Origin of the sequence: Caballeronia sp. INML3B, assembly GCF_023631305.1 — a bacterium.
Classification (GTDB): Bacteria; Pseudomonadota; Gammaproteobacteria; order Burkholderiales; family Burkholderiaceae; genus Caballeronia; species Caballeronia turbans.
In genome coordinates, this window is the sequence record NZ_JALQDI010000006.1 from 170,354 (window position 1) to 226,334 (window position 55,981).

Annotated in this window: 55 protein-coding genes (2 of these 55 cut by a window edge); 46 read left to right on the forward strand and 9 right to left on the reverse strand. The window is 63.8% G+C overall.

Going from position 1 to position 55,981, the window contains the following annotated elements; translation table 11 throughout:
* The 3 genes from NCS58_RS06415 to def all read left to right on the forward strand — a co-directional run.
* Positions 1-968: the 3' portion of a cell division protein ZipA C-terminal FtsZ-binding domain-containing protein gene (locus NCS58_RS06415; protein WP_250538141.1), read on the forward strand. It extends 283 nt beyond the left edge of the window; 968 of the gene's 1,251 nt are visible here — the last part of the coding sequence; its start codon lies off the left edge, out of view; the stop codon is at positions 966-968.
* Positions 969-1,159: 191 nt separating this feature from the next.
* Positions 1,160-3,238, forward strand: a complete 2,079-nt coding sequence (gene ligA / locus NCS58_RS06420) for an NAD-dependent DNA ligase LigA (protein WP_061117573.1) — start codon at positions 1,160-1,162, stop codon at positions 3,236-3,238.
* The gene (gene def / locus NCS58_RS06425; RefSeq protein WP_250538142.1) at positions 3,235-3,768 is read left to right on the forward strand and encodes a peptide deformylase; all 534 of its coding nucleotides are present in this window, start codon (positions 3,235-3,237) and stop codon (positions 3,766-3,768) included. Before ligA ends, def begins: the two co-directional genes overlap by 4 nt.
* A gap of 61 nt (positions 3,769-3,829) precedes the next feature.
* Here the strand turns inward: def and NCS58_RS06430 are convergent, their stop codons facing one another.
* From NCS58_RS06430 to map, 4 genes are all read right to left on the reverse strand, one after another.
* Entirely contained in the window at positions 3,830-4,066 is a 237-nt protein-coding gene (locus NCS58_RS06430) for a hypothetical protein (protein WP_143756312.1), read from the reverse strand.
* A gap of 267 nt (positions 4,067-4,333) precedes the next feature.
* Entirely contained in the window at positions 4,334-6,241 is a 1,908-nt protein-coding gene (locus NCS58_RS06435) for a pseudouridine synthase (RefSeq protein WP_250538143.1), read from the reverse strand.
* 6 nt (positions 6,242-6,247) lie between these two features.
* On the reverse strand, positions 6,248-8,833 hold the full coding sequence (locus NCS58_RS06440; protein WP_250538144.1) for a [protein-PII] uridylyltransferase: 2,586 nt from the start codon (positions 8,831-8,833) through the stop codon (positions 6,248-6,250).
* A gap of 71 nt (positions 8,834-8,904) precedes the next feature.
* A complete protein-coding gene (gene map / locus NCS58_RS06445) occupies positions 8,905-9,714 on the reverse strand; it encodes a type I methionyl aminopeptidase (RefSeq protein WP_061117570.1) in 810 nt (269 codons plus the stop codon).
* Positions 9,715-10,098: 384 nt separating this feature from the next.
* Between map and rpsB the strand changes: the two genes are divergently transcribed.
* The 16 genes from rpsB to NCS58_RS06525 all read left to right on the forward strand — a co-directional run bounded on the left by rpsB (position 10,099) and on the right by NCS58_RS06525 (position 26,027).
* Entirely contained in the window at positions 10,099-10,851 is a 753-nt protein-coding gene (gene rpsB / locus NCS58_RS06450) for a 30S ribosomal protein S2 (RefSeq protein WP_061117569.1), read from the forward strand.
* A 145-nt stretch (positions 10,852-10,996) separates the two neighbouring features.
* The gene (gene tsf, locus NCS58_RS06455; protein ID WP_061117568.1) at positions 10,997-11,878 is read left to right on the forward strand and encodes a translation elongation factor Ts; all 882 of its coding nucleotides are present in this window, start codon (positions 10,997-10,999) and stop codon (positions 11,876-11,878) included.
* Between the two features lie 253 nt (positions 11,879-12,131).
* On the forward strand, positions 12,132-12,845 hold the full coding sequence (gene pyrH / locus NCS58_RS06460; protein WP_008350086.1) for a UMP kinase: 714 nt from the start codon (positions 12,132-12,134) through the stop codon (positions 12,843-12,845).
* A 93-nt stretch (positions 12,846-12,938) separates the two neighbouring features.
* Positions 12,939-13,499 (forward strand): ribosome recycling factor, encoded by a 561-nt coding sequence (gene frr / locus NCS58_RS06465; protein ID WP_061117567.1) that lies wholly within the window; start codon positions 12,939-12,941, stop codon positions 13,497-13,499.
* A gap of 83 nt (positions 13,500-13,582) precedes the next feature.
* Positions 13,583-14,365 carry a polyprenyl diphosphate synthase gene (uppS, locus tag NCS58_RS06470; protein ID WP_061117566.1) on the forward strand — a complete coding sequence of 261 codons (783 nt, stop codon included), beginning with the start codon at positions 13,583-13,585 and terminating at the stop codon, positions 14,363-14,365.
* Positions 14,359-15,171, forward strand: coding sequence for a phosphatidate cytidylyltransferase (locus NCS58_RS06475; protein WP_061117565.1), 813 nt, complete (start codon positions 14,359-14,361; stop codon positions 15,169-15,171). The genes uppS and NCS58_RS06475 overlap by 7 nt, the downstream gene beginning before the upstream one ends.
* 18 nt (positions 15,172-15,189) lie before the next feature.
* Positions 15,190-16,407 (forward strand): 1-deoxy-D-xylulose-5-phosphate reductoisomerase, encoded by a 1,218-nt coding sequence (locus NCS58_RS06480; protein ID WP_061117564.1) that lies wholly within the window; start codon positions 15,190-15,192, stop codon positions 16,405-16,407.
* A gap of 7 nt (positions 16,408-16,414) precedes the next feature.
* Positions 16,415-17,797, forward strand: coding sequence for an RIP metalloprotease RseP (gene rseP / locus NCS58_RS06485; protein WP_250538145.1), 1,383 nt, complete (start codon positions 16,415-16,417; stop codon positions 17,795-17,797).
* Between the two features lie 77 nt (positions 17,798-17,874).
* Positions 17,875-20,187: an outer membrane protein assembly factor BamA gene (gene bamA, locus NCS58_RS06490; RefSeq protein WP_061117634.1), complete on the forward strand. Its 2,313-nt coding sequence runs from the start codon at positions 17,875-17,877 to the stop codon at positions 20,185-20,187.
* Positions 20,188-20,292: 105 nt separating this feature from the next.
* The gene (locus NCS58_RS06495) at positions 20,293-20,799 is read left to right on the forward strand and encodes an OmpH family outer membrane protein (protein WP_061117562.1); all 507 of its coding nucleotides are present in this window, start codon (positions 20,293-20,295) and stop codon (positions 20,797-20,799) included.
* A gap of 28 nt (positions 20,800-20,827) precedes the next feature.
* Entirely contained in the window at positions 20,828-21,919 is a 1,092-nt protein-coding gene (gene lpxD / locus NCS58_RS06500; protein ID WP_250476574.1) for a UDP-3-O-(3-hydroxymyristoyl)glucosamine N-acyltransferase, read from the forward strand.
* 123 nt (positions 21,920-22,042) lie between these two features.
* Positions 22,043-22,501 carry a 3-hydroxyacyl-ACP dehydratase FabZ gene (gene fabZ, locus NCS58_RS06505; protein ID WP_061117560.1) on the forward strand — a complete coding sequence of 153 codons (459 nt, stop codon included), beginning with the start codon at positions 22,043-22,045 and terminating at the stop codon, positions 22,499-22,501.
* Positions 22,502-22,565: 64 nt separating this feature from the next.
* A complete protein-coding gene (gene lpxA, locus NCS58_RS06510; RefSeq protein WP_061117633.1) occupies positions 22,566-23,354 on the forward strand; it encodes an acyl-ACP--UDP-N-acetylglucosamine O-acyltransferase in 789 nt (262 codons plus the stop codon).
* Positions 23,355-23,365: 11 nt separating this feature from the next.
* Positions 23,366-24,532 (forward strand): lipid-A-disaccharide synthase, encoded by a 1,167-nt coding sequence (lpxB, locus tag NCS58_RS06515; protein ID WP_061117559.1) that lies wholly within the window; start codon positions 23,366-23,368, stop codon positions 24,530-24,532.
* On the forward strand, positions 24,532-25,233 hold the full coding sequence (gene rnhB, locus NCS58_RS06520) for a ribonuclease HII (protein WP_061117558.1): 702 nt from the start codon (positions 24,532-24,534) through the stop codon (positions 25,231-25,233). Before lpxB ends, rnhB begins: the two co-directional genes overlap by 1 nt.
* Before the next feature lie 17 nt (positions 25,234-25,250).
* Complete coding sequence (locus tag NCS58_RS06525; protein ID WP_250538146.1) at positions 25,251-26,027, forward strand: RNA methyltransferase; 777 nt, start codon at positions 25,251-25,253, stop codon at positions 26,025-26,027.
* A 9-nt stretch (positions 26,028-26,036) separates the two neighbouring features.
* On the opposite strand, the gene NCS58_RS06530 is transcribed toward NCS58_RS06525, so the two are convergent.
* A complete protein-coding gene (locus NCS58_RS06530; RefSeq protein WP_061117556.1) occupies positions 26,037-26,855 on the reverse strand; it encodes a pyruvate, water dikinase regulatory protein in 819 nt (272 codons plus the stop codon).
* 122 nt (positions 26,856-26,977) lie between these two features.
* On the opposite strand from NCS58_RS06530, the gene NCS58_RS06535 reads away from it, so the two are divergent.
* The 4 genes from NCS58_RS06535 (at position 26,978) to NCS58_RS06550 (ending at position 31,243) form a co-directional block, all read left to right on the forward strand.
* Positions 26,978-27,283, forward strand: coding sequence for a hypothetical protein (locus tag NCS58_RS06535; RefSeq protein ID WP_250538147.1), 306 nt, complete (start codon positions 26,978-26,980; stop codon positions 27,281-27,283).
* 60 nt (positions 27,284-27,343) lie between these two features.
* A complete protein-coding gene (ppsA, locus tag NCS58_RS06540) occupies positions 27,344-29,761 on the forward strand; it encodes a phosphoenolpyruvate synthase (RefSeq protein WP_061117555.1) in 2,418 nt (805 codons plus the stop codon).
* 96 nt (positions 29,762-29,857) lie between these two features.
* Positions 29,858-30,286, forward strand: a complete 429-nt coding sequence (locus NCS58_RS06545; protein WP_250538148.1) for an NfeD family protein — start codon at positions 29,858-29,860, stop codon at positions 30,284-30,286.
* 30 nt (positions 30,287-30,316) lie between these two features.
* The gene (locus NCS58_RS06550; protein ID WP_061117553.1) at positions 30,317-31,243 is read left to right on the forward strand and encodes an SPFH domain-containing protein; all 927 of its coding nucleotides are present in this window, start codon (positions 30,317-30,319) and stop codon (positions 31,241-31,243) included.
* Between the two features lie 42 nt (positions 31,244-31,285).
* On the opposite strand, the gene smpB is transcribed toward NCS58_RS06550, so the two are convergent.
* Positions 31,286-31,735: an SsrA-binding protein SmpB gene (gene smpB / locus NCS58_RS06555; protein WP_061117552.1), complete on the reverse strand. Its 450-nt coding sequence runs from the start codon at positions 31,733-31,735 to the stop codon at positions 31,286-31,288.
* Between the two features lie 119 nt (positions 31,736-31,854).
* Between smpB and NCS58_RS06560 the strand changes: the two genes are divergently transcribed.
* Positions 31,855-32,292: a type II toxin-antitoxin system RatA family toxin gene (locus NCS58_RS06560; RefSeq protein WP_061117551.1), complete on the forward strand. Its 438-nt coding sequence runs from the start codon at positions 31,855-31,857 to the stop codon at positions 32,290-32,292.
* Positions 32,289-32,612 carry an RnfH family protein gene (locus tag NCS58_RS06565; protein ID WP_061117550.1) on the forward strand — a complete coding sequence of 108 codons (324 nt, stop codon included), beginning with the start codon at positions 32,289-32,291 and terminating at the stop codon, positions 32,610-32,612. The genes NCS58_RS06560 and NCS58_RS06565 overlap by 4 nt, the downstream gene beginning before the upstream one ends.
* A gap of 6 nt (positions 32,613-32,618) precedes the next feature.
* Here the strand turns inward: NCS58_RS06565 and NCS58_RS06570 are convergent, their stop codons facing one another.
* Positions 32,619-33,599, reverse strand: a complete 981-nt coding sequence (locus NCS58_RS06570; RefSeq protein ID WP_250538149.1) for a DMT family transporter — start codon at positions 33,597-33,599, stop codon at positions 32,619-32,621.
* 212 nt (positions 33,600-33,811) lie between these two features.
* Here NCS58_RS06570 and guaB point away from each other — a divergent pair, with 212 nt between their 5' ends.
* The 21 genes from guaB (at position 33,812) to ltaE (ending at position 54,564) form a co-directional block, all read left to right on the forward strand.
* Complete coding sequence (gene guaB, locus NCS58_RS06575) at positions 33,812-35,272, forward strand: IMP dehydrogenase (protein ID WP_061117548.1); 1,461 nt, start codon at positions 33,812-33,814, stop codon at positions 35,270-35,272.
* 15 nt (positions 35,273-35,287) lie between these two features.
* Positions 35,288-36,115, forward strand: a complete 828-nt coding sequence (locus NCS58_RS06580) for a hypothetical protein (protein WP_250538150.1) — start codon at positions 35,288-35,290, stop codon at positions 36,113-36,115.
* 203 nt (positions 36,116-36,318) lie between these two features.
* Positions 36,319-37,902 (forward strand): glutamine-hydrolyzing GMP synthase, encoded by a 1,584-nt coding sequence (gene guaA, locus NCS58_RS06585; RefSeq protein ID WP_061117546.1) that lies wholly within the window; start codon positions 36,319-36,321, stop codon positions 37,900-37,902.
* Between the two features lie 36 nt (positions 37,903-37,938).
* Positions 37,939-38,514 (forward strand): RNA 2',3'-cyclic phosphodiesterase, encoded by a 576-nt coding sequence (thpR, locus tag NCS58_RS06590; protein WP_250538151.1) that lies wholly within the window; start codon positions 37,939-37,941, stop codon positions 38,512-38,514.
* A gap of 91 nt (positions 38,515-38,605) precedes the next feature.
* Positions 38,606-39,169 (forward strand): D-alanyl-D-alanine dipeptidase, encoded by a 564-nt coding sequence (ddpX, locus tag NCS58_RS06595; protein ID WP_061117544.1) that lies wholly within the window; start codon positions 38,606-38,608, stop codon positions 39,167-39,169.
* Positions 39,170-39,219: 50 nt separating this feature from the next.
* A complete protein-coding gene (locus NCS58_RS06600; RefSeq protein WP_086960925.1) occupies positions 39,220-40,788 on the forward strand; it encodes an ABC transporter substrate-binding protein in 1,569 nt (522 codons plus the stop codon).
* Positions 40,789-40,820: 32 nt separating this feature from the next.
* Positions 40,821-41,852, forward strand: coding sequence for an ABC transporter permease (locus tag NCS58_RS06605; protein WP_250476576.1), 1,032 nt, complete (start codon positions 40,821-40,823; stop codon positions 41,850-41,852).
* 19 nt (positions 41,853-41,871) lie between these two features.
* Positions 41,872-42,783 (forward strand): nickel transporter permease, encoded by a 912-nt coding sequence (gene nikC, locus NCS58_RS06610; RefSeq protein ID WP_250538152.1) that lies wholly within the window; start codon positions 41,872-41,874, stop codon positions 42,781-42,783.
* Positions 42,773-43,645 carry an ABC transporter ATP-binding protein gene (locus tag NCS58_RS06615; protein WP_061117541.1) on the forward strand — a complete coding sequence of 291 codons (873 nt, stop codon included), beginning with the start codon at positions 42,773-42,775 and terminating at the stop codon, positions 43,643-43,645. Before nikC ends, NCS58_RS06615 begins: the two co-directional genes overlap by 11 nt.
* The gene (locus NCS58_RS06620) at positions 43,642-44,400 is read left to right on the forward strand and encodes an ABC transporter ATP-binding protein (RefSeq protein ID WP_250538153.1); all 759 of its coding nucleotides are present in this window, start codon (positions 43,642-43,644) and stop codon (positions 44,398-44,400) included. The genes NCS58_RS06615 and NCS58_RS06620 overlap by 4 nt, the downstream gene beginning before the upstream one ends.
* Positions 44,401-44,677: 277 nt before the next feature.
* Positions 44,678-45,070, forward strand: a complete 393-nt coding sequence (locus NCS58_RS06625) for a DUF1992 domain-containing protein (protein ID WP_061117539.1) — start codon at positions 44,678-44,680, stop codon at positions 45,068-45,070.
* On the forward strand, positions 45,067-45,678 hold the full coding sequence (gene tadA, locus NCS58_RS06630) for a tRNA adenosine(34) deaminase TadA (RefSeq protein ID WP_250538154.1): 612 nt from the start codon (positions 45,067-45,069) through the stop codon (positions 45,676-45,678). The genes NCS58_RS06625 and tadA overlap by 4 nt, the downstream gene beginning before the upstream one ends.
* The gene (gene ldcA, locus NCS58_RS06635) at positions 45,672-46,595 is read left to right on the forward strand and encodes a muramoyltetrapeptide carboxypeptidase (RefSeq protein ID WP_250538182.1); all 924 of its coding nucleotides are present in this window, start codon (positions 45,672-45,674) and stop codon (positions 46,593-46,595) included. Before tadA ends, ldcA begins: the two co-directional genes overlap by 7 nt.
* A gap of 297 nt (positions 46,596-46,892) precedes the next feature.
* The gene (locus tag NCS58_RS06640; protein ID WP_250538155.1) at positions 46,893-47,639 is read left to right on the forward strand and encodes a GntR family transcriptional regulator; all 747 of its coding nucleotides are present in this window, start codon (positions 46,893-46,895) and stop codon (positions 47,637-47,639) included.
* 355 nt (positions 47,640-47,994) lie between these two features.
* A complete protein-coding gene (locus NCS58_RS06645; protein WP_250476557.1) occupies positions 47,995-49,488 on the forward strand; it encodes an NCS1 family nucleobase:cation symporter-1 in 1,494 nt (497 codons plus the stop codon).
* A 63-nt stretch (positions 49,489-49,551) separates the two neighbouring features.
* Entirely contained in the window at positions 49,552-50,286 is a 735-nt protein-coding gene (locus NCS58_RS06650; RefSeq protein ID WP_250476558.1) for an aspartate/glutamate racemase family protein, read from the forward strand.
* Between the two features lie 134 nt (positions 50,287-50,420).
* Positions 50,421-51,371: an allantoinase PuuE gene (gene puuE, locus NCS58_RS06655; RefSeq protein ID WP_250476559.1), complete on the forward strand. Its 951-nt coding sequence runs from the start codon at positions 50,421-50,423 to the stop codon at positions 51,369-51,371.
* Positions 51,368-51,892, forward strand: a complete 525-nt coding sequence (uraD, locus tag NCS58_RS06660) for a 2-oxo-4-hydroxy-4-carboxy-5-ureidoimidazoline decarboxylase (RefSeq protein WP_250476560.1) — start codon at positions 51,368-51,370, stop codon at positions 51,890-51,892. The genes puuE and uraD overlap by 4 nt, the downstream gene beginning before the upstream one ends.
* A gap of 53 nt (positions 51,893-51,945) precedes the next feature.
* A complete protein-coding gene (gene alc, locus NCS58_RS06665; RefSeq protein WP_250476561.1) occupies positions 51,946-52,956 on the forward strand; it encodes an allantoicase in 1,011 nt (336 codons plus the stop codon).
* On the forward strand, positions 52,956-53,459 hold the full coding sequence (locus tag NCS58_RS06670; RefSeq protein WP_250538156.1) for an ureidoglycolate lyase: 504 nt from the start codon (positions 52,956-52,958) through the stop codon (positions 53,457-53,459). The genes alc and NCS58_RS06670 overlap by 1 nt, the downstream gene beginning before the upstream one ends.
* A 100-nt stretch (positions 53,460-53,559) precedes the next feature.
* Positions 53,560-54,564: a low-specificity L-threonine aldolase gene (ltaE, locus tag NCS58_RS06675; protein ID WP_061117530.1), complete on the forward strand. Its 1,005-nt coding sequence runs from the start codon at positions 53,560-53,562 to the stop codon at positions 54,562-54,564.
* 57 nt (positions 54,565-54,621) lie between these two features.
* Here the strand turns inward: ltaE and NCS58_RS06680 are convergent, their stop codons facing one another.
* Positions 54,622-55,815: a urate hydroxylase PuuD gene (locus NCS58_RS06680; RefSeq protein WP_250476564.1), complete on the reverse strand. Its 1,194-nt coding sequence runs from the start codon at positions 55,813-55,815 to the stop codon at positions 54,622-54,624.
* Positions 55,816-55,896: 81 nt separating this feature from the next.
* On the reverse strand, positions 55,897-55,981 hold the final stretch of the coding sequence (gene uraH, locus NCS58_RS06685) for a hydroxyisourate hydrolase (RefSeq protein WP_250476565.1). The gene runs 269 nt beyond the window's last position; 85 of the gene's 354 nt are visible here — the last part of the coding sequence; the start codon falls outside the window, past its right edge — the gene reads right to left on this strand; it ends in the stop codon at positions 55,897-55,899.

Sequence of the window (55,981 nt, forward strand, 5' to 3'; positions counted from 1 at the left end):
CGCCGCCGGTCGCGCCTGCCGACACGGCCGTCGATCTGCAGGCCGAGGCGACGTCCGCCAATGGCGCCGCGCAGGAAACCGAAATCGACGGTGACGATGAACGCACCGAGCCCGTGATGCCCGCCGCGACGACGATTTCGTCGGCGCCGCCGGCGGTGGTGGATCGGCGCATCGACTGCGTCGTGCCGATCCGGCTCGCCGCGCCGGTCGCGGGCGATCGCGTGATTCCGCTCGCGCAGCGTCTGCGTCGGGCGGGCACGAAACCCGTCACGATCGAAGGCAAGGCCGAGGGCGAGGCCGCCTGGGAACTGCCGCGCAACGGCGTGCGCTATGACGAACTGCGCGCGGCCGCGCAACTCGCGAACCGCAGCGGCCCGCTCAACGAGCTCGAATTCTCCGAGTTCGTGACGGGCGTGCAGCGCCTCGCCGATGCCATCGACGGCGCGCCCGAGTTTCCCGACATGATGGAGACCGTCGGCATGGCACGGGAGCTCGACGCGTTCGCCGCACAATGCGACGCGCAGCTCTCGATCAACATCCTCTCCGACGGCGCGCCGTGGTCCGCAAACTACGTGCAGGCGGTGGCGTCGCAGGACGGACTCCTGCTTTCACGCGACGGCACGCGTTTCGTGAAGCTCGACGCGAAGCAGAATCCCGTCTTCATGCTCCAGTTCGGCGACACCAACTTCCTGCGTGACGACCTCACGTACAAGGGCGGCCAGATGATCACGCTGGTGCTCGATGTGCCTGTCGCCGACGAGGACATCCTGCCGTTTCGCCTGATGTGCGACTACGCGAAGTCGCTTTCGGAGCGTATCGGCGCGCGTGTCGTCGACGATCAGCGGCGGCCGCTGCCCGAATCCGCGCTGCTCGCCATCGAAAAGCAGTTGATGACGCTTTATGCGAAGCTGGAGCAGGCGGGGATGCCGGCCGGCTCGCCCGCGACGCGGCGTCTTTTCAGCCAGTAGGCGTTCGACGCGCGCGGCCCGCAATGCGCGCTCGCTGCAAGAAATCGCGCCCCGGCCGGGGCGCTTTTCTTTGCGTGCGTGCTGACGCACCGAGGCCCGCACTTAGGCCATCCGGCCGACGCCACGATTTACCGATCTTCTGAGACAATCGAACGGTCGGTTGACTGAGTTATCCACTTTCCCGAAGCCGCATGTCCCGAAAAACAAAAGCCGAATCCGCCGTTTCCGCCAGGTCGGAAGCCGCCGTGCCGAGCGCCGATCGTCCGGCCGAGCGCGCGGCGTGGCTGCGCTCGGAACTTGAGCGCGCGAATTACGCGTATTACGTGCTGGATCACCCGGATCTGCCCGACGCAGAGTACGACACGCTCTTCAAGGAGCTTCAGGGCATCGAGTCCGATCACCCGGATCTCATCACGCCGGATTCGCCGACGCAGCGCGTGGGCGGTGAAGTGGCCGAAGGCTTCATGCCGGTCGTCCACGACGTGCCTATGCTTTCGCTCAACAACGGTTTTGCGGACGAGGACATCGTCGCGTTCGACAAGCGCGTGTCCGACGCGCTGGGTCATACGCCGATCGATTACGCGTGCGAGCTGAAGTTCGACGGCCTCGCCATTTCGCTGCGATACGACGACGGCCATTTCGTGCAGGCAGCCACGCGCGGCGACGGCGCGACTGGCGAGGACGTCACCGCGAACGTGCGCACTATCCGCTCGATTCCGCTTACGCTGAAAGGCAAGAACGTGCCCAAGCGGCTCGACGTGCGCGGCGAAGTGCTGATGTTCAAGCGCGACTTCGAGCGCCTGAATGCGCGTCAGCGCGACGCGGGGCAGCGTGAATTCGCGAATCCGCGCAACGCGGCGGCGGGCGGCTTGCGCCAGCTCGACCCAAAGATGACCGCGCAACGTTCGCTGTCGTTCTTCGCTTACGGCATCGGCGTGCTGGAAGGCGCCGAGATGCCTGCCACACACGCGGCGCTGCTCGACTGGTACAAGGAAATGGGCTTGCCCGTGAACGCGGAGCGCGCGGTGGTCGAGGGCGCGGACGGCTTGCTCGGTTTTTTCCGCAAGATCGGCGAGAAGCGCGACAAGCTGCCGTATGACATCGACGGTGTCGTCTACAAGGTCGATCGACGTGACGAGCAGGACCAGCTCGGCTTCGTGTCGCGTGCGCCTCGCTTCGCGCTTGCGCACAAGTTTCCGGCGCAGGAAGCGCTGACGCAATTGCTCGCCATCGACGTGCAGGTCGGCCGCACGGGAGCCATCACGCCGGTCGCGCGTCTTGCGCCGGTGTTCGTCGGCGGCGCGACGGTCACCAACGCGACGCTGCACAATGAGGACGAAGTCCGGCGCAAGGACATCCGCATCGGCGATACGGTCACGGTGCGCCGGGCGGGCGACGTGATTCCCGAGGTCGTCGGCGCGATTCTCGACCGCCGTCCCGCCGATGCGCGCGAATTCGTCATGCCGACGGAATGCCCCGTCTGCGGCTCGAAAATCGAGCGTCTGCCGGATGAGGCAATCGCGCGCTGCACGGGCGGGCTCTTCTGCCCGGCACAGCGCAAGCAGGCACTCTGGCACTTCGCACAGCGCCGCGCGCTCGATATCGACGGGCTGGGCGAGAAGATCATCGACCAACTGGTCGACCAGAACCTCGTGCGCACGCCTGCCGACCTTTTCAATCTCGGCTTCTCGACACTCGCCGCGCTCGACCGCTTCGCGGACAAATCCGCGCAGAATCTGATCGATTCGCTGGCGAAAGCGAGCAAGACGACGCTCGCGCGCTTCATCTACGCGCTCGGCATCCGGCACGTGGGCGAATCGACGGCGAAAGATCTGGCCAAGCATTTCGGCTCGCTGGATCCGATCATGGCGGCATCCGTGGAAGAACTGCTCGAAGTCAACGATGTCGGCCCGATCGTTGCGGAAGCGATTCACAACTTCTTCAGCGAAGAACACAACCAGCACGTGATCGAGCAATTGCGCATGAACGTGTCGTGGCCGGAAGGACCGCCTGCGCCCAAGGCGCCGCAAGGCGTGCTGGCCGGCAAGACCGTCGTGCTGACGGGTACGCTGCCCACGCTCGCGCGCGAAGAAGCGAAAGAAATGCTCGAGGCGGCCGGGGCGAAAGTGGCCGGCTCTGTGTCAAAGAAGACCGACTACGTCGTGGCGGGTGCGGAAGCGGGCAGCAAGCTCGCGAAAGCTGAGGAACTCGGTGTTCCTGTTCTCGACGAAGACGGCATGCGTAAGCTTTTGGAAGGAGTCACTCCATGATTCGCGAAATCCTGAAGATGGGCGATCCGCGGCTTTTGCGTATCGCGCAGCCGGTCGAGCATTTCGACACGCCCGAACTGCACGCGCTCGTGCAGGACATGTTTGACACAATGCGCGACGCCAACGGCGCGGGCCTCGCCGCACCGCAGATCGGCGTCGATCTGCAGGTGGTGATCTTCGGCTTCGGGCAGAACGAGCGTTATCCGGACGCGCCGTCGGTGCCCGAGACCGTGCTCATCAATCCGATCATCACGCCGAACGGGCACGACATGGAGGAGGGCTGGGAAGGGTGCTTGTCCGTGCCGGGCCTGCGCGGTGCGGTGCAGCGCTTTTCGATGATCCGCTACCAGGGCTTCGACCAGTACGGCAACGCCATCGAGCGGCTCGCCGAGGGTTTTCACGCGCGCGTCGTGCAGCACGAGTGCGACCATCTGATCGGCAAGCTCTATCCGATGCGCATCACTGATTTCTCGAAGTTCGGCTTCACGGACGTGCTCTTTCCCGGGCTCGACCCGGCGCGCGACGACTGACGTTACGCAGTTCGAACCGCGAGGAAATCACCGGAAGGCCGCTTCGGCAGAAGCGGCTTTTTTACGCCAACGTTTTCGAGCTGCCGCTGATTTCCGGCTGACGGAACAGGGCGACGTGCTCCGGATTCGCGGATGCCTGGAGGCGCCCATCGGGAAGGCGGGCGATGACCATTTCGCCGACGCCGGGGCTCATCACGACGACTTCGTCGCGCAGGGCGAGCAGGGCTTCGAGCCGTCGCCGGCCGCTCACGATCTCCAGACCGGTTCCGGTCTCACGAACGATGATCTCAACTGACATGGCCATTTCTCCATCCATCAATGCCGTTCAATGCTGCTGATCCTGCTTCCGTCTACCTGAGCGACGAGGCCGCGCGTGGCGCGCATCCGCCTGACAGGTGTATCGGATCGACGATTCATTTTCTTTAGTCAAAAAACGGCTGAAAATGAAAAGGCACGACCGGGGCTGCATCGTGCCGATTTTTTCGCTGGAACGTCGTATTTTTGCGACGCAACACGCGCTCGCCCGCACGTTATCGGACGTGCGGGCGGACTGTGTGTGGCTTGCTCAGAAAGTTTCGTTCGGGCCGAGGTAGCGCCACTGGCCGGGCGGCAGCGCGCCGAGCGTGACGTGGCCCATGCGGATGCGCTTCAGACCGACGACATCCAGCCCAACCAGTTCGCACATCCGGCGAATCTGCCGCTTCTTGCCTTCGCGCAGCACGAAGCGAAGCTGTTCGCCGTTCTGCCAGCTCACTTGCGCCGTCTTGAGCGGCACGCCGTCGAGTTCGAGACCGTGACGCAGGAGCGCGAGCTTCTCTGCGGGCAAGTGCTGCTCGACATCGACCGTGTGCTCGCCGAAGCGCACGCGCACGAGGTACTCCTTATCGACTTCCGAGTGGCCGCCGATCAGTTGCTTCGCGATGCGGCCGTCCTGTGTCAGCACGAGAAGTCCGGTGGAATCGATGTCGAGACGGCCCGCTGGCGCGAGCGTGCGCAGATGCCCCGGCGCGAAACGGATGCCCGAGCGATCCTCTTCCCAGTGATTGGCCGGGTTGATGAGCGTGACGGCGGGCTCGTAGCCGTCTTCCGCCTGACCCGACACGTAGCCGACCGGCTTGTGCAGCAGGATCGTGACGAGTTGCGACTGCGCCGAACGCGCCGCGGGCAGGATTTCGACGTTCTGCGTCGGACGGATGCGCGTGCCGAGCGTGTCGATGACTTCTCCGTCGACAAGCACCCAGCCTTTCTCGATCCATTCGTCGGCCTCGCGGCGCGAGCAGAGGCCGAGTTCCGACATCACTTTCGACAGACGCACGAGGCCGTCGTTGTGATCGCGGTGCTTCGGCGCGGATTCGGCGCCGGGTGCCGAAGCGCCGGCCGCGGGCTTCATTGCCGGCGTGCGCGTTTCGCCTCGATCGTCGCGTTTCGCGAATGGCCGATCGTCGTCACGACGTGGCGGACGCGCGCCCGGCGCCCGATCCTCGCGCGATTTGAATGGGCGATCGTCAGTCGATCTCCGCGGACCGCGCTCGCCAAACGCGGGACGCGAATCGTCGCCGCGCGGCTTGAAAGGGCGACGCTCGTCGCTGCCCGCTGGCCGTTCGCCGCGTGCCGGCGGCCGGCCCTCGAACGACTTGCGCGGACCGCGCTCGCCGAACGCAGGACGTGAATCGTCGCCGCGCGGCTTGAAAGGGCGACGTTCGTCGCTGCCCGCTGGCCGTTCGCCGCGTGCGGGCGGCCGACCTTCGAACGACTTGCGCGGGCCACGGTCGCCAAACGCCGGACGCGAATCGTCGCCACGCGGCTTGAACGGGCGACGTTCGTCGCTGCCCGTGGGACGCTCGCCACGCGCCGGCGGCCGGCCTTCGAACGACTTGCGCGGGCCTCGCTCGCCAAACGCAGGACGCGAATCGTCGCCGCGCGGCTTGAACGGGCGACGTTCGTCGCTGCCCGCTGGCCGTTCGCCACGCGCCGGCGGCCGACCTTCGAACGACTTGCGCGGACCGCGCTCGCCGAACGCAGGACGTGAATCGTCGCTGCGCGGCTTGAACGGGCGACGTTCGTCGCTGCCCGCTGGCCGTTCGCCACGCGCCGGCGGCCGACCTTCGAACGACTTGCGCGGGCCTCGCTCGCCGAACGCAGGACGTGAATCGTCGCCGCGCGGCTTGAACGGACGACGTTCGTCGCTGCCCGCTGGACGCTCGCCACGCGCCGGCGGCCGACCTTCGAACGACTTGCGCGGGCCTCGCTCGCCAGACGCAGGGCGCGAATCGTCGCCACGCGGCTTGAACGCACGCGCTTCGCGGGGCGCATCGCCCCGCTTGTCGGTCGTCGGCTGGGACGCGCGCCTCGGATGCGCCTCTTCCGGCGCCGGCGCGCGAGCAGGCTTGCGCCCGGTGGTCGTGCCGGTTCGAACCGGTGAGCGCGTCGCCGAGGTGGGACGCGGATGTTTGGCTGTCAGTTTGACGCGCATAAAGTCTCAGGCTGCGATCGCGCGCAGCAGTTCGGTTTCCACCAGGATCTGGGTACGGTTGTTCGACAGGCTCTTGCCGTCGATCAGGAACACGTCCTCGACGCGTTCGCCGAGCGTGTTGATCCGTGCCGCCTGCACGCCGATCCGGTGTTGCGCCAGAACGCGCGCGATGGAATAAAGAAGGCCCTGCCGGTCGTTGGCCGACACGGACAGGATGTAGTACTGGCCGCGGTCGTCGGGACGCAGGTCCACGCGCGGCGTGATCGGAAACGTGCGCACGAGCCGCGACACGCGGCCCTTCGACGGTTCCGGGAGAATGCGCTCGTCCGCGAGCAGCGCCGCCAGTTGCTGCTCGACCAGATTGGCGATGTCGCGATAACTCCCATCGTGATCCGGATGGGCGACGAGGAAGTTATCGAGTGCGTAGCCGTGGCGCGTCGTCGTGACGCGGGCATCGAGCACGGAGAGACCGTTCTTGTCGAAATACGCGCAGATGCCGGCGAAGAGATCGGGCCGATCCTTCACGTAGACCAGCACCTGCAACGCCGCGCCGATGGGTGAGGGCCGCGCGCGCACGATCGGCTCGTCGCTTTCCACGTGCCGGTAGAGCACACGCGTCTGCCACGCGATGTCGGCCGGATCGTGGCGCAGGAAATAGCCGACGTCGAGCTGATCCCACAGGCGCTTTTGCGCGTGCTCCGGCACGGTTTCCAGGCGCAGCAGCGCCAGCGCCGCTTCCTGCCGCGACTTGAGCTCCGAATGCGTATCCGGCTGCGCGCCGCCGAGCACCGCCTGCGTCGCACGGAAAAGGTCTTCGAGAAGCTTGCCTTTCCAGTTGTTCCAGACCTTCGGGCTCGTGCCGCGGATATCGGCGACGGTCAACAGGTAAAGCGCGGTGAGCCGCCTCTCCGTTTTCACCACCGACGCGAATTGCTTGATGACTTCCGGGTCGCTCGTGTCCTGCTTCTGCGCGACCTGGCTCATCGTCAGATGCTGTTGCACGAGCCAGACGACGAGCTCGGTATCTTCGGCCCCGATGTCGTGCTCGCGGCAGAAGCGCCGGGCGTCCGCCATGCCGAGCGTCGAGTGATCGCCGCCGCGGCCCTTCGCGATGTCGTGAAAGAGCGCCGCGACATAAAGTACCCACGGACGCTCGAAGTTGCCCATCAACTGACTGCAGAACGGGTACTCGTGCGCATGCTCGGCGATCGCAAAGCGGCGCAGGTTACGCAGCACCATCAGAATGTGCTGATCGACGGTATAGACGTGATAGAGATCGTGCTGCATCTGCCCGACGATACGCCGGAAGTTCAGCAGATAGCGCCCGAGCACGCTCGTCTGGTTCATCAGGCGAAATGCGTGCGTGATGCCTTCGGGCTGCTTGAGGATCTCCATGAAAAGCCGGCGATTTTCGGGATCGCGCCGCCAGTCGCGGTCCATCAGATCGCGTGCGTTGTAGATCGCGCGCAGCGTGCGCGCGGAGAATCCCTTGATGCCGCGCGTCTGTTCGTACAGCAGAAACGCTTCGAGAATCGCGTGCGGCTCGCGCTCGAACACGTCGTCGCGGGCGATTTCCAGCATGCCTTGCTTCTCGACGAAGCGTCCGGAAATGACGCGCGTGATGCCGCTCGTCGACGGGAAAAGCTGTGCCTCGACGTTCTGGATCAGAATGGTCGCGAGCTGCGTGACCGCCTTCGCCGCCCAGTAATAGCGACGCATCAGTTGCTCGCTCGCGCGCTTGGCGGTGGTCGCCTCGAAGCCGAAGCTTTCCGCGAGGGGCGTCTGCAGATCGAACACGAGAATGTCCTGGCGACGCTTCGCGATCACGTGCAGACGCGCGCGCAGCGCCTTCAGAAAACCTTCGTTGCGGCGCAGCTCGCGTGCTTCGCGCTCGGTGATGAGCCCGCGTGCGTCGAGTTCGCGCCAGCTGCTGCCGAAGCCCGCCGCGCGAGCGATCCATAAAATCAGTTGCAGATCGCGCAGGCCACCGGGACTTTCCTTGATGTTCGGCTCGAGGCTGTAGGGCGTGTCCTGAAACTTCGCGTGACGCTGGCGCATTTCCAGCACTTTCGCCTGGAAGAACGCGCGCGGATCCAGTGTCTCGCGATAGCGCGCGGAGAAGCGCTGGAAAAGTGGCATGTCGCCGCAAATGCGCCGCGCTTCGAGCAGCGAGGTCTGCACGGTGATGTCATTGCCGGCCTCGGCGATGCATTGCTCGACCGAGCGCACGCTGCTGCCGATATCGAGTCCCAGATCCCACGCCATGCCGATGAAACGCTCGACGCAGCCGTTCAGCTCCGCATCGCTGGTTTGCGGCGACGACTCGGGAAGAAGCACGAGAATGTCTACGTCGGAATAGGGCGCGAGCTCGCCGCGTCCATATCCGCCGACCGCGACGAGCGTAGCGCCGCCGGGCATCGCGCAGGCAGCCCACGCGCCTTTGAGCGCGTCGTCGGTGGCGCGGGCGAGCGCGTGCATCAGCGGCTCGACGTTCGACGCCGCACCGAAGCGTTCGATGAGCGCCGCCTTCGCCGCCTTGTAGGCGGCGCGCAGCGTTTCACAGGGCGTGGCGACAGCGGCGGTTACGCTCATGAAAGGAAATTGGCGAGGACGACGGAAGGATGCGCCCGCGTGCATGCACGGCGAGCGCCAGGAGACGCAATTCAGGCGGTTGCGGCGATCAGTTGCGACGGCGACTGCGTGCCCGCCGAGACGGTCAGCACGTCGTAGCCTGTCGGCGTGACGAGCACCGTGTGCTCCCACTGCGCTGAGAGGCTGCGGTCGCGCGTCTTGACGGTCCACTGGTCGGGCATCGTGCGGATTTCGCGGCGGCCCGCGTTGATCATCGGCTCGACGGTGAAAATCATGCCGGCCTGCAGTTCGATGCCCGTGCCCGGACGGCCGTAGTGCAGCACCTGCGGCTCCTCGTGGAACACCTGCCCGATGCCGTGGCCGCAGTATTCACGCACGACGCTGTAGCCCTGCGCCTCGGCGTGTTTCTGGATCGCCGCGCCGATGTCGCCGAGATGCGCGCCGGGGCGCACCTGGTCGATCCCTAGCCACATGCAGTCGAACGTGGTCTGGACGAGGCGTTTTGCCAGAATCGAGCCCTCGCCGACGATGAACATCCGACTCGTATCACCGAAATAGCCGTTCTTGATGACGGTAATGTCGATATTCAGCGCATCACCGTTTTTCAGCACCTTTTCGCCAGGGATGCCGTGGCAGATCACGTCGTTCACCGAGATGCAGGTGGCTTTCGGGTACGGCGGATAACCGGGCGGCTGGTAATTGAGCGGTGCGGGAACGGTGCCCTGTTCCTTCACCATGTATTCGTGACAGAGGCGATCGAGTTCCTCGGTCGTCACGCCGGGAACGATATGCGGCGTGATGAAATCGAGCACTTCGCTGGCGAGCCGGCAGGCGACGCGCATCTGCGCGATATCGTGTTCGTTTTTCAGCGTAATGGACATGACTTGGGCCGAAATGCGTGGGTGCGGAGTGAGCCGCGAAAGCGGCATTATCGCACCTTAAGAATTGCGCTGCACCCGGATAGTTCGGGGCGGAAGGTGCGCCGGCAAGGCCGCTGGCCGCAAAGGCGCGCAGTTTCCGATCCGCGCATGGCTTGAGCCGACCAATCCTCACATGCTATACTCGAGGGCTAAGTCGTGATCCAGATTGCCATCATGGTTCCTGTGGAACAAGACGGCAGTGATTGAGTGCGGATCGCGGCTTGGAAAATCGTTTCAAGTCGATACGCAAGCCGGCGCACCCAGGGTGTCCGGCGTCCGAAAAGCGAAAAAACCGGGCGCAGGATGCGGCAGCCGGCTTAAGACCTAACCCTCGCGGAGAATTTCATGGCAGTCACGATGCGTCAAATGCTGGAAGCCGGTGTCCACTTCGGTCACCAAACGCGCTTCTGGAACCCCAAGATGGCCCCGTACATCTTCGGTCATCGCAACAAGATTCACATCATCAACCTCGAAAAGACCCTGCCGCTCTACAACGACGCGCTGAAGTACGTGCGCCAGTTGGCAGCGAACCGCGGCACGATTCTTTTCGTCGGCACGAAGCGCCAGTCGCGTGACACCATCGCGCAGGAAGCAGCGCGCGCCGGTATGCCGTTCGTGAACGCACGCTGGCTCGGCGGCATGCTGACCAACTTCAAGACGCTGAAGGTCTCGATCAAGCGCCTGAAGGACATGGAAGCGGCTGTCGAATCGGGTGAAACCGAGCGCATGAGCAAGAAGGAAGCGCTTCTGTTCGAACGCGAGATCGCCAAGCTGCAAAAGTCGATCGGCGGCGTGAAGGACATGGGCGGCATTCCGGACGCGATCTTCGTGATCGACGTCGGCTACCACAAGATTGCCGTGACCGAAGCGAAGAAGCTCGGCATTCCGGTCATCGCCGTGGTCGACACGAACCACTCGCCGGAAGGCATCGACTACGTGATCCCGGGCAACGACGACGCGTCCAAGGCTGTGTCGCTGTACGCTCAGGGCGTTGCTGACGCGATCCTCGAAGGCCGCGCAAACGCGGTGAACGACGTTGTCCAGGCCGTCCGTAACGGCGAAGGCGACGAGTTCGTCGAGGTCAACGCAGAGGCGTAATCGAGCCTGCGGCCGACAAAAAAGGGGGCTTTGCGAAAGGCCCCTTTTTTTTAGTCGGCGCGATGATTCGCGATAGTTGAAACCAATTTCTGCCGCGGGTGCTCGAAGCCGGCGGCACGTATCAAACAGACTCAAGGAGCGAATGATGGCGGCAATTACCGCAAGCATGGTGGCAGAACTGCGCGCGAAAACCGATGCGCCGATGATGGAATGCAAGAAGGCGCTGACGGAAGCCGACGGCGACATGGCGCGGGCGGAAGAGCTGCTGCGCGTGAAGCTCGGCAACAAGGCGAGCAAGGCGGCATCGCGCGTGACGGCAGAAGGCATCGTGACGGCACACGTCGAAGGCGGCGTGGGCGCGCTCGTCGAGCTGAACTGCGAAACCGACTTCGTCGCGAAAAACGACGACTTCATGGCATTCGGCAAGACGATTGCCGAGCTCGTGGCCAAGCAGAATCCGGCTGACGTTGCCGCCCTGTCGGCGCTGCCGCTGGAAAGCTCGACGGTCGACGCCGTGCGTCTCGCGCTTGTCGGCAAGATCGGCGAAAACCTGTCGATCCGCCGTTTCGTGCGCTTCGAAACCGCGAACAAGATCGCGTCGTATCTGCATGGCACCCGCATCGGTGTGCTGGTCGAGTTCACCGGCGCGGACGAGCAGGTCGGCAAGGATGTCGCGATGCACGTCGCCGCGATGAAGCCGGTCTCGCTGTCGTCGGACGAAGTGCCGGCCGATCTCATCGCCAAGGAGCGCAGCATCGCCGAGCAGAAGGCTGCCGAGTCGGGCAAGCCGGCCGAGATCGTCGCGAAGATGGTTGACGGCTCGATCCAGAAGTATCTGAAGGAAGTGTCGCTGCTGAATCAGCCGTTCGTGAAGAACGACAAGCAGACGATCGAGCAGATGCTCAAGGCCGGCAACGCATCGGTGCAGAAGTTCGCGCTGTTCGTGGTGGGCGAGGGCATCGAAAAGCGTCAGGACGACTTCGCGGCCGAAGTCGCGGCGCAGGTTGCGGCGGCCAAGCAGTCCTAAGACTCGCTAAGGTTCGCTTAAGGCGCGCGTGCTGTCATAGCGCGGCGGCGCGCCGAGTTCGCAGTACCTGCGGCGGAATGTTCCGCCGCACGCATTCAGCGATCCGGATCGCACAAGCAGCGGGCGCGGTAGGCTAGGGGTAACCCCTGATCTACCGCGCCCGCCGCCCGATCCGGCCCGCTTGCGGTAAGTAATGTTTCACCCCTACAGTTCTACGTTGTTGCAACCCTCCTCGGCGCGATCGGAAACTCATATGCCCACAGCCTACAAACGCGTACTCCTCAAACTCTCCGGCGAAGCCCTCATGGGCGACGATGCTTTCGGCATCAATCGCGCAACGATCGAAAGGATGGTGGCGGATGTCGCGGAGGTGGTGCGGATTGGGACGCAGCTCGCCGTCGTCATCGGTGGCGGCAATATTTTCCGCGGTGTGGCGGGCGGCGCGGCCGGCATGGATCGCGCAACGGCCGACTACATGGGCATGCTCGCCACCATGATGAACGCGCTCGCGCTGCAGGATGCCATGCGTCACGCGGGCATCGAGGCGCGCGTGCAGTCGGCGCTGCGCATGGACCAGGTGGTTGAGCCGTACATCCGTCCGCGCGCCATTCGCCAGCTCGAAGAGGGCAAGGTCGTGATCTTCGCGGCCGGCACGGGCAACCCGTTCTTCACGACGGACACGGCGGCCGCGCTGCGCGGCTCGGAAATCGGCGCCGAAGTGGTGTTGAAGGCGACGAAGGTCGATGGCGTATACTCCGCCGACCCGAAGAAGGATCCGCACGCGACGCGCTACAGCACGATCAGCTTCGACGAGGCAATCGGCAAGAATCTTCAGGTGATGGACGCGACTGCGTTCGCCCTGTGCCGCGACCAGAAACTGCCGATTCGCGTGTTCTCGATCACGAAGCCGGGCGCCTTGAAGCGCATCGTGCAGGGCGACGACGAAGGAACCCTCGTCCACGTGTAAACTCTCGCGATATCAGGCGCCGCGCGGCTGGCGGAACGCCTCGCGCGGGATGCGCCGCTATCGCCGGTAAAAACCCAGGTTTGGAGGTTCAAAATGAGTGTGGCTGACATCAAGAAGAGCGTCGACCAGAAGATGCAGCGGTCGATCGAAGCGTTCAAGGCCGATCTCGCCAAGATTCGCACGGGCCGCGCCCACACGGGGCTGCTCGACCACATCCAGGTCGATTACTACGGCTCGAATGTGCCCATCTCCCAGGTCGCAAACATGACGCTCGTCGATGCGCGCACGATCGGCGTGCAGCCGTGGGAAAAGAAGATGGTCCCGGTCGTCGAGAAAGCGATCCGCGAATCGGATCTCGGTCTGAACCCGGCCACGCAAGGCGACCTGATCCGCGTGCCGATGCCCGCGCTCACCGAAGAGCGCCGTCGGGAACTGACGAAGGTCGTGAAGAGCGAAGGCGAGACCGCGAAGGTCGCTGTGCGCAACCTGCGTCGCGACGCGAACGATCAACTGAAGAAATCCGTGAAGGACAAGGAGATTTCGGAAGACGACGAGCGCCGTGCAAGCGAAGAAGTGCAGAAGCTCACCGACAAGTTCGTCGCCGAGATCGACAAGCTCGTGCAAACCAAAGAATCCGAAATCATGACGGTGTGAGACCGTAGGAACGGTCCTGCCGGCCCCGGGGGTTATACATTCGGGCTGGCTTTCACTCTTTCAGATTCCCAGATTCAGCGGCCATGACCTATACCAGCTCCACCGTAACCGTGCCCGATGTCGCGGCTGTCCCGCGCCACGTCGCGATCATCATGGACGGCAATGGCCGATGGGCGACCGAGCGCCGCCTGCCGCGCGTCGCCGGTCATACGCGCGGCGTCGATGCGGTTCGCGCGACCGTCGAGAGCTGCGCGCGGCGCGGCGTCGAGTTCGTCACGCTCTTCGCGTTCAGCTCCGAGAACTGGCGCCGTCCGACCGACGAGGTGTCCTTCCTGATGCGCCTGTTCGTGACCGCGCTCGAGCGCGAGATCGGCAAGCTGCACGCGAACGGTATCCGCCTGCGCGTCGTAGGCGACATCAGCATGTTCGACGATCGCATCCGCGCGCTGATTCAACGCGCCGAGACCAAGACGGCGCGCAACACGCGTCTCACGCTGACCATCGCCGCTAACTACGGCGGGCGCTGGGACATCATGCAGGCGACAAAGAAGCTCATCGCCGAGTCCCTGGAAGCAGGCGCGCCCGCGCGCGTGGACGACGAGTCGTTCGGCGAGCATCTCGCGATGGCCTATGCGCCAGAGCCTGATCTCTTCATCCGCACGGGCGGCGAGCAGCGCATCAGCAATTTCCTGCTGTGGCAACTCGCGTACACCGAGTTTTATTTCACCGACATCTACTGGCCCGACTTCGACGCCGACGCGCTCGATCGCGCGATCGCTTCGTACGGCGACCGCGAGCGCCGCTTCGGGCGTACGAGCGCGCAACTCGCTTCGCAATCGCAGAAGGCCGACACCCTTTCATGCTAAGAACCCGTGTCATCACGGCAATCGTCCTGCTCGCGGTACTTGTGCCGATCACGCTGTTCGCGCCGGTCGGCGCGTTCGGGGCGCTCATCGGTTTGGTCGTGGTGTTCGCCGCCTGGGAATGGGGGCGTCTGCTCAAGCTGAATGGGGCAGGGCCCGTCGCCTACGCGCTCGTTGCCGGACTCGCGCTTCTTTTCAGCACGTTTCTCGGCATCAGGTCCGCGCCGTTGTACCAGATGGCCGCGATTTTCTGGGTGCTCGCCGGTCCCTATGCATTGCTGCGCAAGCCGGCGCTGGCCGCCCACGCGTGGCGCGCATTCCTGCTTTTCGCAGGGATCGTCGTGTTTCTGGCGTGCTGGCATGCCGTCGTCGATGCGCGCACGCGAGGCGTGGCATTCGTGCTATCGCTTCTTCTAGTAGTCTGGCTGGCTGACATAGGCGCATACTTCGCCGGAAAAGCGCTCGGCCGCCACAAACTCGCCCCGTCGATCAGCCCGGGCAAGACTTGGGAGGGCGCCGTCGGCGGGTGGCTCGCCGTCATCGCCATCGGCGCGCTCGCCGCGTCCACCGGCTTTTATGCGCCTACCGTGTTTACCGCCTTCGTCGAGCATCTCGGCTGGGATCGCTCGTTCGTCGCGCTTTCCGTGCTGGTCGCGTTCAGCGTGGTCGGCGACCTGTTCGAGTCGCTGCTCAAGCGCCAGGCCGGCGTCAAGGACTCGAGCGGCCTCTTGCCCGGTCACGGCGGCGTCCTCGACCGCATCGACGCATTGTTGCCCGTATTGCCGATCGCATTGCTCATGCTTGGCTAATCGGCTAGAGAAGAATTTATGCAAAAACGTCTCACATTGCTCGGCTCCACGGGCTCGATCGGCGACAGCACGCTCGACGTCGTGGCACGGCACCCGGACCGCTTCTCGGTCTATGCGCTCACCGCTCACCGCAACGGCGACAAACTCGTCGCGCAATGCCTGAAATTTCAGCCCGAAGTGGCGGTCGTCGGCGACGCCGAAACGGCCGAGCGCGTGGCGGCGGCGTTGCGCGCGCAGGGCTGCAAGACCGAAGTCACGTACGGGGCGCAAGCGCTCGCCGAGGTGGCACGCGCGGCGCAGTGCGATACGGTCGTCGCGGCCATCGTGGGTGCGGCGGGTCTCGCGCCCACGCTCGCCGCTGCGCGGGCCGGCAAACGCATCCTGCTCGCGAACAAGGAAGCGCTCGTGATGTCCGGCCAGATTTTCATGGACGCGGTGCGCGACAACGGTGCGATCCTGCTGCCGGTCGACAGCGAGCACAACGCCGTGTTCCAGTGCCTGCCGCCGTGCGCGGACAAGGAAGCGAAGCTGCATGGCGGCGTCTCCAAGATTATCCTGACGGCGTCCGGCGGCCCGTTCCGCACGCGCGAGCCGGCAACGCTCGCGAACGTCACGCCCGAGGAAGCCGTCAAGCATCCGAACTGGGCGATGGGTCGCAAGATCTCCGTCGATTCCGCGACGATGATGAACAAGGGCCTCGAAGTGATCGAGGCGCACTGGCTCTTCAATCTGCCGGGTTCGCGCATCGAGGTGCTGATCCATCCGCAGAGCGTGATTCATTCGATGGTTTCCTACGCCGACGGCTCGGTCCTCGCGCAACTCGGCAACCCCGACATGCGCACGCCGATCGCGCACGCACTGGCGTATCCTGACCGTGTGGACTCGGGCGTCGCGCCGCTGGATCTCGCGCAGATTGCGACCCTCACGTTCGAGAAGCCCGATTTCGCACGATTCCCGTGCCTCGCGCTTGCCATCCAGGCGCTCGAAGCGGGCGGCATCGCGAGCGCAGCGCTGAATGCGGCGAACGAAATCGCCGTGGAAGCGTTCCTGGAGCGCCGCATCGGCTTCATGGCGATCGGCGGCGTGGTCGAGCGCGTGCTGAACGCGCTGCCGAATACGAGCGCCGCGACGCTGGCGGACGTTCTCGCCGCGGATGCGGACGCCCGCCGTCTCGCCTACCGTTTCGTCGCAGAGCTCACCGCGAGCGCGCCGGGCGCCGAACCCATCGCCCATTGAGGCCGTCATGAACTTTCTGACCGAAATCGTCGCCTTCGTCGTTGCGATAGGCGTACTCGTCGTCGTCCACGAATTCGGTCACTACAGTGTCGCGCGACTGTGCGGCGTGAAAGTGCTGCGGTTCTCGGTCGGCTTCGGCAAGCCGCTCGTGCGGTGGGTCAGCAAGAAGACGGGCGTCGAATGGACGATCGCCGCGCTGCCGCTCGGCGGCTACGTGAAAATGCTCGACGAGCGCGAGATCGATCCCGCTAGCGGCACGACGATTCCCGCCGAGGACTTGCCGCGCGCCTTCAACCGCCAGAGCGTCGCCAAGCGGATCGCGATCGTCGCGGCGGGGCCCGTCGCCAACTTCCTGCTCGCGATCGCGCTCTTTTCCGCAGTGTTCGCGGGCGGCGTGACCGAGCCCGCGGCGATCGTGTCGCAGCCCGCGCCCGGCACGGCAGCGGCGCGCGCGGGTTTCGAAGGCGGTGAAACGGTCCTCTCGATGCGCGACGCGCAAGGCGGCGAGACGCATCCGATCCGCTCCTGGTCCGATTTGCGCTGGAAGGTGCTCGACGCATCGTTCGATCATCGGCGGATCGTGCTGACGGCAAAGACCCACGAGGGCACGTTCGACTTCCCGGTGAGCGTCGCCGGCATTACCGACGAAGACGCCGATCAGGATTTCATGGACAAGCTCGGCTTCGCCCCGGGCGGCGGCACGCTGACCGTCGCGGGCGTTGAGGCGGGCAGCGCGGCGCAGAAGAGCGGGCTGAAGGCGGGCGACATGCTGCGTGCGATCGATGGCCGCAGCGTCGACAACGCGACGAGCTTCATCGATTACGTGAAAGCGCACGGCGCAAAGCCCGTCACGCTCGTCATCGAGCGCAACGGCAAGCGCGAATCCGTGCAGATCGTGCCGGACCTGAAGCGCGATGGGTCGACGGGCAAGGAAATCGGCCGCATCGGCGCCGCGCTCGCGAATCAGCTTCCGACCGTGGACGTGCGCTATGGGCCAATAGAGAGTCTGCGCCTCGGCGTGAACCGCACGTGGGACATCAGCATCTATTCGCTGCGCATGTTCGGGCGGATGGTCATCGGCGAGGCTTCGCTCAAAAATCTCTCGGGGCCGGTCACCATTGCCGACTACGCGGGCAAGAGCGCAAGGCTCGGCGTGGCGGCCTTCGTCTCGTTTCTCGCCCTCGTCAGCATCAGCCTCGGAGTGTTGAACTTGTTACCGATTCCGGTATTGGACGGTGGGCATCTGTTATATTATTTGGTTGAAGCTGTTACCGGCAAGGCCGTATCCGATCGCTGGCAGCTGGTTCTGCAAAGGGCGGGCCTGGTCTGCATCGTCGCGCTGTCGATGATCGCACTGTTCAACGACCTCGCTCGTCTGATTCGTTTTTGATCCACTTTGACAATTTCTGGCGGCGCCTTTCGAGCGACCGCCGGAACGAATGCAGCTTTAAATACTGGGGAAGCACGTTGTTTAAACCTCATCGCTTTGTTCCTAAGACGGCTGTGGCCGCGGCACTCGCCGCAACGGGTATGGCGGCACACGCCACCACGCCGTTCGTCGTGCAGGATATTCGGATCGACGGTCTCCAACGCATCGAGCCGGGCTCCGTATTCGCTTATCTGCCGATCAAGCAAGGCGACACGTTCACCGACGACAAGGCCTCCGAAGCGATTCGCGCACTCTATGCGACGGGTTTCTTCAACGACGTTCAGATCGCCACCGAAGGCAATGTGGTGATCGTGCAGGTGCAGGAGCGCCCGGCCATCTCGGCCATCGATTTCGCAGGGCTGCACGAGTTCGACAAGGACAACCTCACGAAGGCGCTGCGTTCGGTCGGTCTGTCGCAAGGCCGCTCGTACGACAAGGCGCTCGTCGACAAGGCGGAGCAGGAGCTCAAGCGTCAGTATCTGACGCGCGGTTACTACGCGGCGGAAGTCACAACGACGGTGACGCCGGTCGACCGCAATCGGGTCGCCATTCTGTTTTCCGTCGCGGAGGGCCCGAGCGCCAAGATTCGCCAGATCAACTTCGTCGGCAACAAGGCGGTGAGTTCGAGCACGCTGCTCGGAGAAATGCAGCTCTCCACGCCGAACTGGTTTTCGTGGTACACGAAGAGCGATCTCTACGCGAAGGAAAAACTCACGGGCGACCTCGAGAACGTGCGCTCGTACTACCTGAACCGCGGCTACCTCGAGTTCAGCATCGACTCCACGCAGGTGTCGATCTCGCCGGACAAGAAGGACATGTATCTGACGATCGCCGTGCATGAAGGCGAGCCGTACAAGATCAGCAGCATCAAGCTCTCGGGCAATCTGCTCGACCGCGAAGCCGAGCTCAACAAGCTCATCAAGATCAAGCCGGGCGAGCGCTTCTCCGCCGAGAAGCTGCAGGCGACGACCAAGGCGATCGTCGACAAGCTCGGCGAATACGGCTACGCGTTCGCGCAGGTCAACGCACAGCCGCAGATCGATCAGTCCAACCACACCGTGGCGCTCACGCTGCAAGTGGACCCGAGCCGCCGCGTCTATGTGCGGCGCGTGAACATCGTCGGCAATACGCGCACGCGCGACGAAGTCGTGCGCCGTGAAATGCGCCAGCTCGAAAGCTCGTGGTTCGATTCGAGCCGCCTCGCGTTGTCGAAGGACCGGGTCAACCGTCTCGGCTACTTCACCGACGTGGACGTCACCACGACGCCCGTGGAAGGCACGAACGACCAGGTCGACGTCGACGTGAAGGTCGCGGAAAAGCCGACCGGCGCGATCACGCTGGGCGCGGGCTTCTCGTCGACGGACAAGGTGGTGCTGTCGGCGGGCGTGTCGCAGGACAACGTGTTCGGCTCGGGCACGAGTCTCGCGGTCAACGTGAACACCGCGAAGACGTACCGCACGCTGACGGTGACGCAGGTCGATCCGTACTTCACGATCGACGGCATCAAGCGGATCACCGACGCGTACTACCGCACGTATCAGCCGCTGTACTACTCGACCGATTCGAGCTTCAAGATCGTGACGATGGGCGCGGACACCAAGTTCGGCATCCCGTTCTCCGAGCAGGACACCGTGTTCTTCGGCGTGGGCGCCGAGCAGAACACGATGGACGTGGACTCGAACACGCCGCAGTCGTACATCAACTACGTGAACGAGTTCGGCCGCGTGGTGAACAACTATCCGCTGACAGTGGGCTGGTCGCGCGATAATCGCGACAGCGCGCTCGTTCCGAGCCGCGGCTACTACATCCAGTCGAACGCGGAATACGGCACGCCGCTCGGCAATACGACCTACGCGAAATTCGACGCGCAGTTCCAGTATTACTACTCGTTCGCGCGCGGCTTCGTGCTCGGCTTCAACCTGCAGGGCGGTTACGGCAAGGGCCTGCAAGGTCAGACGTACCCGATCTTCAAGAACTACTATGCGGGTGGTATCGGCTCGGTGCGCGGCTACTCGCCGAGCTCGCTGGGTCCGCGCGACGCGAAGACGAACGATCCGATCGGCGGCTCGCGCATGGCGGTCGGCAACATCGAGCTGACTTTCCCGCTTCCGGGCACGGGCTACGACCGCACCCTGCGCGTCTTCACCTTCCTCGATGCCGGTAACGTCTGGGGCGATCCGAACCAGGGCGGCACGAGCGGCGGCGCGAACGGCTTGCGCTACGGCTACGGCGTGGGTTTGGCGTGGATCTCGCCGATCGGCCCGCTCAAGCTGAGCCTCGGCTTCCCGCTGCAGAAGCACGATGGCGACCAGTATCAGAAGTTCCAGTTCCAGATCGGTACGGCCTTCTAAAGGCGCCCGGACGGACACGAACTTCATCCATTCAGACGTAACGTGAGGAACACTTTGGGAACCGGTAAGCATTCGAAACATAGGGCGCTGGCGCTTGCGTTGTCGATGGTTCTCGGCCTGGGTACGGCGATGTCCGCCAGTGCTCAGGAAGCGCGCATCGCTGCGGTCAATTCGGACCGCATCCTGCGCGAATCTGCTGCGGCGAAAGCCGCTCAGTCGAAGCTCGAGCAGGAATTCTCCAAGCGCGACAAGGCGCTGCAGGACATGGCGCAGCGCCTGAAGGCGATGTCGGACAACATCGATAAGAACGGTTCATCGATGTCGCCGACCGACCGCGCGGCGCGCCAGCGTGACCTCGCGCAACTCGACGCGGACTTCCAGCGCAAGCAGCGCGAGTTCCGCGAGGACCTGAACCAGCGCCGCAACGAGGAGCTCTCGGCAGTGCTGGACCGGGCCAACAAGGTGATCAAGCAGATTGCCGAGCAGCAGCATTACGACCTGATCGTGCAGGAGGCGGTGTACGTGAGCCCGCGCATCGACATCACCGATCAGGTGCTGAAGGCGCTGGCCGCGGGTGCGACCGGCACGGGCTCGCTCACGAGCCCGAACTGACGAGGACTGAGACGAGATGGCATCAGGCATGGCGATCACGCTCGACGAACTGGTGAAGCGCTTCGGCGGCGAGGTGGTCGGCGACGGCGCGCACGCTGTCGGGAGTCTCGCGCCCCTCGACAAGGCTGGCTCCGCGCAACTCGCGTTTCTCGCGAATCAGAAGTATCTGGCGCAAGTCGAAACGACGCGCGCCGGCGCAGTGTTGATTTCTCCGGGCGATCTCGAGAAGGTGACGAATCGCGCGGGCAGTAATTTCATCGTCACGCCGAACCCCTACGCTTATTTCGCGCGCGTCGCCCAGGCGTTCATCGACCTGGCGACGCCCAAGGCGAGGCCAGGCGTGCATCCCAGCGCTTACGTCGATCCGGACGCGAAGGTCGCGGCGAGCGCCGTGATCGGGCCGCACGTGACGGTGGAGGCGGGCGCGGTCGTCGGCGAGCGCGCGAAGCTGGATGCGGGTGTGGTCGTCGGCCGCGGCGTGAAGCTCGGCGACGACGTGCATCTGTATCCCAACGTGACCGTCTATCACGGCTGCAAGCTCGGCGCGCGCGTGATCGTGCACGCGGGCGCCGTGATCGGCGCGGACGGCTTCGGCTTCGCGCCGGATTTCGTCGGCGAGGGCGATGCGCGCACCGGCAGTTGGGTCAAGATTCCGCAGGTCGGCGCGGTGGATATCGCGGACGACGTCGAAATCGGTGCGAACACGACGATCGATCGCGGCGCGATGGCGGATACCGTCATCGAGGAATGCGTGAAGATCGACAACCTCGTGCAGATCGGTCACAACTGCCGCATCGGCGCGTATACCGTGATCGCCGGGTGCGCGGGCATCGCGGGCAGCACGAACATCGGCAAGCATTGCATGATCGGCGGCGCGGTCGGTATTGCGGGCCATGTGACGCTCGCGGACTACGTGATCGTCACGGCGCAATCGGGCGTCTCGAAGTCGCTTCTGAAGCCCGGCATGTACACCAGCGCCTTTCCGGCCGTGCCGCACGGCGACTGGAACAAGAACGCGGCGATCATGCGCAATCTGGACAAGATGCGTGAGCGCATCAAGGCGCTGGAGTCAGCGCTCGCCGATGCGGGCAAGCGTGACGATACGAGCGGCGGCGCATAAGCAAGAACCTCGAGCAGAGCGGCTCTTTCACGCCGCCGAAGCAAGAAGGCAATTCCGGGCGGGCGTCCGATACGCCCCGCCACCCAAATTTCCGCGCCCGACGCGCGCGTGAGCAGAACGACCATGAGCACAGAAAAAATCAATCTCGACATCCACAAGATCCTCACGCTGCTGCCGCACCGCTACCCGATTCTGCTCGTGGACCGCGTGCTCGAACTCGAGCCGCACAAGAGCATCAAAGCGTTGAAGAACGTGACGATCAACGAACCGTACTTCCAGGGCCACTTCCCGACGCGCCCGGTGATGCCGGGCGTGCTGATCCTCGAAGCGCTCGCGCAGACCGCGGCGCTCCTGACGTTCGCGGAAGAGCCGCACGATCCGACCAATACGCTCTATTACTTCGTCGGCATCGACGGTGCGCGCTTCAAGCGCGTGGTGGAGCCGGGCGACCAGTTGATCCTCAACGTCCACTTCGAGCGGTACATGCGAGGCATCTGGAAGTTCAAGGCGCGCGCCGAGGTCGATGGCGCGACCGCCGCCGAGGCCGAGCTCATGTGTACCGTCAAGACCACGGACGCCTGAGCGCATTTGCGTTCATCCCGCGTTCATCGTAACAAGCAGCACGAACAGCATAGGCGAAATGCGCATGAGCAAGATTCACCCAACCGCGATCATCGAGCCGGGCGCCCAGCTCGACGAGTCCGTCGAAATCGGACCGTACGCGATCGTCGGTTCGCACGTCGTGATCGGCGCGGGCACGACCGTCGGCTCGCACAGCGTAATCGAAGGCCATACGACGATCGGCCGCGACAACAGCATCGGCCACTACGCGTCGATCGGCGGCCGTCCGCAGGACATGAAGTACAAGGGCGAGCCGACGCGCCTCGAAATCGGCGACCGCAACACCATCCGTGAATTCACGACGCTGCACACGGGCACGGTGCAGGATCAGGGGCTGACGTCCATCGGCAGCGATTGCTGGATCATGGCGTACGTGCACGTCGGCCACGACTGCCGGCTCGGCAACAACGTCATCATGTCGAGCAATGCGCAACTGGCCGGGCACGTGTTCGTCGGCGATCACGCGATCATCGGCGGCATGTCGGGCGTGCATCAATTTGTGCGCATCGGCGCGCATTCGATGCTCGGCGGCGCCTCCGCGCTCGTGCAGGACGTGCCGCCCTTCGTCATCGCGGCCGGCAACAAGGCGGAGCCGCATGGCATCAACGTCGAAGGCCTGCGCCGCCGGGGCTTCACGCCCGAGGCGATCTCCGCGCTGCGCTCGGCGTATCGCATCGTCTACAAAAGCGGTCTGTCGCTCGAAGAGGCGAAGGCGCAGTTGAAGGAACTGAGCACGGCCGGCGGCGAGGGCGACGAGCCGGTCACGGCATTTTCCGATTTCATCGCGGCGTCGCAGCGCGGCATCATCCGCTAGCACGCTGCCCGATGACCCTGATCACCAACCCGCCACGCATCGCGATGGTCGCGGGCGAGCCGTCCGGCGACCTGCTCGCGGCCTCGCTGCTCAAGGGCCTCGCGCAAACCCTGCCGGAAGGCACGCGTTACAGCGGCATCGGCGGCCCCCGCATGACGGCCGAGGGCTTCGAAGCGCATTGGCCGATGGACAAGCTGACGGTACGCGGCTATGTCGAAGCGCTGAAGCATATCCCCGAGATTCTCGGTATCCGCAACGAGATCAAGCGCCAGTTGCTTGCGGAGCCGCCGTCGATGTTCATCGGCGTGGACGCGCCAGATTTCAACTTCGGCCTCGAACAGCCGCTGCGCGAAGCCGGCATTCCGACCGTGCATTTCGTCTGCCCGTCGATCTGGGCCTGGCGCGGCGGCCGCATCAAGAAGATCGCGAAAGCGGTCGATCACATGCTGTGCGTGTTTCCGTTCGAGACTGCGTTGCTGGCGAAGGCGGGCGTGGCGGCGAGCTACGTCGGTCATCCGCTCGCAGACGAAATTCCGCTCGAGCCGGACGTCATGGGCGCGCGCCGCGAACTCGGTATCGCGGAAGGCGGCCCTGTGATCGCCGTGCTGCCGGGCAGCCGACGCTCCGAAATTTCGCTGATCGGTCCGACCTTCTTCGACGCGATGGAACTGATGCAGCTTCGCGAACCGGGCGTGCGCTTTCTGATGCCCGCCGCGAATCCGGCGTTGCGCGCGCTGCTGCAGCCGCTCGTGGACGCGCATCCGCATCTGTCACTGACGATCACCGACGGCCGCGCCCAAACCGCGATGACCGCCGCCGACGCGATTCTCGTGAAGAGCGGCACGGTGACGCTGGAAGCGGCGCTGCTCAAGAAGCCGATGGTCATCTCGTACAAGGTGCCCTGGCTGACTGGTCAGATCATGAAGCGGCAGGGTTATCTGCCGTATGTCGGTTTGCCGAACATTCTGGCGGGCCGCTTCGTCGTGCCGGAAATTCTCCAGCACTTCGCGACCCCCGAAGCGCTCGCCGACGCGACGCTGAAACAGTTGAATGACGACGCCAACCGCCGTACCCTGACAGAAATCTTCACCGACATGCACATCGCGCTGCGCCAGAACACGGCGCAGAAGGCGGCCGAGGCGGTTGCGCGAGTGCTCGAAACGCGGAGCCCGCGATAATGGCGGCGAAACGATCGGCTCAGGCCGGACTCGATTTCAGTTCACCTTTCGACATCGTTTGCGGCGTCGATGAGGCGGGGCGCGGTCCGCTGGCCGGCCCGGTCGTGGCCGCGGCCGTGATTTTCGATCCCGCCAGACCGCGCATCAACGGTCTCGACGATTCCAAGGCGCTGACCGCCAAAAGACGCGAGGAGCTCTACGAGAAGATCGTCGATCGCGCGCTCGCGTATTGCGTCGCGTCGGCGAGCGTCGAGGAAATCGACACGATCAACATCCTGCATGCGAGCATGCTCGCGATGAAGCGCGCGGTGGAAGGACTGTCGGTCGCGCCGACGCTCGTCAAGGTCGATGGCAACCGCTGCCCGGTTCTGTCGATTCGCGCCGAAGCCGTGATTGGCGGCGACGCGCTCATCAAGCAGATTTCGGCGGCATCGATTCTCGCGAAGGTCACGCGCGATCGCATGCTGGTCGAGCTTCACGAAACCTATCCGGTCTACGGCTTCGATGCGCATTCCGGCTACGGCACGCCGCAGCATCTCAGGGCGCTGCGCGAGCACGGCCCGTGCGAGCATCATCGGCGTTCGTTCGCGCCGGTGCGCGAGGCGCATCTCCTGTTCGGCTCCGTCCTGCCCGAGATCGCGCCTGAAGTGCTTCAGGCCGCCTCGACGCTCGAAGACGATCCGGACGCGCGTGCCTTCTGAGCGGCACTAATCCAAACGTGAAATCCATCACTTCGCGGGACAATCCGCTCTATAAGCGTATCAAGGCGCTGGCCGGCTCGACCGCGCAGCAGCGTCGCAGCGGGCATGCCCTGCTCGAAGGGCTGCATCTGGCGTCGGCTTATCTCGATGCAGCGGGACAGCCCGAAACGTGCGTAGTCACCGAAGGCGCGCTCACGCACGAGGAAGCCCGCGAAATCGTCGCGCGTATCGAGGAGAAGCGTGTCGTCGTGTTGCCGGACGCGCTTTTCGGACAGCTTTCGAGCGTCGTGCACGGCGTGGGAATGTTGCTGCTGGTCGAGAAGATCGATGCCGCGTTGCCCGCGCGCGTCGCCGAAACGTGCGTGATCCTCGACGGCATTCAGGACGCCGGCAATGTCGGCTCGATTCTGCGCAGCGCGGCGGCCGCGGGCATCACGCGCGTGTTCTGCGCGCCGGGCACCGCATATGCATGGTCATCGAAAGTACTGCGCTCGGGAATGGGTGCGCACTTCCTGCTGGATATTTTCGAGGACGTGGAGCCTGCGGATCTGATCGCGCGGCTTGATGCGCCCGTGACCATCACCGATTCGCACGGCGCCGTTCCGCTCTACGATTGCGATCTGTCGGGGGCGCTTGCGTGGGTGTTCGGCAACGAAGGCGCGGGCGTGTCGCAGATCTGGCGCGATGCCGTGACGCATCGCGTGACCATTCCGCAGCCGGGCGGCATGGAGTCGCTCAACGTGGCGGCCGCGGCGGCGATCTGTCTTTTCGAGCAGTGCCGCCAGCAGCGCTGAGCAGGAGATTCAGTAATACGACGGCCGTTCCGGCTTGATTTCCTGCAGGATCGTCGTGGCGATTTCCTCGATCGACTTGTGCGTTGACGAAAGCCACTTGATGCCTTCGCGCTTCATCATCATTTCCGCTTCGTTGATCTCGTAGCGGCAGTTCTCCAGCGCCGCGTACTTGCTGCCCGGGCGGCGCTCGTTGCGAATTTCCGCGAGCCGCTGTGGGTCGATCGACAGACCGAACATCTTCGACCGATGTTCGAGCAAAGGCGTAGGCAGCTTGCCGCGCTCGAAATCTTCCGGGATCAGCGGATAGTTCGCGGCCTTCACGCCGTACTGCATCGCCAGATAGAGGCTCGTCGGCGTTTTGCCGCTGCGCGACACGCCGACCAGAATGACATCGGCGTCGGCGAGGTTGCGATTGGACTGGCCGTCGTCGTGCGCGAGCGAGAAGTTGATTGCCTCGATGCGGTTCTTGTATTCCTCGGTGTCGGCGTTCTGGTGGACGCGGCCCATCGCGTGCGTCGACTTCATTTCCAGTTCGTGCTCGAGGGGCTCGATGAAGGTCTGGAACATGTCGAGAACGAGCGCGTTGCAGCGCTTGACCACTTCGTTCGACGCACTGTCGACGAGCGTGGTGAAGACGATCGGCCGGCGGCCATCGAGTTCCACGACCTCGTTGATCTTCTCGACCGTCGCGTGCGCCTTGTCGATCGAATCGACGAAAGGCACGCGCACGAGCCGGAATTTTTGATCGAACTGGGCGAGGATCGAATGCGCGAACGTTTCGGCAGTGATCCCGGTCCCGTCGGAAACGATGAATACGGAAGGCGGCATCGGCAAAAGACCAAATGGGAACGAGTTGGGGCGGGCGCGCTCAAACGGTAACACGCGAAACAAACCGCGGGAACGCCCGGCACGGCGGACGAAAGCGCCTGTGTTACATTGGTTGCCCAGCGATGAGCGCCGGCGAACCCAACGGCGTAAAAGTCTTCGATTCTGCCGTGGAATTGCCGTCTCTGCCGAAACAAATTGAGAATCGGCACGGTAGAATAGCGGCAACCTGTTCGATAAGCAATTGCGGAGAAATTGATTCGGATTTTCGTCAAATCGCGGTCGGTTCGTCGGTTTTGGCAGCAAAAACCCACGGTTTCGAGCAGATTTCAGACGTCCCGCTTCTTTTCGCAACGCGCGCCGGCTCCCGTGACGCGCTCCCCGATGGTTTATCAAACAGGTTGTACGAGATGCGTCCGCGCTTCCACTGAGCGCCGCCGCATATGAGCCCACTCGTGCGATCGTGAATTCCATCCACCTTAGGGGCTTGTATGACTAACGCAGTCAATGTTGCGAAAGATGTCGCAAAGGATCAGGCGTATGTAGTTCCATTCGAGCAGTTGCGAATGACCGACGTGGAAATCGTCGGGGGCAAGAATGCGTCGCTCGGCGAAATGATCAGCCAGCTTTCCGAAGCCGGCGTTCGCGTGCCGACGGGCTTTGCCACAACTGCGCTCGCGTTCCGCGACTTTCTCCAGCACAACGACCTGACCGACCGCATCGCCAAGCGTCTCGAGACGCTCGATGTCGACGACGTGAAAGCGCTCGCCGAAGCGGGCAAGGAAATCCGCCAGTGGATCGTCGACGCGCCGATGCAGCCGCGTCTCGAAGACGAAATCCGCCGTGGATTCGAGGTGCTCCAGAACAGCTCGCCCGAAGAGCTTTCATTCGCCGTGCGCTCGTCCGCGACCGCCGAGGACTTGCCGGACGCATCGTTCGCGGGCCAGCAGGAAAGCTATTTGAACGTGGTCGGCATCGAGGACGTCCTCGATCGCATGAAGCACGTGTTCGCGTCGCTCTACAACGACCGCGCCATTTCCTATCGCGTCCACAAGGGCTTCACGCACGCCGAAGTTGCGTTGTCGGCGGGCGTGCAGCGCATGGTCCGCTCGGACGTCGGCGCGGCGGGCGTGATGTTCACCATCGACACCGAATCGGGCTTCAAGGAAACCGTGTTCATCACGTCGAGCTACGGCCTCGGTGAGACGGTCGTGCAGGGCGCGGTGAATCCGGACGAGTTCCACGTCTTCAAGACCACGCTCGAGCAGGGCAAGTATCCGATCATCCGCCGCTCGATCGGCTCGAAGCTCATCAAGATGGAATTCACGAAGCCGGGTGAGCCGGGCCGGGTGAAGACCGTCGACGTGCCGCACGAGCAGCGCAACCGCTTCTCGATCACCGACGAAGACGTGATCGAACTCGCGAAGTACGCGGTCATCATCGAGAAGCACTATCAGCGTCCGATGGACATCGAGTGGGGCAAGGACGGCCGCGACGGCAAGATCTTCATCCTCCAGGCGCGCCCGGAAACGGTCAAGAGCCAGGCGTCCGGCAAGGCCGAGATGCGCTTCAAGCTCAAGGGTCAGTCGAACGTGCTGGCGACTGGCCGCGCGATCGGCCAAAAGATCGGCGCGGGTCCCGTGCGCGTGATTCACGATCCGTCGGAAATGGAACGCGTTCAGCCGGGTGACGTGCTCGTCGCCGACATGACCGACCCGAACTGGGAGCCGGTGATGAAGCGCGCATCGGCCATCGTGACGAATCGCGGCGGCCGTACGTGCCACGCGGCGATCATCGCGCGTGAACTGGGCGTACCGGCCGTGGTCGGTTGCGGCGACGCCACGGACGTGCTGAAGGACGGCGCGCTCGTCACGGTATCGTGTGCGGAAGGTGACGAAGGCAAGATCTACGACGGCCTGCTCGAAACCGAAGTGACCGAAGTGCAGCGCGGCGAACTGCCGAAGATTCCGGTCAAGATCATGATGAACGTCGGCAATCCGCAGCTTGCGTTCGACTTCGCGCAGTTGCCCAATGCGGGCGTTGGTCTGGCGCGGCTCGAATTCATCATCAACAACAACATCGGCGTGCATCCGAAGGCGATTCTCGAGTACCCGAACGTCGATGCCGATCTCAAGAAGGCGGTCGAGAGCGTCGCGCGCGGTCACGCGTCGCCCCGTGCGTTCTACGTCGACAAGCTGACCGAAGGCATCGCCACGATCGCGGCGGCGTTCTATCCGAAGCCCGTCATCGTGCGTCTGTCGGACTTCAAGTCGAACGAGTACAAGAAGCTGATCGGCGGCTCGCGCTACGAGCCGGACGAAGAGAATCCGATGCTCGGTTTCCGCGGCGCTTCGCGCTATATCGCGGAAGACTTCGCCGAGGCGTTCCACATGGAATGCATCGCGCTGAAGAAGGTGCGCGAGGAAATGGGTCTCGACAACGTGCAGATCATGGTGCCGTTCGTGCGCACGGTGAAGCAGGCGGATCGCGTCGTCGAACTGCTGAAGAAGTTCGGTCTCGAACGCGGCAAGAACGATCTGAAGCTCGTGATGATGTGCGAAGTGCCGTCCAACGCGATTCTCGCCGAGCAGTTCCTGGAACGCTTCGACGGCTTCTCGATCGGCTCGAACGATCTGACGCAGTTGACGCTCGGCCTCGACCGCGACTCCGGCATGGAGCTGCTCGCGGCGGACTTCGACGAGCGCGACGAAGCGGTGCTGTTCATGCTCAAGCGCGCGATCGAAACGTGTCTGCGGATGAACAAGTACGTCGGCATTTGCGGCCAGGGCCCGTCCGATCATCCGGACCTCGCGGAGTGGCTCGCGAAGCAGGGCATCGAGTCGATGTCGCTGAATCCGGACACGATCATCGAGACATGGCAGCAACTGGCTAAGACCTTGTCAAAATAAGTCAGAAGTGCCTTTCCGGATGCTTTCGGAAAGGCGCGAGCGTGCTATAAAAAACACCCCGGACTTCTCCGGGGTGTTTTCGTTTGGAGACCGGCGATGGTGACGAGTGGATTGATCTGGTGGGTCGCGGCGGGCGCGCTGATCGTCGCGGAGCTGTTCACCGGCACGTTCTATCTGCTCATGATCGCGCTGGGGATGATCGCCGGCGGCATCGCTTACGTGTCAGGCGCGTTGCCGCATGTGCAAATGGGCGCGGCGGCCGTGATCGCGCTGATCGCCGTCGCGGTGCTGCGGCGCTCGCGCTTCGGCAGCCGGAAACGGCGCGACGCGTCGCGGGACGTGGCCGTGAATCTCGATATCGGCGCGACGCTGGAAGTGGATCAATGGCGCGACGGTCGCGCGCGCGTGATGTATCGCGGCGCGCAATGGGACGTCGAACTCGCGCCGGGTGAAACCGAAGGCGCGCGGTACTACCGGATCACGGCGCTGGACGGGAATCGGCTGATCGTCGCGGCCAAACGCTAGCAAGCTCGCTCAACAAGAAGGAGTCACACAATGTATTTCGCGCTCATCGTGCTCATCATCGCCATTGTGATCGTGATGAACACGGTCAAGATCGTCCCGCAGCAGCATGCGTGGGTGCTGGAACGGCTCGGCCGCTATCACGCGACGCTCACGCCGGGTCTCAATATCGTGCTGCCGTTCATCGATCGCATCGCGTACAAGCACATGCTCAAGGAGATTCCGCTCGAAGTGCCGAGCCAGGTGTGCATCACGCGCGACAACACTCAGTTGCAAGTCGACGGCGTGCTGTACTTCCAGGTCACCGACGCGATGAAGGCGTCGTACGGCTCGAGCAACTTCGTGTTCGCGATCACGCAGTTGTCGCAGACGACATTGCGCTCGGTCATCGGCAAGCTGGAGCTCGACAAGACGTTCGAGGAGCGCGATTTCATCAACCAGAGCATCGTGAATGCGCTCGACGAAGCCGCGTCGAACTGGGGCGTGAAAGTGCTGCGCTACGAGATCAAGGATCTGACGCCGCCGAAGGAAATCCTCCACGCCATGCAGGCGCAGATCACCGCGGAGCGCGAAAAGCGCGCGTTGATCGCCGCGTCCGAAGGCCGCAAGCAGGAGCAGATCAATCTCGCCGCCGGCGCGCGCGAAGCCGCGATCCAGAAGTCCGAAGGCGAGCGTCAGGCGGCGATCAATCAGGCGCAAGGCGAGGCATCGGCGATTCTCGCGGTGGCCGAGGCGAATGCGCAGGCCATTCAGAAAATCGGCACGGCGATTCAGACGACGGGCGGCATGGAAGCGGTGAACCTGAAGATCGCGGAGCAGTATGTCGGCGCGTTCGGCAACATTGCGAAGACGGGCAATACGTTGATCGTGCCGGGCAACCTGTCCGATATGAGTTCGATGATCGCGTCGGCGTTGACCATCGTGAGAGGCGAGGGCGGCGGCGTCATCAGGAAGAGCTGACGCGGCAAAGCAATCGGGGCGCTGCAAAGCGCCCCGATTCGTTCAACGCGAAGCCGTGCGCATCAGCCGCCCGCGCTCGCGTTCCCAGTCGCGCTTCTTTTCGGTCTCGCGCTTGTCGTGCAGCTTCTTGCCCTTCGCCAGCCCGATCTCGCATTTCACGCGGCCGTCCTTGTAATGGAAGTTGAGCGGCACGAGCGTATGCCCGCGCTGCTCGACCTTGCCGATGAGCTTGTCGATCTGGTCGCGATGCAGCAGCAGCTTGCGCGTGCGCACCGGATCCAGATTGGCGAATTTCGACGCCTCGGGCAGCGGGCTGATATGCGTGCCGATCAGAAAGAGCTCGCCGTTCTTGATCACGACATAGCCTTCCTTGATCTGCGCGCGGCCCGCGCGCAGCGCCTTGACTTCCCAGCCTTCGAGCACGAGACCGGCCTCGTAGCGCTCTTCGACGAAGTAATCGAAGAAGGCTTTTCTGTTGTCGATGATGCTCATGAATGGAAAGTGCCCAACTCGTTTAAAATCACGATTTTAGCAGCGCGCCGGCGGGCATTCGAACTTCTCCCGCGTTCTCTTGCGCGTTGCCGCCCAATTCAGCCACCGCTGCGCCCTATATGGCAGACGTCCAGAAAACCGTATTGATCCGCCATTCAGCGGAAGAAATGTTCGACCTCGTCACCGATGTCGCCGACTACCCCAATTTCCTGCCCTGGTGCGGTGGCGTCGAAATCGGCCGCCAGGACGAAAGCGGCATGGAAGCGAAGATCGACATCAGCTTCAAGGGCATCAAACAGCACTTCGCAACGCGCAACACGCAGAACCGTCCGACCAACATCGATATGGAGTTCCTGAGCGGCCCGTTCAAGAAGTTCACCGGTTACTGGCGCTTCACGCCGCTGCGCGCGGACGCGTGCAAGATCGAATTCGCGCTTCACTATGAATTCTCCAATGTGATCCTGGAGAAGCTCATCGGGCCGGTGTTCAGCCATATTGCCAACACTTTCGTCGATTCCTTCGTGAAGCGTGCGGATCAGCGCTACGGCAAGCCATGATGCATATCGACGTTTGCTACGGTCTGCCCGACGGCGCGTTTCTGAAGCGCGTGGATCTGCAAGAGGGCGCGACGGTGCGCGATGCAATCGACGCGAGCGGCGTGCTGCGCGCGCATCCGGACATCGACCTGACGACGCAAAAGGTCGGCGTGTTCGGCAAGGTGAAGGCGCTCGATACGGCGCTCGCCGATTTCGATCGCGTGGAGATTTATCGGCGGCTGTTGGTCGATCCGAAGGCCGCGCGTCAGCGCCGTGTCGACAAGGCGCGCAAGGCTGGGTCGATCGAAGGGCGCAAGTGGCAGTCGAAGGATTCGCGCTGAGCGGATTCAATGCGCGGGCGCTTCCTTCGCCCCCGCCGGGGCGGGCTCCAGCGTGTGTTGTCTGACCGACCAAAGCACGCCGACGAGCAGCAATACAATCGCCAGCACTTCCGGCGTACGTGGCCAGCGGCCGTCGTAGACGAAAGCGTAAAGCAAGGCGAAGAGCGTTTCGAACACGATCATCTGGCCCGCGAGCGTGAGCGGCAAGCGCTTGGCCGCCGCATTCCACAGCATGTTGCCGAGCCACGAGCCGCCGGTCGCCAGCGCGAAACAGACGATCCAGAACAGGTGCCAGCGTGCGACCGGCACGCTCCCCTGAACCGTGCCCGGGGGCAACATCCAGATGACCGCGCCGAGCACGAGTCCGAGCAGGCCCGTCACGATGCCCCACAGCACGGACCACTCGTTGCCGTCGAAGTGGCGATTCGCTTGCAGATAGCGCGCGTTGACTACCGCGTACCAAGTCCAGGACGCAAGCGCCCCGAGGGCGCACGCCAGACCGGTCAGTCGCGTGAGCACGCTGGTCGCGTGCTCGCTGCTGGCCGCGGGTGAAAGCACGTCGCTGAACACGTCCAGGTTGATGCATGCGATGCCCGCCAGCACGAGCAGCAAAGGCCCGACGAGCCGCCTGAGGTCGATCGCGCCGTGGTCGCGCCGTCCGGCGAGCGTGACGGTCACGGGCAAAATCCCCACGATCAGCGACGAAGGCGCGACGCCCACGAGCTGCACCGCGCTCGCGAGCAGCATGTAGTAGAGCAGGTTGCCGACCAGCGCCAGCTTCACGAGCGCGATGAAATCGGCGCGCGTGAGTTTGGCGAGGAGCCTTCGAGCGATCGGCAGCGCGACCGCGAGCGACACGGCGCCGTACATCAGATAGCGTCCCACGCTCAGGGCGAGCGGCGAAAAATCCGGCAAGAGCCGTGGTGCGAGAAAGATGAAGCCCCAGATCGCACCCGCTGCCATTCCGTACATCACACCGCGCTGCATTGCCCGACTCCGGTCGTTATTTCACTTGACGGCGCGAAGCGTAGCACGCGGCCCCGGGCGGCCGTCTTGTCGAAAACTGCAACGGCGGGTGTGTCCGGCACGCGGGCGCGCACGGCGCGGATTTTGCGCCGGAATGGCCTAAGCTGCTGTTCGGGCAGTGAAAATGCAGGGAACTATCGGTATAATCTGCTTTTGCGCCCATAGGATTTGCCATGCGTCTGATCCAGAAAGCACTCACGTTCGATGATGTGCTCCTCGTGCCTGCGTTCTCCAGCGTTCTCCCGCGCGACACCAGCCTGAAATCCCAGCTGACTCGCAATATTTCCCTGAACATGCCTCTCGTGTCCGCAGCCATGGACACGGTCACCGAAGGCCGGCTCGCCATCGCGATGGCGCAGATGGGCGGCATCGGCATCGTCCACAAGAATCTCACCGCCAAGGAACAGGCCCGCGAAGTCGCGAAAGTGAAGCGCTTCGAGTCGGGCGTCGTGCGTGATCCGATCACGGTGCCGCCGCAGATGCGCGTGCGCGACGTCATCGCGCTGACGCAGCAGCACGGCATTTCGGGCTTCCCGGTGGTCGAGGGCGCGCAACTGATCGGCATCGTCACCAACCGCGACCTGCGTTTCGAGGAGCGTCTCGACGAGCCGGTGCGCAACATCATGACGCCGCGCGAGCGTCTCGTGACGGTCAAGGAAGGCACGTCGCTCGCCGAAGCGAAGGCGTTGATGCACAGCCATCGCCTGGAACGCGTGCTGGTCGTCAACGACGCCTTTGAGCTGCGCGGCCTGATGACGGTGAAAGACATCACCAAGCAGACCGAAAACCCGGACGCCTGCAAGGACGAGGACGGCAAGCTGCGTGTGGGCGCGGCGGTCGGCGTAGGTCCGGACAATGAAGAGCGCGTGGACCTGCTGGCGCAGGCGGGCGTCGACGTGATCGTCGTCGATACCGCGCACGGCCATAGCCAGGGCGTGCTCGAGCGCGTGCGCTGGGTCAAGCAGAATTACCCGCGCGTGCAGGTCATCGGCGGCAATATCGCGACGGCAGCGGCGGCGAAATCGCTCGTCGAATACGGCGCGGACGCGGTGAAGGTCGGTATCGGCCCGGGCTCGATCTGCACGACGCGGATCGTCGCGGGCGTCGGCGTGCCGCAGATCACGGCGATCGCCAACGTCTCCGAAGCGCTGCGCGGCACCGGCGTGCCGGTCATCGCAGATGGGGGCGTGCGCTTCTCGGGCGACGTCTCGAAGGCGCTTGCGGCGGGCGCGAACGTCGTCATGATGGGCAGCATGCTCGCCGGCACGGAAGAATCCCCGGGCGACGTCTTCCTGTACCAGGGCCGTCAATACAAGTCGTACCGCGGCATGGGCTCGGTCGGCGCGATGAAGGACGGGGCGGCGGACCGCTACTTCCAGGACAACTCGGCGAACATCGACAAGCTCGTGCCGGAAGGCATCGAAGGCCGCGTGGCCTACAAGGGCTCGGTCAACGCCATCCTGTTCCAGATCGTCGGCGGCGTGCGCGCGAGCATGGGCTATTGCGGTTGCCGCACCATCGGCGAAATGCACGAGAAGGCGGAATTCGTGCAGATCACGGCGGCCGGCATGCGCGAGTCGCATGTGCACGACGTGCAGATCACGAAGGAAGCACCCAACTATCACGTCGACTAATCAAGCGGAGCGATCATGAAGCCGTTGCTGCGGGTCGTGCTCGTCATCAATGCCCTGATTTTTCTGGCGTTCGGTCTGCTATTTCTGCTGACGCCGTGGGCGGGCTTGTACGGCGCGCTGCAACTGGATTCGATCCGCGTGCAGCCGGCGTTTGCCGGGCAACTGCTCGGCATCGCGCTCATCGGGCTTTCGTGGCTCGCGTTTCATGCGGCCGTCGATGGCGCGTTGACGGCCCGGGCCGCCCGCGTCTCGGGTCATGTGCAATGGCTCTCGGGGGTCGTGGTGCTGGTGTGGCTGCTCGGTCTGCATGCGCCGCAGGTCGATGGCTTCGGACAGATCAGCGCAGCGGTGGTCGGCGCCGTGCTTCTGGTACTCGGTTTGGGCAGCGTGAGACTGTCGTCGGTGGTGCGGCGACGCGAGCGCGCGGCGCTGGCTGGCGCCGCGTCGGCCCAGCGCGCGGAGAAGAAGGCGGCGCAAAAGCGCGAGGACGTTCGCACGGGCGCCACGGCGCCTTCGTCGCGCGTCGAGCCGATCGATGCCGGCGTCCGTCCCGCGGCGCGCGCGCCGGGAGCGACGGCCATCGATCCGGTTTCCGGTCGCGCGATCGATTCAACGGGGCGTCCGCTCGATCCGGCTTCACCGATCTCATCGGCCGCGATACGCGCGCATCCGGACGGCGCCGTCGATCCCGTCACGGGCGGCACGCTCGATCCGGTGACGGGCCGCGCGATCGATCCGGTCACCGGCAAGCGCATCGAACCCCTGATCAGCGGCGAGATCGATCCGGCGACGGGTCGAAGAGTCGATCCGCTCGGGCCCGACGCGAGCCGCGCACCACGTTGAGGGCGCGAAGCACATGCCGCAAGGCACGCACGTGCAGCAGCGCAAGCATGCAGCGCAAACACGCAAGACAAGCACGCAAGACAAGCACGCAAGACAAGCACGGTCGGCCCTTTCGCCGGCCGTCGATTTATTTGCAGACGGGCTGCGCGACGTCGCGTCCGGCAGCACAGACATTCATCGTTCACTAGCCTTTGGCCGCAGCCATGCACGACAAAATCCTGATTCTCGATTTCGGCTCCCAAGTCACCCAGCTGATCGCACGGCGCATCCGCGAGTCGCACGTCTACTCGGAAATCCATCCGTACGACGTCGATGAGACGTTCATCCGCGAATTCGATCCCAAGGGCATCATCCTGTCGGGCGGGCCGAGCTCGGTCACCGAGGCCAAGTCGCCGCGCGCGCCGCAAATCGTCTTCGATCTCGGCGTGCCGGTGCTCGGCATCTGTTACGGCATGCAGACGATGGCCGATCAGCTCGGCGGCAAAGTCGAACTGGGCAACGTGCGCGAATTCGGCTATGCGGAAGTGCAGGCGCTGAATCACACGGGTTTCCTGGAAGGCATCGAGGACTTCAAGGCCGCTCAGGGCGAGTCGATGCTCAAGGTGTGGATGAGCCACGGCGACAAGGTCGTCGACTTGCCTGCGGGCTTCCGGCTGATGGCCTCGACGCCGTCGTGCCCGATCGCCGCGATGGCCGACGACGACCGCCGCTTCTACGGCCTGCAATGGCATCCGGAAGTCACGCACACGGTGCAGGGTCGCGCGATGCTCGAGCGCTTCGTGCTGGAGCTGTGCGGCGCGAAAGCGGATTGGGAGATGGGCCATTACATCGACGAGGCGGTGGAGAAGATCCGTGCGCAGGTCGGCGGTGAGCACGTCATTCTCGGCCTTTCGGGTGGCGTCGATTCGTCGGTGGCGGCGGCGCTGTTGCATCGCGCGATCGGCGATCAGTTGACGTGCGTGTTCGTCGATCACGGATTGCTGCGCCAGAACGAGGCGGAGCAGGTGATGTCGACGTTCGCGGATCATCTGGGCGTGAAAGTGATTCACGTCGACGCGAGCGAGGAGTTTCTGCAAAAGCTCGCAGGCGTCACCGATCCGGAAGCGAAGCGCAAGATCATCGGCGCGGAGTTCGTCGAAGTGTTTCATAAGGAATCGGACAAGCTCACCGACGCCAGGTGGCTCGCGCAGGGCACGATCTATCCGGACGTGATCGAATCGGCGGGCAAGGGCAAGAAGGGCGCGCACACCATCAAGAGCCATCACAATGTCGGCGGCCTGCCGGAGACGCTGAATCTCAAGTTGCTCGAGCCGTTGCGTGAACTCTTCAAGGACGAAGTGCGCGAGCTCGGCGTGAAGCTCGGACTGCCGCCTGCGATGGTGTATCGCCATCCGTTCCCGGGTCCGGGTCTCGGCGTGCGGATTCTCGGCGAAGTGAAGCGCGAGTTTGCGGATTTGCTGCGTCGTGCGGATGCGATTTTCATCGAGACGCTGCGCAATACCATCGACAAGGAAACCGGCAAGTCGTGGTATGACCTCACGAGCCAGGCGTTCGCGGTGTTCCTGCCGGTGAAGAGCGTCGGCGTGATGGGCGATGGCCGCACGTACGAGTACGTCGTCGCGCTGCGCGCCGTGCAGACGCTCGACTTCATGACCGCGCATTGGGCGCATCTGCCGCATGAACTGCTCGGGCATGTGAGCAACCGCATCATCAATGAAGTGCGTGGCATCAATCGGGTGGTGTATGACATCTCGGGGAAGCCGCCGGCGACAATCGAGTGGGAGTGACCGCGCGTCGCTTCACATTGACCACGAGTCGGGCGCATGAGTGACACGGCACCCGACCTCAAACCGGGCGAGCGCATCACCGACTCGCTCTTTTTTGCGCTCTATCCCGACGCAGCCGCCGCTGCACGAATCGCCGAACTGGCGGCGCGGCTGCGCATCGAACATAGGCTGAAGGCGAGGGCGATTCCCGCCGATCGCCTTCACGTCACGCTGCTTTATCTCGGCGCCTTCGCAGGCGTTCCCGCAGATGTGGTCGCGCAAGCACGCACCGCGGCTTGCCGAATCGCATCGCCGCCCGTCGAACTCGTCCTCGATCGCATCGGGAGCTTTGCCGGCCGCCGCGCGAAGCGCCCGCTCGTTCTGTCGGGCGATGTCGCCGAGCCACTCGGCGCCCTCGAACACACGCTCGGCACCGCGCTCGAAGCCGCCGGCATCGCCCTCAAACGCCATCCCCGCTTCACGCCCCACGTGACCTTGCTCTACGACGAGCACCGCATTGCGCGCCAGGCCGTCGAACCCATCGCATGGACCGCGCACGAGTTCGCGCTCGTGCGCAGCTTCATCGGCCGGTCGCAATACGAAGTCCTCGCGCGCTGGCCGCTCCTGTCGTGAATCGCCGGAACCACCCGAAATAAAGGGTTTCGCGGATTTTTCTAACGCGTTAAGGTTCGTGTATCGGAATAAATCGATACGAAACGCTTACATGACCCGGTCCCGCCTGCTGCATATCACGCCCGAAACGCACAATGTCCAGATCGATCTCGTCTACGCGACCGATCGCAACTTCACCGGCAAGCCGATCTACAAGGCGCAGCATTGCCTGCTGCTCGAACCCGCCGAAGCCGCGCTAAGAAAGGCCGTCGATATCGCGCGCAGCATCGGCACGACGCTTCGGATTTTCGACGCCTATCGTCCGCCGCAAGCGCAGAAGGTGCTGTGGGATTTCCTGCCCGATCCGACGTTCATCGCCGAACTCGGCCGCGGCTCGAACCATAGCCGCGGCACGGCGGTGGACCTGACACTCGTCGATCGCGATGGCAACGCGCTCGACATGGGCACCGAATTCGACGCGATGGTCGTCGAATCCGAGCATTTCCACTTCGGCCTGCCGGAGCACGTCCAGCGTAATCGAACGCTGTTGCTCGGCGTGATGCACGGCGCGGGCTTCACGCACATCAAAAGCGAGTGGTGGCATTACGAATTGCCAGGCTCGCGCGAACTTGCTCTGATCGACAACGAAGAAAGCGGCCCGCTGCGGCTGATGTGAACCCGATACCAACAGGACGACATCACATGAAAAAGGCATTGGCGGCGGTCATGCTCGCCTCGGCGCTGACGGCATTCACGGGCTTGTCGGGCGTGCAGGCGGCGACGCCGAAGGACATGTTCGTCATGGCGACGCTGCTCGATGAATTCACTTCGCTCGATCCCGGCGAAATCTACGAACTGGTGCCGGAGGAATATGTCGCGAACACGTATGACCGGCTGGTGCGCGTCGACCTGAAAGACCCGTCGAAATTCAATGGCGACGTCGCCGAGTCCTGGAGCGCGAGTCAGGATGGCCTCACGTTCACGTTCAAGATTCGCCCGGGCCTCAAGTTCCACTCCGGCAATCCGCTGACAGCCGACGACGTCGCATGGTCGATTCAGCGCACCGCGCTGCTCGACAAGGGTGCGGCGGCGGTGCTCGCGGGCATCGGCCTGACCAAGGCGAACGCATTGCAGAACGTGAAGAAGATCGACGATACGACCGTCTCCATCACGACTGACCAACGTTACGCGCCGACCTTCGTGCTCAACGTGCTCGGTTCGTGGCCGGCGTCGGTGGTGGATCGCAAGCTCGTCGAGTCGCACGCGAAGGGCAACGACTACGGCAATGAGTGGCTCAAGACCAACGAAGCCGGCTCGGGCGCCTACAAGCTCGTGAAGTGGACCGCGAACGACAGTATCGTGCTGCAGCGCTTCGAGGGCTATCGCATTCCGCTCGCCATGAAGCGCATCGTGCTGCGTCACGTGACAGAGGCGGCAAGCCAGCGCCTGATGATCCAGAACGGCGACATCGACGTCGCGCGCGATCTGAGCCCCGACGATCTCGACACGCTCTCGAAGAGCGGCGTCATCAAGGCGACGGCCGTGCCTCAGGCCACGCTCATGTATCTCGGCCTCAACAACAAGAACCCGAATCTCGCGAAGCCCGAGGTCTGGGAAGCAATGAAGTGGCTGATCGACTATCAGGGCATCCAGAAAAACGTGATCCGCACGACCTACAAGGTTCACGAGACGTTTCTGCCAGAAGGCTTTCTCGGCGCGCTGAACGAGAACCCGTATCACCAGGACGTCGCGAAGGCGAAGGCGCTGCTCGCCAAGGCGGGTCTGGCCAACGGCTTCACCGTGAAGATGGACGTGCGCAACGACTATCCGTACAGCGAGATCGCGCAGGCGGTGCAGGCGAATCTCGCGCTCGCCAACATCAAGGTGCAGCTCATGCCGAGCGATAACAAGCAGACGCTCGGACGCTATCGGGCGCGCGCGCATGACATCTATATCGGCGAGTGGTCGGCGGATTACATCGATCCGCACAGCAACGCGCAGGGTTTCGTGTGGAACCCCGACAACTCGGATGCATCGAGCTACAAGATGCTTGCATGGCGCAACGCGTGGGACATTGCGCAACTCACTAAGGAAACCAACGCGGCGCTCGCCGAAAGCGATACGAAAAAGCGTGCGCATCTCTACGAGAAAATGCAGCGTGAAGTGCTCGCGAAGTCGCCGTTCGTGATCATGTTCCAGAAGGTGTCGCAGGTCGCGGCGCGTCCCGGTGTGACCGGTCTCGAAGTCGGGCCGATCAACGATCTCGTGTCCTACCGAAACATCAGGAAGCAGTGAGCACGGTCACGTTCATCGAGCGCGTGCGCGCCATGAGCGCGCATCGGGGCGGCGTGCGCATCGCGCTTGCGCTCGCGCACTGGATCGCGATGCTCGTCATCACGTTCACGGGCCTGCTTGCCATCACGTTCTTCATCGGCCGCAAGATTCCGATCGATCCGGTGCTTGCAATTCTCGGCGACCGCGCGTCCGCCGGCGCGTATGCCGCCGCGCGCTTGCGGCTCGGGCTCGACAAGCCGCTCATCGATCAGTTCGTGATCTACGCGCGCGACGTGCTGCACGGCAATCTCGGCGTCTCATTGCTGACGGCCAATCCCGTGATCGACGACATCAAACGCGTCTTTCCGGCGACGCTGGAACTCGCGACGCTCTCGACGTTCATCGGCATTGCGATCGGCGTGCCGCTCGGCGTCGCGGCCGCGGTGAAGCACAATCGCATCGTCGATCACATTGCGCGCGTGATCGGGCTCGCGGGCAGTTCGGTGCCGGTGTTCTGGCTCGCGCTGATGGGCCTCCTGCTGTTCTATGCGCGGCTGCATTGGGTGTCGGGGCCGGGGCGCATCGATCCGGTCTACGACGGCATGGTCGACACGCGCACGGGCAGTCTGCTGATCGACTCGCTCGTCGCCGGCGAATGGGATGTCTTCAGGAACGCGTTCTCTCATATCGCGCTGCCGGCGAGCGTGCTCGCGTTTTATTCGATCGCGTATCTGTCGCGCATGACGCGCTCGTTCATGCTCGAACAACTGAGCCAGGAATACGTGACGACCGCGCGTGCCAAAGGCCTGCCCGAGCGCCGCGTGATCTGGCGGCATGCGTTCGGCAATATCGCCGTGCCGCTTCTGACGGTGATCGCGCTCGCGTACAGCTATCTGCTCGAAGGTTCGGTGCTGACCGAGATCGTGTTCGCGTGGCCGGGCATCGGTTCGTATCTGACGGGCGCGTTGCTCAATGCCGACATGAACGCCGTGCTCGGCAGCACGCTCGTGATCGGCGCGACGTTCATCGCGCTCAATCTTTTGACCGACGCGCTCTACCGCGTGTTCGACCCGCGCACGCGCTGACATGGAGGACTTTGCGCAGATGAAACCGGCGCGATCGGGTTTGCGCACGTGGCTTCTCACCGATACGCCCGCGTCCCCGCGCCAGGCCGCGCTCGGCCGGGCTTATCGGCGCTGGCGGCGGTTCTCGTCGAATCCGCTCAGCATGCTCGGACTCGCGATCCTGCTGCTGCTCGTCGTGGTTGCGGCAGTCGGGCCGATACTCGTCTCGCAGGATCCGTTGCAGCAAGTGCTCGCCGAACGTCTCACGCCGCCCGGCGCGGCGCACTGGTTCGGCACCGACCAGCTCGGCCGCGACATTCTCTCGCGGCTCGTGCACGGCTCGCGCCTCACGCTGGCCATCGCCATGCTCGTCGTCGTGCTCGTCGTGCCGGTCGGCCTCGCGATCGGCACGGTGGCGGGCTACTGCGGCGGCATCGTCGATACGGTGCTGATGCGCGTGACCGATGTTGCGCTCGCGTTTCCGAAGATCGTGCTCGCGCTCGCGTTCGCCGCCGCGCTCGGGCCGGGCGTGCTCAATGCGGTGATCGCGCTGTCCATCACCGCATGGCCGCCGTATGCGCGACTCGCGCGCGCGGAATCGCTGCGGCTCGCGCGGGCCGATTACATCCACGCCGCGCGTCTGCAAGGCGCATCGCACCTGCGCATTCTGCTGCGCTATATCGTGCCGCTGTGCTCGTCGTCGGTGATCGTGCGGGCGACGCTCGACATGGCCGGCATCATTCTCGCCGTCGCGGGACTGGGGTTTCTCGGCCTGGGCGCTCAGCCGCCGAGCCCGGAATGGGGTTACATGGTTGCGGCGGGCCGCAATGTGTTGCTCGACGCGTGGTGGGTCGCGACGATTCCCGGCCTCGCGATCCTCGCGGTGAGCCTCGCCTTTAACCTGCTCGGCGACGGTCTGCGCGACGTCTTCGATCCGCGTCATGGAGGCTGACTTGTCCGACGCGCTGGCGCATATCGACGAGCTGGAAGTGGCCTTCACGGGCCACGACGGCGCGCTCATGCCCGCGGTGCGCGGCGTATCGCTGACGGTGCGGCGGGGCGAGCGGCTCGGCATCGTCGGGGAATCGGGATCGGGCAAATCCCTGACGGGGCGCGCGTTGCTCGGGCTCTTGCCGCCCGAGGCGAAATGGTCCGCCAAGGCGCTGCGCTTCGAAGATCGGGACCTGCTCGCGATGCGCCCCAAAGAGCGCCGCCGCTTGTGCGGCACACGCATGAGCATGATCCTGCAAGACCCGAAGTTCTCGCTCAATCCGGTGATGACCGTCGCGCAGCAGATGCGCGAAACCTTCGTGCGGCAAGGCGTGAAAGAGAGCCGGCGCGTGCTGCGCGAGCGCATCGTCGCGGCGCTGGAAGCGGTGCATATCCGCGATCCGCAGCGCGTCGCGGATGCATATCCGCATGAGCTTTCAGGTGGCATGGGCCAGCGCGTGATGATCGCGATGATGGTCTCTGCCGGGCCGCGCCTCTTGATCGCCGACGAGCCCACGAGCGCGCTGGACGTCCTCGTGTCGATGCAGGTGCTCGCCGTGCTCGACGAGATGATCGAGCGCCACGACACGGGGCTCGTGTTCATCAGCCACGATCTGCCGCTCGTGATGTCGTTTTGCGACCGCGTCGCGGTGATGTATGGCGGACGCGTCGTCGAGACGTGCGCGGCGCGCGATCTCGCGCACGCGACCCATCCGTACACGCGCGGGCTGCTCGAAGCGAATCCGCCGCTCGATAATCCGCCCGACGAACTGCCGACCTTGCGACGGGACCCGGCGTGGCTCGATGAAAGGACGACGCGATGATCGACATCGAGCGCGCCTGCATCCGTTTCAAGACGAAGACCGGCCACGTCGACGCGGTGCGCGACGTTTCCCTGCGCGTGGAAGAGGGTGAAGTCTTCGGGCTGGTCGGCGAATCGGGCAGCGGCAAGTCGACGCTGCTTCGCGCGCTCGCCGGACTGACGCCGCTCGCGGGTGGCAGCATACGCATCGGTTCGCGTCCCGTCAGGCGCGATGTGCAGATGGTGTTTCAGGACCCCTACGGCGCGCTGCATCCGCGCTTCACGGTCGACAAGACCTTGCGCGAGCCGCTCGCGATCAACGGCATCGGTGACGAAGACGCGCGCATCCTCGATGCACTCGGCGAAGTCGGACTCGGCCCGGCGTTCCGCTTTCGCTATCCGCATCAGTTGTCGGGCGGCCAGCGCCAGCGCGTGTCGATCGCGCGGGCGCTGATCGTCGAGCCGCGCGTCCTGTTGCTGGACGAGCCGACCTCCGCGCTCGACGTGTCCGTGCAGGCCGAGATTCTGAACCTGCTTCGGCGTCTGCACCGCGAGCGCAAGCTGACGATGATTCTCGTGAGCCACAACCTCGCGGTGATCGGCTTTCTGTGTCAGCGCGTCGCGGTGATGCGCAATGGCGAGATCGTCGAGCAACTGGACGTGGACGCGGTGCGCTCGCGCGATGTCGCGCACGAATATACGCGCCGGCTGCTTCTCGCGACGGAGGGCTACACGCGCGACAGCGCCACGCGTCTGGAGCGCGGGCCGGGGACGTAGTCATCGTACAAGCACAGTTGCCACGAAGCAGTCAACGAATGTTGCGCAAACGACGCATATGGACAGCGATAAGCCCGGTATACGGTGAAGCGCCGCGAACAGGCGTGCGTCGCCCGAAAACCTCGCGGCAGCCGCTGATAGAATAGGGCTTGGAGTGTCGAGACGTGCCGAACAACGCGCGAGCGTGGTTTTCCGGCTGCCTTCCGACTTCGAGCTAACCAACGGAAATCGTGACAGACCGCGCCCGTTCGCGGGTGAAAGCCGGTCGTAATCCCCGATGAAATTGCTAGATGCTTTGGTCGAACAGCGGATCAACGAAGCCGCTGCGCGTGGCGAGTTCAACAACCTGCCGGGCGCGGGCGCTCCGCTGCACTTCGACGACGACGTCCTCGTGCCCGAGGAAGTGCGTGTCGCCAATCGAATCCTCAAGAATGCGGGCTTCGTCCCACCCGCCGTCGAACAGCTGCGCGCGTTGCGCGGGCTGCAGGAAGAGTTCGACAAGGTGACGGACCCCGCGGCCCGTTGTCAGTTGCAAGCCAAGATGCTCGCGCTCGACATGGCGCTCGAATCGCTCCGTGGCGGCGGCTGCGTGCCGCATGAGTACCGCCGGCGCATCGCCGAGCGGCTCTCCGAGCGCGCACAGTCGCGCGTGGCGGTGGAAGTCAAGTGATCGGGACACCGGACGCGCCGGAGCCCGCGCCCAGCGCTGCCATCGCCGATCCTTCAAGCGAACGCGATCGCCGCTTCATGGCGCTTGCGCAAAGCGCCGCCGACGAAGCCCGTCGTGCGGGCGAAGTGCCCGTGGGTGCGGTGATCGTGCTGGGCGATGAAGTCATCGCCACGGGTTTCAATCATCCGATTCGCGGACACGATCCGTCCGCGCATGCCGAAATGGCCGCGCTGCGCGCCGCCGCCCACAAGCTCGAGAACTACCGTCTGCCGGGCTGTGAACTCTATGTGACGCTCGAGCCGTGCCTGATGTGCGCGGGCGCCATCATGCACGCGCGGATTGCACGCGTCGTCTTCGGCGCGACGGACCCGAAAACGGGCGCGTGCGGCAGTGTCGTCGACATGTTCGCGAATGCGCAGCTCAATCATCACACCATGGTGACGGGCGGCGTGCTGGCAGACGAATGCGGGCACGCGCTCAAGAATTTCTTCGCCGAGCGCCGCCGCCTGGCACGTGAAGAGCGCGATGCGCGCCGTGCGCGCGAAGCCGGCCTGCTCGCCGCGACCGATACCTCCGATCCGACAACGAATCCAACGACAACATCGTGAAATCACGCACCATCGACCTCGTCGCGCCCTCGGGCTATCCGCACGATCCGGCGGCTGTGGAGCGCGCCCTCGGACGCTTGCGCAGGGAAGGGCATCGCCTGGAGAACGTCAATGCCACGCGGCGGCGCTTTCAACGCTTCGGCGGCACCGACGCCGAGCGTGCGGCCGACCTCAACCGGCTCGCGGACGCGTCGCGGCCGTTGCCTGACATCGTACTTGCCGTGCGCGGCGGCTATGGGGCATCGCGCATTCTGCACGGACTCGACTATCTCGGCCTGCGCAGACTCGCCGATCAGCCGGTCGCCATCATCGGTCACAGCGATTTCACGGCGATCCAGTGCGCGCTCTTTGCGCACGCCGGCGTGAAAAGCTTCGGCGGCCCCATGTTCGCAGGCGATTTCGGCGCCGAACAGGTGAGCCCGTTCACGATGCAGCACTTCTGGAACGCGATATCGCATTCTAGTTTCACCGTGACGAGCAACACGCCGCAGCGCCAGTCAGTGGACGCGACCGGCACGCTGTGGGGCGGCAATCTCGCGATTCTGGCCTCGCTCGTCGGCACGCCGTATATGCCGCCGATCGACGGTGGAATTCTCTACGTCGAAGATGTGAACGAGCATCCGTTCCGGATCGAACGGATGATTTATCAGTTGCATCAATCGGGCATGCTCGGCCGTCAGCAGGCGATCGTCATGGGCGAATTTTCGGGCGGGCGGCTTTCGGATTACGACAACGGCTATTCGCTCGACGCGATGATCGAGCAGGTCAGATCCGTGATCGGCATTCCGGTGGTGACCGGGTTGCAGTTCGGACACGTGGAAAATCTTCTGACGCTTCCTTTCGGAGCGACGGCGCACCTCATCGCGACCGAGCGGGGATTTACGCTGAAACTGTCCGATTACCCGCATCTGGCCTGACTTGAGCACAAAAGGCGCTCCAGCGAGCGCCTCTCTTTTAATGGATATGTGCAACTAACGGTCTTAAAATGCACCATCCGGAATTCAACTAGACCCTAAATCAGACGCATGAATTGTCGACAAAAAAGTGCCGGCAATGCTGACAGAAACGTGTGAAATTGGCGCAGAGGCCTGCCGGAGCTGGCTCGCAGGCCAGTGCTCTGCCTAGAGAACCGCTTCGAGATCTCCGTTTTAAAAATGAATTGTTGACAATCTTTATGTCGATTCTAAGATGCTTAACATGCAAGCGAGCACATCATGTCCGACGCCAAACGTAGTGCTGCATCCGATGCTTCACCGGTCGCTCCGAACGGGGCGAATGCCGAGTCGATCGCCGAGAGCATCCGCGCCGCGATTCTCGAACATCGGTTGGCGCCAGGCGCGAAGCTGACCGAAGCGCAGTTGTGCGAGGTGTTCGCAGTGAAGCGCGGCACCGTCCGTCAGGCACTCGCGCAACTGTCGAACGAACGGCTCGTCGATCTGGAGCCGAACCGCGGCGCCTTCGTCGCAAGTCCGTCGCTGCAGGAAGTGCATGAGGTGTTCGAGATGCGCCGCATCATCGAGCTGGCGGTGGTGGAGCGGATTGCGCAGGGACACGGCACGCGCCGGCTGAAGTCGATCAGTGCGACCATCGGCAAGGAGCGCCGCGCATTCGAGAGCCACGATTTTTCTTCGTGGATCCGGCTGTCCGGCGAATTTCACACCGAACTCGCGGCGCTCACCGGCAATACGGTGTTGTGCGAATGTCTGTCGGGACTCGTCGCGCGCTCGACGCTGATCTCGGCGCTGTATGAGTCGCTCGGAAAGAGCTCGTGCTCATTCGAGGATCACGAAGACATTCTTGCCGCGCTCGATGCCGGCGATGCAGCGAAAGCCGGCGACCTGATGGCGCAGCATCTGCGCGATGTCGAGCTGAAGATGCTGGAGCGGCCGGCGCGTGGCGCGGTCGATTTGAAGGAAGTATTCACAAGGCCCGCCGAGCGCGAAAGGGCGCTCGATACGTAGGCAGCAGTGACAGTGCAGATCGCAGAATCTGCCATCGGCTGAAGATAGCAGCACTAAATAATCGAAGACCGTGCTCGCGCCCCGCGCCGGGCGCGCGGAGAGTCGCACGCGCAAAAAAATCAGCAGCGTGCACTGCATCGAACACGACGCTCATGTGAGCGTGAGATGAAAGTCGCCGCAGGGCGAGCGTGCCGGGCCATGTGCTCGCGCGCTTCTGGCTTGACGCCCCAAAGCGAAAACGCAAATCCGAAGAATGCCGCGCTGATTCGAAATGTCAGCGAAGGTGTCCGATCGAAGCTCGTCACAGCAGCATTTGCAGTTTTTTCTTACGCAAGCAGCCAATGAAGGAGACGTCATGGCCCAGTTCAGTGCACCCGGCAGTTCAGCCTTGCCGCAATACGAAGAGCAGACAGCGGAACACGATCCGAATCTACCCGCCGGTTACAGCGACCGCCTTTACAACGAAGACCTCGCCCCGCTCAAGAACCAGACCTGGGGCGCATACAACATCTTCGCGTTCTGGATGTCCGACGTGCATAGCGTCGGCGGCTATGTGTTCGCGGGCAGTCTCTTCGCGCTCGGCCTGACGAGCTGGCAAGTGCTGGTGTCGTTGCTGATCGGCATCGGCTTGGTGAACGCGTTGTGCAACATGATCGCGAAGCCGAGCCAGGTGGCCGGCGTGCCGTATCCCGTCGCGTGCCGCGCCACGTTCGGCGTGCTCGGTGCGAACATTCCAGCCGTGATCCGCGGGCTCATCGCGGTCGCGTGGTATGGCATTCAGACGTATCTGGCTTCGAGCGCGCTCGTCATCGTCGTGCTGAAGTTCGTGCCGTCGCTGATGCCTTACGCCGACGTGCACAAGTACGGCTTCGTGGGTCTGTCGGCGCTCGGCTGGGCGGGCTTCATGCTGCTCTGGGTGCTGCAGGCCATCGTGTTCTGGCGCGGCATGGAGATGATCAAGAAGTTCATCGACTTCGCAGGTCCGGCCGTCTACGTCGTGATGTTCCTGCTCGCCGGCTACATGGTGTGGCGCGCGGGCATCAAGAACATCGGCCTGAATCTGGGCGGCGTGAAGTATCACGGCATGGAAGTGATTCCCGTGATGATTACCGCGATCTCGCTCGTCGTGTCGTACTTCTCCGGCCCGATGCTGAATTTCGGCGACTTCTCCCGCTACTGCAAGAGCTTTCGCAGCGTAAAGCGCGGCAACTTCTGGGGCCTGCCGGTCAACTTCCTGGCGTTCTCGCTGGTGACCGTCATCACGACCGCGGCCACGCTGCCGGTGTTCGGCCAATTGATCACCGATCCGGTCGAAACCGTCGGCCGCATCGATCACCCGACCGCCGTGATTCTCGGCGCGCTGACCTTCACGATCGCGACCATCGGCATCAACATCGTGGCCAACTTCGTATCGCCGGCGTTCGACTTCTCCAACGTCGCGCCGAAGCTCATCAGCTGGCGTATGGGCGGCATGATGGCCGCGACCGCGTCGATCTTCATCACGCCGTGGAACCTGTTCAACAATCCGGCGGTGATCCACTACACGCTGGATATTCTCGGCAGCTTCATCGGACCGTTGTACGGCGTGCTGATCCTCGACTTCTATCTCGTGAAGCGCGGCAAGCTCGCGGTGGACGATCTCTACTCGGTGTCCGAAGAAGGCAAGTACTGGTACACGAAGGGCGTGAACCGCCGTGCGGTGATGGCGCTCCTGCCGGCCGCCGTCATCGCGGTTCTCTGTGTGATGCTGCCGTCGCTCGAAGGCGCCGCGAACTTCTCCTGGTTCATCGGTGCGGGCCTGGGCGCGGTGTTCTATTACTTCCTGGCGGATCGCAAGCGTCCGGTCTGACCCATCGCCTATAACACACGATAGAACCTGAGAGAACCTTCCAAAGCAGTGTGGAGAACAGCAATGCGCATCAAACTGATCAACCCGAACACGACGCAGCGCATGACCGATTCGATGGGCCGCTGCGCCCGCGAAGTCGCGGCGCCCGGCACGGAGATCGTCGCCGTGAGCCCGACGATGGGCCCGCCGTCCATCGAGGGCTATTACGACGAAGCGATCGCCTCGCTCGGACTTCTGGCGGAAGTGGAAGCGGGAGAAAAGCAGGGTTTCGACGGTTACGTGATTGCCTGCTTCGGCGATCCGGCCCTTTACGCCGCACGTGAATTGGCGCGCGGTCCGGTGATCGGCATCGCGGAAGCGGCGATGCACGCGGCGAGCGTGATCGCGCCGGGATTTTCCGTCGTCACGACGTTGCAGCGCACGGTCGGCATGGCATGGCATCTGGCGGAGCGCTACGGCATGACGCGCTTTTGCAAAAACGTTCGCGCGACCGACGTCCCCGTGCTCGAACTGGACGTGCCGGGGTCGCCCGCGCGCCAGACGATCATCGACGAATGCCGGCGCGCGCTCGACGAGGACGGCTCGGATGCGATCGTCCTCGGCTGCGCGGGCATGGCGGAGTTCTGCCGCGAGGTGGAGGACGCGATCGGCGCGCCGGTGGTCGAGGGTGTGACGGCGGCGGTGAAATGGGCGGAGGCGTTGATCGCGCTGAAACTCCACACCGCGAAACGCGGCGACTATGCGCGCCCGCTCGCGAAACGGTATGAGGGCGTGCTGTCGGATTTCAGCCCGCGCTGATCGCGTTTCCGAAGGACACATACTCCCGACGTGACCCGGATTATCTGCCCTGATGTATGGGCGCGTCCGGGGCTTTTAGCTACACTCGATCGTCAACAATCCCGTTTTTTAAACGCTTGAGCTCAACGCTAGCCATGTCACTCGATCCGAACTATCCACGCGACCTGATCGGCTACGGCCGCCACCCGGTGCAGGCCAACTGGCCGGGACGCGCGCGCGTCGCCGTGCAATTCGTGCTCAATTACGAAGAAGGCGGCGAGAATTGCGTGCTGCACGGCGATCCGGGCTCGGAGCAGTTTCTGTCGGAGATCGTGGGCGCGGCGGCGTACCCCTCGCGGCACATGAGCATGGAGTCGATTTACGAATACGGCTCGCGTGCGGGCGTGTGGCGCATCCTGCGCGAGTTCGAAAAGCGCGGCATGCCGCTGACGATCTTCGGCGTCGGCATGGCGATCGAACGGCATCCGGAACTGGCGAAGGCGTTCGTCGAACTGGGGCATGAAATCGCGTGTCACGGGTATCGCTGGATTCACTATCAGGACATGTCGCCGGAGCGCGAGGCGGAGCACATGCGCCTCGGCATGGAAGCGATCGAGCGCGTGACGGGCGTGCGTCCGCTCGGCTGGTACACCGGGCGTGACAGTCCCAACACCCATCGGCTGGTCGCGGAATACGGCGGCTTCCTCTATGACTCGGACAATTACGGCGATGACCTGCCGTTCTGGACCGAAGTGGAAGTGACGGGCGGCGAGAAGAAGCCGCATCTGATCGTGCCGTACACGCTCGACACGAACGACATGCGTTTCGCGACGCCACAGGGCTTCAACACGGGCGATCACTTTTTCACGTATCTGAAGGACGCCTTCGACGTGCTCTACGAAGAAGGCGACGAAGCGCCAAAGATGCTGTCCATCGGCATGCATTGCCGCCTGCTCGGGCGTCCCGCGCGTTTCCGCGGTCTGCAGAAATTTCTCGATCACATCGAAAAGCATGATCGCGTGTGGGTCACGCGGCGTGTCGACATCGCGCGTCACTGGCGCGAGCAACATCCTTTCGAAAGAACCAACACCGGGACGGCGGCATGAAGGCGATGCAATACACACTCGACCAACTCAACACCATGCCCGCCGACACGTTCGTGACGGTGCTGGCGGGCATCTTCGAACATTCGCCGTGGGTGCCGGAAGCGGCGGCGAAGCAGCGGCCTTTCAAGGACATCGACACGTTGCACGCGGCGATGTCGCATATCGTCGAAAGCGCGGGCGATGACAGGCAGCTCGCGCTGATCAACGCGCACCCGGAACTCGCGGGCAAGGCCGCGGTGCGCGGCGAACTGACGGCCGAATCGACGCGCGAGCAAAGCGGCGCGGGCCTCGATCTCTGCACGCAGGAAGAATTCGACCGGCTGCAATCGCTCAATGCGCAGTATCGCGAGAAGTTCGGCTTTCCCTTCATTCTCGCCGTGCGCGGGTATGACCGTCACGGCATCATCGCGAACTTCGAAAAGCGCGTGAATCACGATCGCGCCGAAGAGCTGCGCACGAGTCTCGACCAGATTTACCGGATCGCGCGTTTCAGGCTGAACGACCTGATCCAGGCCGCGTGATTCCGCATCAACCGTAACCGAACTGAACGTAACGAAGAGCAAGGACGAAGACAATGGCAATTCCGACACTCGATCCCAACGCGCCCGAATTCACGCGCCGCTATGTGAATCTCGCGGACCCGCGTCTGGGCGCGCAGGCACTCGAGGCGAGCGACGATTTCTTCGCGCCGAAGGAACGCATGCTGAACCCGGAGCCGGCGGTGTTCATTCCCGGCAAGTACGACGATCACGGCAAGTGGATGGACGGCTGGGAAACGCGCCGCAAGCGCACGACGGGCTACGACTGGTGCATCGTCAAGCTGGCGCGTCCGGGCGTGATCAAGGGCATCGACGTGGACACGAGCCACTTCACCGGCAACTTCCCGCCCGCGGCGTCGATCGAAGGCGCGCATGTCGCCGAGGGGTCGCCGAACCAGTCGACGCAATGGACGGAAATCGTCCCCTCGACGACGCTCCAGGGCAACAGTCACCACTATCTCGAAGTCAAGGCCGAAGAGCCGTTCACCCACCTGCGCGTGAACATCTATCCGGACGGCGGCATTGCGCGTCTGCGCGTGTACGGCCAGCCGCAGCTCGACTGGAGCAACGCCGACCGCAACCAGCTCGTCGATCTCGGCGCGATGGAGAACGGCGCGTACATGGTGGGCACGAACAACCAGCACTTCGGTCTCGCATCGACGTTGCTGATGCCCGGCCGCGGCGTGAACATGGGCGATGGCTGGGAAACCCGTCGCCGTCGGGAGCCGGGCAACGACTGGTGTATCGTCGCGCTGGCGCAGCCGGGCGTCATCAAGAAGGTCGAAGTGGACACCGCGCACTTCAAGGGCAATTTCCCGGATCGCTGCTCGCTTCAGGCCGCTTACGTGAAGGGCGGCACGGACAGTTCCCTCGTGACGCAGGCCATGTTCTGGCCGGTGCTGCTCGGCGAGCAGAAACTGCAGATGGACAAGCAGCATGTCTTCGAGTCGGAACTGGCTGCGCTCGGCCCGGTGACGCACGTGCGCTTCAATATTTATCCCGACGGCGGCGTGTCGCGTCTTCGTCTCTTCGGCACCCTCGCATAATGAAAAAGCTCGAGATCGTTCCGTTGACGCGCGCCGCGTTCAAGCCTTATGGCGATGTCATCGAACTCGATGGCGCGAAGCAGATCCCGATCAACCTCGGCACCACGATCCGCTTTCACGATCTGTGCAACGTGGACGTGACGGATCAGGGCGGCCATGCGATCGTCAATCTCTTTCGCGGGCAGCCGCGCACGCTGCCGTTCGAATGCAAGATGATGGAACGGCATCCGCTCGGCAGCCAGGCGTTCATTCCGCTCGACGACCGGCCGTATCTCGTCGTCGTAGCGCCCGCGGGCGATCTCGACGAGTCGAAGATCCGCGCGTTCGTCACGAGCGGCTGGCAGGGCGTGAACTATGCAAAAGGCGTGTGGCACCATCCGCTGCTCGCGTTGGGGAAGGTGAGCGATTACATCGTCGTCGATCGCGGCGGTGGCGAAGGGCGCAACCTCAACGAGCTGGATCTGAAGGAATCGCTGTGGCTGACGGAAGAGGCAATGCGCTAGGACGCTTCTTTCGGGCCAGGGAAGGACCGGTGCGGTAGGGCCGGTCCTTTTCCTTTTGGGGCGTTAAGATAAGCAGTTCTTTTCCGACCCCGACCCAACGATGATCGATCTGCGCAGCGATACCGTCACCCGTCCCAGCCAGTCCATGCTCGCCGCGATGTCGGCCGCCGATGTCGGCGACGATGTCTGGGGCGACGATCCCACCGTCATCCGGCTTCAGTCCACGCTTGCCGAACGCACGGGCAAGGAAGCAGGCCTCTTCTTCCCGAGCGGCACGCAAAGCAATCTCGCCGCGTTGATGGCGCATTGCGCGCGCGGCGACGAATACATCGTCGGGCAGTCTGCGCACACATACAAGTACGAAGGCGGAGGCGCGGCGGTGCTCGGGAGCATCCAGCCGCAGCCGATCGAAAACGCGCCCGACGGCTCGTTGCCGCTCGACAAGATCGCGGCGGCGATCAAGCCGATCGACAATCACTTCGCGCGCACGCGCTTGCTGGCGCTGGAGAACACCATCGGCGGAAAAGTGCTGCCGGCCGAGTACGTGGCGAAGGCGACGCAGCTCGCGCGCGATCGCGGCTTGTCCACGCACCTCGACGGCGCGCGCGTGTTCAATGCGGCGGTGGCGTCGGACAAACCGGTCAGCGCGTTGTGCGCACCGTTCGACAGCGTGTCGATCTGCTTCTCGAAAGGGCTGGGCGCGCCGGTCGGTTCGGTGCTGGTCGGATCGAAGGCGTTGATCGATGCCGCGAGCCGCTGGCGCAAGGTGCTCGGCGGCGGCATGCGTCAGTCGGGCCTGCTCGCCGCGGCGTGTCTGTATGCGCTCGATCATCACGTCGACGGCCTCGCGCGGGATCACGACAACGCTGCGTATCTCGCCGCCGGCCTCGCCCAGATCGATCAGATCGAAGTGCAATCGCACGCAACGAACATGGTCTTCGCGCAGATTCCCGAGTCGCATTGCGCACCGCTCGAAGCCTTTCTGAAAGAGCGCGGCATCCTCATGCAGATGCTCTATGCGTCGCGCTTCGTCACGCACCGCGATGTGTCGCGCGCGGATCTCGATAGCGTCATTCGAGCGGTGAAGGACTATTTTTCGCGGTAAATGAAAAATGCCCCGCTCGAAACATGAGCGGGGCATTCGCGCCTCGGAACGGCAGATTTATTCGACGGCGCCGCCTGCAAACCAGGCCGCCACCTTCTGGCGCTCGGCATCCGTCATCTGCGTGACATTGCCGAGCGGCATCGCTTTCAACGTCACGGCCTGCTGATGCACGCGCTGGGCGTTCTGCTTGATCTCCGCGGGCGTATCGAGCAAGACACCGGCGGGGGCGCTGCCCATCATCGTCGGATGCGCGGAGTGGCATGTCGCGCAACGCTGCTGGATGATCGGCTGGATGTCGGCGACCTTGATCGTCGGCGCGCCTGCGGCCTGTGCGACCGGCACGGTGGGCGCGGGCATCGTCCATGCGAATGCGCCGAGCACCAGCACCAGACCCGCGACCGGCATGTACCACAGCACCTGGCCGCGATGGCGCATCACGAAGAACTGGCGAATGAGCGCGCCCGCCAGCATGATCAACACGAGAATCAGCCAGTTGAACTTGTGCGTGTAGGTCATCGCGTAGTGGTTCGACAGCATCGCAAACACCACCGGCAGCGTGAAATACGTGTTGTGCACGGAGCGCTGCTTGCCGCGCTTGCCGTAGATCGCGTTCGGCGTCTCGCCCTTGAGCATCGCGGCGACCATCTTGCGCTGGCCCGGAATGATGACGAAGAACACGTTCGCCGACATGATCGTCGCGATCATCGCGCCGGTGATCAGATAAGCGGCGCGGCCCGCGAACACTTGGCACGCGATGAATGCCGCGATCAGCACGTAGATGCCGACGCAGATGCCGAGCAGCTTGTCGTTGGTGCCGAGTACGCGGCACAGCGTGTCGTACACGATCCAGCCGGCCATCAGGAAGCCGAGCGCGGCGGACACCGCGACGACCGGGCCCATGTCGAGCACGCTCTTGTCGATCAGATAGGTGCTCGGCGACAACAGATACAGCACCAAGAAGAGGCCGAAGCCCGACATCCACGTGGTGTAAGACGGCCAGAACGACCAGTGCAGGTTCTCGGGCATGTCCTGCGGCGCGACGGAATACTTCTGCATGTGATAGAAGCCGCCGCCGTGGACGTGCCAGAAATCGCCGAACACGCCGCGACGGCGCGCATTCGGATCCGTGGGCGGTTTCAGACTGTTATCGAGCGCAACGAAATAGAACGATTCGCCGATCCACGCGATCGCGACGATGACGTGCAGACAGCGCAATACGAGATTGAGCCAGTCGGTGACAAAGCCTTCCATGTACTCCTCCACTACCGATTCGTTATGCGCACATCGTCGAGTTGATGGGGACGGGCGCGATGTGCCTGGATGTCTTTTTTATTAGCTGCCGCGATACGTGCTGTACGCCCAAGGCGACACGAGCAGCGGCACGTGATAATGCGCGCCGGAATCCGCGATGCCGAAG

What these genes read in the sequence shown, in the direction of transcription:
- smpB (WP_061117552.1), bottom strand. Translation starts at nt 31,735, where the DNA reads ATGAGCATCATCGACAACAGAAAAGCCTTCTTCGATTACTTCGTCGAA.
- NCS58_RS06680 (WP_250476564.1), bottom strand. Translation starts at nt 55,815, where the DNA reads ATGGAAGGCTTTGTCACCGACTGGCTCAATCTCGTATTGCGCTGTCTG.
- NCS58_RS06570 (WP_250538149.1), bottom strand. Translation starts at nt 33,599, where the DNA reads ATGCAGCGCGGTGTGATGTACGGAATGGCAGCGGGTGCGATCTGGGGC.
- rnhB (WP_061117558.1), top strand. Translation starts at nt 24,532, where the DNA reads ATGGCGGCGAAACGATCGGCTCAGGCCGGACTCGATTTCAGTTCACCT.
- rpsB (WP_061117569.1), top strand. Translation starts at nt 10,099, where the DNA reads ATGGCAGTCACGATGCGTCAAATGCTGGAAGCCGGTGTCCACTTCGGT.
- rseP (WP_250538145.1), top strand. Translation starts at nt 16,415, where the DNA reads ATGAACTTTCTGACCGAAATCGTCGCCTTCGTCGTTGCGATAGGCGTA.
- NCS58_RS06650 (WP_250476558.1), top strand. Translation starts at nt 49,552, where the DNA reads ATGCGCATCAAACTGATCAACCCGAACACGACGCAGCGCATGACCGAT.
- NCS58_RS06605 (WP_250476576.1), top strand. Translation starts at nt 40,821, where the DNA reads ATGAGCGCGCATCGGGGCGGCGTGCGCATCGCGCTTGCGCTCGCGCAC.
- uraD (WP_250476560.1), top strand. Translation starts at nt 51,368, where the DNA reads ATGAAGGCGATGCAATACACACTCGACCAACTCAACACCATGCCCGCC.
- NCS58_RS06495 (WP_061117562.1), top strand. Translation starts at nt 20,293, where the DNA reads ATGGTTCTCGGCCTGGGTACGGCGATGTCCGCCAGTGCTCAGGAAGCG.
- NCS58_RS06440 (WP_250538144.1), bottom strand. Translation starts at nt 8,833, where the DNA reads ATGAGCGTAACCGCCGCTGTCGCCACGCCCTGTGAAACGCTGCGCGCC.
- fabZ (WP_061117560.1), top strand. Translation starts at nt 22,043, where the DNA reads ATGAGCACAGAAAAAATCAATCTCGACATCCACAAGATCCTCACGCTG.
- frr (WP_061117567.1), top strand. Translation starts at nt 12,939, where the DNA reads ATGAGTGTGGCTGACATCAAGAAGAGCGTCGACCAGAAGATGCAGCGG.
- map (WP_061117570.1), bottom strand. Translation starts at nt 9,714, where the DNA reads ATGTCCATTACGCTGAAAAACGAACACGATATCGCGCAGATGCGCGTC.
- thpR (WP_250538151.1), top strand. Translation starts at nt 37,939, where the DNA reads ATGAGTGACACGGCACCCGACCTCAAACCGGGCGAGCGCATCACCGAC.
- NCS58_RS06670 (WP_250538156.1), top strand. Translation starts at nt 52,956, where the DNA reads ATGAAAAAGCTCGAGATCGTTCCGTTGACGCGCGCCGCGTTCAAGCCT.
- guaB (WP_061117548.1), top strand. Translation starts at nt 33,812, where the DNA reads ATGCGTCTGATCCAGAAAGCACTCACGTTCGATGATGTGCTCCTCGTG.
- ligA (WP_061117573.1), top strand. Translation starts at nt 1,160, where the DNA reads ATGTCCCGAAAAACAAAAGCCGAATCCGCCGTTTCCGCCAGGTCGGAA.
- NCS58_RS06615 (WP_061117541.1), top strand. Translation starts at nt 42,773, where the DNA reads ATGGAGGCTGACTTGTCCGACGCGCTGGCGCATATCGACGAGCTGGAA.
- alc (WP_250476561.1), top strand. Translation starts at nt 51,946, where the DNA reads ATGGCAATTCCGACACTCGATCCCAACGCGCCCGAATTCACGCGCCGC.
- pyrH (WP_008350086.1), top strand. Translation starts at nt 12,132, where the DNA reads ATGCCCACAGCCTACAAACGCGTACTCCTCAAACTCTCCGGCGAAGCC.
- NCS58_RS06580 (WP_250538150.1), top strand. Translation starts at nt 35,288, where the DNA reads ATGAAGCCGTTGCTGCGGGTCGTGCTCGTCATCAATGCCCTGATTTTT.
- ppsA (WP_061117555.1), top strand. Translation starts at nt 27,344, where the DNA reads ATGACTAACGCAGTCAATGTTGCGAAAGATGTCGCAAAGGATCAGGCG.
- NCS58_RS06625 (WP_061117539.1), top strand. Translation starts at nt 44,678, where the DNA reads ATGAAATTGCTAGATGCTTTGGTCGAACAGCGGATCAACGAAGCCGCT.
- guaA (WP_061117546.1), top strand. Translation starts at nt 36,319, where the DNA reads ATGCACGACAAAATCCTGATTCTCGATTTCGGCTCCCAAGTCACCCAG.
- lpxD (WP_250476574.1), top strand. Translation starts at nt 20,828, where the DNA reads ATGGCGATCACGCTCGACGAACTGGTGAAGCGCTTCGGCGGCGAGGTG.
- ddpX (WP_061117544.1), top strand. Translation starts at nt 38,606, where the DNA reads ATGACCCGGTCCCGCCTGCTGCATATCACGCCCGAAACGCACAATGTC.
- NCS58_RS06600 (WP_086960925.1), top strand. Translation starts at nt 39,220, where the DNA reads ATGCTCGCCTCGGCGCTGACGGCATTCACGGGCTTGTCGGGCGTGCAG.
- NCS58_RS06620 (WP_250538153.1), top strand. Translation starts at nt 43,642, where the DNA reads ATGATCGACATCGAGCGCGCCTGCATCCGTTTCAAGACGAAGACCGGC.
- NCS58_RS06550 (WP_061117553.1), top strand. Translation starts at nt 30,317, where the DNA reads ATGTATTTCGCGCTCATCGTGCTCATCATCGCCATTGTGATCGTGATG.
- uppS (WP_061117566.1), top strand. Translation starts at nt 13,583, where the DNA reads ATGACCTATACCAGCTCCACCGTAACCGTGCCCGATGTCGCGGCTGTC.
- NCS58_RS06565 (WP_061117550.1), top strand. Translation starts at nt 32,289, where the DNA reads ATGATGCATATCGACGTTTGCTACGGTCTGCCCGACGGCGCGTTTCTG.
- NCS58_RS06435 (WP_250538143.1), bottom strand. Translation starts at nt 6,241, where the DNA reads ATGCGCGTCAAACTGACAGCCAAACATCCGCGTCCCACCTCGGCGACG.
- NCS58_RS06430 (WP_143756312.1), bottom strand. Translation starts at nt 4,066, where the DNA reads ATGTCAGTTGAGATCATCGTTCGTGAGACCGGAACCGGTCTGGAGATC.
- NCS58_RS06480 (WP_061117564.1), top strand. Translation starts at nt 15,190, where the DNA reads ATGCAAAAACGTCTCACATTGCTCGGCTCCACGGGCTCGATCGGCGAC.
- NCS58_RS06530 (WP_061117556.1), bottom strand. Translation starts at nt 26,855, where the DNA reads ATGCCGCCTTCCGTATTCATCGTTTCCGACGGGACCGGGATCACTGCC.
- NCS58_RS06645 (WP_250476557.1), top strand. Translation starts at nt 47,995, where the DNA reads ATGGCCCAGTTCAGTGCACCCGGCAGTTCAGCCTTGCCGCAATACGAA.
- tsf (WP_061117568.1), top strand. Translation starts at nt 10,997, where the DNA reads ATGGCGGCAATTACCGCAAGCATGGTGGCAGAACTGCGCGCGAAAACC.
- def (WP_250538142.1), top strand. Translation starts at nt 3,235, where the DNA reads ATGATTCGCGAAATCCTGAAGATGGGCGATCCGCGGCTTTTGCGTATC.
- nikC (WP_250538152.1), top strand. Translation starts at nt 41,872, where the DNA reads ATGAAACCGGCGCGATCGGGTTTGCGCACGTGGCTTCTCACCGATACG.
- ltaE (WP_061117530.1), top strand. Translation starts at nt 53,560, where the DNA reads ATGATCGATCTGCGCAGCGATACCGTCACCCGTCCCAGCCAGTCCATG.
- NCS58_RS06560 (WP_061117551.1), top strand. Translation starts at nt 31,855, where the DNA reads ATGGCAGACGTCCAGAAAACCGTATTGATCCGCCATTCAGCGGAAGAA.
- puuE (WP_250476559.1), top strand. Translation starts at nt 50,421, where the DNA reads ATGTCACTCGATCCGAACTATCCACGCGACCTGATCGGCTACGGCCGC.
- NCS58_RS06475 (WP_061117565.1), top strand. Translation starts at nt 14,359, where the DNA reads ATGCTAAGAACCCGTGTCATCACGGCAATCGTCCTGCTCGCGGTACTT.
- NCS58_RS06535 (WP_250538147.1), top strand. Translation starts at nt 26,978, where the DNA reads ATGAGCGCCGGCGAACCCAACGGCGTAAAAGTCTTCGATTCTGCCGTG.
- lpxB (WP_061117559.1), top strand. Translation starts at nt 23,366, where the DNA reads ATGACCCTGATCACCAACCCGCCACGCATCGCGATGGTCGCGGGCGAG.
- NCS58_RS06640 (WP_250538155.1), top strand. Translation starts at nt 46,893, where the DNA reads ATGTCCGACGCCAAACGTAGTGCTGCATCCGATGCTTCACCGGTCGCT.
- lpxA (WP_061117633.1), top strand. Translation starts at nt 22,566, where the DNA reads ATGAGCAAGATTCACCCAACCGCGATCATCGAGCCGGGCGCCCAGCTC.
- NCS58_RS06545 (WP_250538148.1), top strand. Translation starts at nt 29,858, where the DNA reads ATGGTGACGAGTGGATTGATCTGGTGGGTCGCGGCGGGCGCGCTGATC.